The sequence below is a fragment of the Listeria rocourtiae FSL F6-920 genome (assembly GCF_000525975.1).
Taxonomy (GTDB): domain Bacteria; phylum Bacillota; class Bacilli; order Lactobacillales; family Listeriaceae; genus Listeria_A; species Listeria_A rocourtiae.
The window spans coordinates 57672-115342 of record NZ_AODK01000006.1 but is presented as its reverse complement, the minus strand read 5'-3'; the positions used below and the strand labels follow the sequence as shown (position 1 = coordinate 115342).

Below are 57671 nucleotides of genomic sequence, written 5' to 3'. Positions count from 1 at the left end.
CGCTCTTTGCTAAATTGTACGGTGTAATTTTCTTGTCCTTCGTTGTTCGTTTTGGCGAATGTTTCAGAACTGAATACAGTCAAATTCGTACTTGCATCCGGCTTGCGTCCAAATGTTTGATTGTACGCTTGCTTCGTATACTTGATGGAATCTATCGTCTTCATCGCCGAACCTACTTTGGCGGACAAAATAACGTCACCACTTGCGCCGATTTCAAAGCTCAAATGATTATTTCCAAGTTCAGTCGCCTTATCGGAATATAACACGCGATATCCTTTTGCAGGAATAAGGAAGTTGGAAAACTCAAATTTGTCAGGTGTCTTTGTTTTATCGCTCAAATACATACCTTTACCTAAAATAACCGGCACATCGTTGTCGTTATAAAGCTCAATCCACGCTGCTTTGGAATTCGCAGTACCTTCTGCTGATAATTCATTGATATAGACATTTTTCATTTGGTCTGGTGTTGTCAGTGCGCCGTCAATTCCTGGACCTTTGCCATTGTTTTTATATTTCACAATAAGCCTCGCCGCTTGTGCATAGCCTCCTGGATATACACTACCAATATAATTATCCCCATCGATACGGAATGCCATCGCTTGGCCGCTTCTCCATCCTGCTAAACGATTTTCGTCAATGATATCTTTCAAATTTGCTGTTCGAACGATTTGGTTGCTCGCCGTAAATGCTGGTTGGCTATATTTCACTGCCAAATTGCTATATTCACGCGCGGTGATGTTTCCTGCTACGGCTTTGTATGTTTCTGGATTACCTAGTTCCGAACGGATTTCTATGTTTGAGCTCACCTTTGCGGCGTTCGTGTTGTAAGTCGTGAATTCCATGTAAGCATCCTCAATCTCGGCTGTTTCTGGGATTGCAATATTCGTAAAGCGTAATCCTACCGTTTCTTTATACGCGGGTATGAGATTCGTTGAGTAATAGCCTCCAATCTCCAAAACCGAACCTAAATCGATAGCTTTTGCTGTGCCATATTCTTCTGCATCATCCGAAGCAGTCGCTATCTTACCTGTAAAATCGCCATAACCAGAGTAATACTCTACGACTAGTTTTGGTGCCATGGCGGCGTTTGATTCATAGGAACGAGCAAGGTATGATCCCGTTTTATCACCATCAATTTTAAATACAAAATTAGTCAAATCTGGGTTTCCTGCACGCATTTCTTCGATGACAGGTGCCAAATCTTCTGTGTTTACGAGCTCATTCACTGCAACTTTGGAAGGTGTCCTTGTTGTTATAGAGCGATTCGTCATTTGGCGATTCGTAAAAGTCGCGACCGTAGAACTGAACGCACTACCACTACCAAGCTCTCCAGAAATCGTCAAATTCGTTGGTAAACTAGAAGCATCGCGCGTTGTGAAACTGATATACGCTTTGCTAATAACAGCATCAGCTGGCAGCGACACATCGGTAAATCGTACAAAAGTGGATTGTGGTACTGCGCCTACTAAGCCGTGCAGATCAAGGCCTGTGCTAGTTAAATTAACCGTTGTTGCACTTACTTCTGCATCATCAGAGCCAGTTTTCACACTGAATTCTTTTTTAGCAAGCGGTATATTTTCTACATCTTCACGAATAGAATAAACATAGGTTTGTACGCCACTATTTTGTTTTGCATTATACGCGTAGGCCTTTACTGTCATCGTTTTATCAATCGTAACAGGACCAGTATAGGTGATTCCATTTGTTTCGCTCGGTGCTGAGCCGTCCAATGTATATTTAATCGTGTTCACGCTATCTGATGTTAAGATTAAATCAAAACCAGTTTTGTACATGCCTGGTTTTTGACTTAACGCAATGTTCACAAGTGGTTTCGCATCGTTGTTTGTGCTTTCATATGTTCCTGGTTTGAAAGTAACGACACTCGAGTCAGTATCGTTAAACAGCCCCATTGTCTCGCCAAATGCCATTTCCTTAACGTCGAATGTGTCTAGTTGATGGAAACTATCATCGTACTTCGTCGTTAAATAAAGCGTCATATCGCGGTTTCCTAATGTGAAGTTAGCCGATGCATTGTTTGTCGTTCCATCTGCCTTCACAATTCGATAACCTTTTGCTTGTATATAAAGGTTTGCCAGCTCAGATTTTCCTAAGTTAGTCGCTTCATCTGAAAGAAAAACATCCTTTTCAAAAAATACGGGAAAATCATTATTATTATAAATCTCAATCCATCCATCTTTTCGCGCGTCTGTTCCCATGCTGGCTACTTCATTGATAAAAATATTTTGTATTTTCGCTGGGTCTTTGAGAACATCTACACCATCGTCACTGTAACTGTATTTGATCACTAGTTTTGGCTGATAAGCCACAGCAGAGCCACCTGGATAGATGCTACCAATATAATTATCCCCTTCTACTTTAAACGCTAATGCATGGCCATTTTGCCAACCCATCAAACGCGTTTCATCAATAATACTTTTAAGGTTAGGCGTTCGAATGACCTGTCTCGCTGCCGTAAAAGAAGCTTGTTCGTATTTTACGCTAGATCCTGTGTAGTTGCGACTGCTGATATTTCCAGCCGTACTCGTATAGACCGCGGAATTACCGAGTTCTGACGTGATTGACATGTTGGAAACACGATTTGCAACCGTGCCGTATGTCGTAAATTCTAAATAAGCATCGTCAATTTTTGCGTTTTCCGGCAAGTTGACATTCGCAAAACGGAAAGCCGAAATATCTTTGTAAGCAGGTGTCAATGTAGTAGAGTAGTAACCACCAATTTCCATCGCCGAATTCAAATCCATTGCTTTATTAGCACTATACTCTTCGGCATCATCTGTAGTACTGGCGATATTCGCTTTATACTCACCAGATGCAGAAGTGTACTCAAAGACTAGTTTTGGCGCCATCGCTGCGTTTGATTCGTAAGAACGCATAACGAATGAACCCAGACCGCTTCCGGTTACTTTGAATACATAATCTTTAATATCTGCTGTATTCGCACGCATTTCATTCATAATAGAAGCAACATCGTTCGTATTAAAAATTGTGTTGACCGCCACAACTGGTGTACTCATCTCTAACGCTGTTTCCGTGAATTGACGGCTTGTGAAAGAAGCAACAGTACTTGCAAATGTAGCCTGTGATCCAAGTTCTCCTGTAATGTTGATAGTTGTAGACTGATTCGCATTTGATGCATCCCTTGTTGTAAACGAAAGATACGCGTTCGAAATTTTAGCGTCATCTGGTAATACGACATCCGCAAATCGTAAATAAGTCGTTTGTGTTGCTCCCACAAGCCCATGTAAATCCAATCCAGTACTCGTTAGATTGACCGCTGTAGCCGTAACTTCTGCATCATCTGCGCCCTTTTGGATGGAATACTCTGCTTTATGACTAAATGTCTTCTCACTTACCTGCTCTGTCTGTGTTGATACAGCTGTTTCTGCTGATATTGCAATGTTCCCAATTGAACTCGGTACCATTAAAGCTACAATCATTGCCACCGATAAAACTTTTAAACCAAATTTTTCTCTCTTTTTCATGGTTAAATTAATCACTATTTATACATGAATTTTCACGCTAAATAGTCATATCCTCCTTTTTAGTTGTGAAATAGTTCACTTTTATTATGCACCAACATCGCTCTTATAGAAAGTAAGATACGCTTTCTCCCAAAGTTTTTTCTTAAGTTCTTATTTTAGAGAATGGCGACAATAGCACTGGATATGCTTGATTCTTATTTATTTTCACACCCCTCTACCTACGTTATTTCCAGTGGGAATCTAATTATCTATTTTACTATTCCCTATATATACCTTACCTTTATCTTAAGAAGTATGTCATCAAAATTATGTCATATTTCTCTAGGTTAATATAGCTATGTTCACACATTAGACACCACTTTTCATGCTCTTAAAAACCCATTATTATTCTAACTAATGAATGTTTATGCAACGATAGATAGTATTATGTATGTTGAATAGGAGGAACTATTACGACTAGGATGTTTAGCTTAGCACAGGGACAACTATATATACATTGACTCACAAAAAAACCAGCCAAGGGGGTAGCTGGTCAAAAAGGAGTTTCAAGGTTCGCAGTTAGAAAAAGGGGGAAACTAACTGTGTCTTCCTTATTTACATTCTCTATATTACACAGGTTCAATGAAATTTTATTGTGCTTTCTATTAGATTTTCATTTGATTTTATTTTGTCTGTTCATCTTCCAAGTACTCACTCTCTGGTTGCTCGCCATAAAGTCCTGATACGCGCTTAAACCACGTAAACATATGTGTCACAATAACTTTGAGCACTGCATAACCCGGCACTGCAAAAATAACACCTAGTATGCCGAACAGTTTGCCGGCTACCAAAATCACGAATAATATTGTAATTGGGTGCACTTTTAGCGTTTTGCCCATGACTTGCGGAGAGATGAATTTTCCTTCTAATAATTGCACCACAACCCAAACGATAATTAGTTTTAATAGTAGCCATGGTGAGGTTACTATAGCAATGATAATCGCTGGTGTAATCGCAATAACTGGCCCTAAGTAAGGAACAATACTTGTACACGCCGCAATGATTGCCAAGGTGAGCGCGTACGGCAAGCCAATAATGAGATACCCGATGAATAGTAAAATTCCGATGCAAAAACTAACGATAATTTGACCTCGGATGTAAGAACTAATTTGGGCGTTGGATTCGTGTAGTACTTGACGTGTATGTGCGCGTGAATTTACGGGTAGCATTTTCAATAGGTAGTCTGGTAATTTTTTACCATCTTTTAATAAGTAAAACAGAACTAACGGTGTTGTCACAATAGCAAGCACTACCTCTGTTACGGTTCCAACGACATTTCCAATACTATCCACTGCACTGCTTACAACCGTGCCTCCTTTTTCGGAAATTGTTTTCGTGATATCGCTTAAATTGTTCTGTACCTTGTCTTTTACTTGATCAAACAGTGGTGACTCAGTGAATTCATTGAACTTCGCGACTACTTTATCCCAATATGATGGGAATGTTTTTACCAAGCTTACAATTTGCTCTTTGACGGCCGGTACGATAAAGCTGAAAATCAACACGATAGTTCCAGCGATAATAACGTATAGTAAAGCGATTGACCAACCACGCTTCCATCCTTTTCGTTCTAGCCAGTCTATAAGCGGGTTGAATAAATAGTAAGATATCCCCGCTAAAATAATTGGTGCTGCAATCGTGGATATAATCACCGTAATTGGGTGAAAAATAAAGGATATTTTCGTTAATACATAGACGTCCAGTGCTACTAATAAGAAAATTAGCAAACCTAGTACAAACTTATTTTCTGTGATGAAACTTTTGAATTTTGAAATCGATTCTTTCATTTTCCGCCCCTCCTTCTTTATCTTGGGAACTATTATACAAGTAATCCCTTGGAATATCACGTATTTCTATTTTAACCGACCACGAGTCCTTCTGGATCAAGTTCTAGCAATGCGTGCGCAAAATAGAAGTGATAGCGATCTTGGAACTTGTTAAATAGTTCTGCCCCTTCTTTTTGATACATCACGAGCGGATCTTGTTGACCGTAAGCACGCAAATGAATGCCTTCGCGAAGTTGTACCATTTGATCCAAGTGCACGACCCACATTTGATCCAGCAGATTCAAATATACTTCTTTTTCGATTTGATTAATGGTGCCGGCTGGGAATTTCATGCGTTGTTTTCGATGCCAAAATATCAAGGCCTCTGTAGCTTCTTCTTGTGACATCAACGTAACTTGATCGAACGAGGCTGGAAATTTTGTCCCGCCTAGCAGCTCACCCATTTTGGCATAACGAGCGTCTAAATCTGGTTCACGCTCTGAAAAAACGTCTTCTGCCACTTCTCGTAAAATTCGTTCTGAAAAAGCGCCTAATTTATCGATACTTAGCAAGCGATCCCGCTCTTCATATACCTTTTTGCGTTGAATATCAATGACCTCATCATACGAAAGCAAGCTCTTCCGAATATCATAGTTCGAACCTTCCAAACGTCTTTGCGCCTCAATCACAAGCTGATGTACTTTTCGTGAATGAACAGGCTTATCATCAAAATTGTATTTTTGCTTCGTGCGGCGAATATAGCTTTCCCAACGTTTGTTATCGTAATGATCCACTAATTCATCATCTAGCGACAAAATAAACTTACTAAAGCCTGGGTCCCCACGCCGTCCAGAACGTCCCATCAACTGTAGATCAATACGGCGACTTTCATGGCGCTCTGTCCCAATCACAGCTAAGCCTCCAAGCGTATAGACACCTTTGTCAAGCTTAATATCTGTACCGCGCCCTGCCATATTTGTCGCCAGTGTTACCATGCCACGTTTTCCAGCGCGCGCAATAATTTCCGCCTCTTGTTCATGATTTTTTGCATTCAACACTTGATGCGGAATCCCTGCTTTTGTAAGTAACTCACTGACCCATTCATTGCTCTTAATCGAAGACGTCCCAATCAAAATCGGTTGTCCTCGCTCGTAGCGACCCGAGACTTCATACACGATTGCTTCTCCTTTTTGCTCTCGCGTATAGAAAACTTCGTCCTTATTGTCCACTCGGTTCACTCGTAAATGCGTTGGGATTACCACAACATCCATATTATAAATATGACGGAATTCCTCTTCCTCTGTTTTCGCCGTCCCGGTCATGCCTGAGAGCTTCTTGTACATCCGAAAATAATTCTGTACTGTAATCGTCGCCAATGTCCGTGATTCCTCGCGAACCTCCACGCCTTCTTTAGCCTCAATCGCTTGGTGTAAACCATCATTAAATCGCCGGCCCGGCAAAGCTCTGCCCGTGTGTGGATCAATAATCAAAACTTCTCCGTCCAACACAACGTAATCTTTATCCTTATGCATCAAAAAATGCGCTCGTAAAAGTAATGTTGTAATACGGTGCAATGGCTGATTTTCCTCTGCATACAACGAATCAATTTTCCAAAAACGCTCTGCCTTCTCAATACCAGCATCATGCAACCAGACAAAACGCTTCTTCTCTTCGACCTCATAATCATCCGTCAACATCGTCCGCACAAGCGTATCCGCTATTTCATACAGCGTTAAATCCTCTTCTTTACGATCTGAAATCAAGAGCGGTGTCCGTGCCTCATCAATCAAAATCGAGTCCGCCTCATCAATTAGTACGAAATCGAGCCCAGTCTGCACTTTGTCCTCCATTTGACGCACCATGTTATCCCGTAAGTAGTCAAAACCAAACTCCGACGCCGTACCGTAGATAACATCCGCTTTATAAATTGCCTGCTTCTGCTCCTTCTCAAGCCCAGAAACATTCAAACCGACAGACAGTCCTAAGTACTCCAACACACGTCCAATCTCCTCACGGTCACGCTTAGCTAGGTATTCATTCGCCGTCACTAGATGAACCTTATTTCCCCGCAAAACTTCTATGTACATGACAAATAAAGATACGAGCGTCTTCCCTTCCCCCGTCTTCATCTCCGCGATTTTACCGTCCCCAAGTACGAAAGCCCCGATTAACTGAACCATTACAGCCTCAAGTCCGACAACTCTCCGTGCAGCCTCTCTCACAAGTGTAAAAATATAAATTCGATCTCGCTCCGTGATTTCACGTTCCTTAAACTTTTGCAACCAATGTTGTGTCTGCTCCCTGAGCGCCGACTGATCCATTAATCTATATAGGTCTTCCCGCTTCACTACCTCACGAGCTAAATCTCGGTAAGCCTTCACTATTTTTCGATCCTCATATGATTGTGCCATTTTTATGCCTCCTAATCCTCTCCCATTATAACCTAGAAAGTGTTGCAAAACCAAGGCATTCACAGAAGAATTTTCGTACTAGTTAATGTTTAGTTAGAAGCTTCGAGAAGCAATTGTTACAATTTGATTAAATTTTTCTGTTGCAAATTACCAATAGGTTTCGTCATACGCAAGTTTGCTAAAGCTATGATGCCTAAAGTTGGCCGGCTACTTCCCAAGCTCATGCGCTCTCTGATTTTATAAAACATGCGTTCTGATTTCTCTTCTTTACAGCTATGTTACAGAAACACCCGCGTGTTCATAAAACACCTTTAAAAGCCTATTTTTGTATTTGTAATTTAAATTAATTCCACGTAGAATGGGTATTACATGAGTATGTATTATAAAAAAAAGAAAAACCTAGAACGAAAAGTAAGAGAGGAGTTTTAAAGATATGAAAAAGGCGGCAATCGCAACGGCAACGGCTGGAATCGCAGTTACAGCCTTCGCAGCACCAACTATCGCATCAGCAAACACGGTCATCGTACAAGCAGGCGACACACTTTGGGGAATCGCTCAAAAAGCAGGTACAGACGTTGATTCTATTAAAAAGGCAAATAAACTAACTTCGGACACCATTTTCCCAGGTCAGAAATTAGAGGTGTCGCAACTTACTGAGGAAACAAAGAAATCCGTCAACGCGACATGGCTTAACGTTCGACAAGGTCCAAGCGTTGATAATCGAATCATTACTTCCATTAAAGGTGGCACACAAGTCACTGTTGAAACAACCGAAGCAAATGGCTGGAGTAAGGTCGTTTACGAAGACGGAAAATCCGGTTATGTCAATGGTAAATACCTGTCTGACGCAGCTGCTACCGCTCCCGTTGTAGAACAACAAGAAGCGCCAACACCAGCTACACCAGTTCAAGAAGAAGTAACCGAGCAGCAAACAGAAGCGCCAGTCGCACCAAAAGCGGAGGCAGAAGTAACACAACCTGCTGTCGAACAAGAAGTTACAGCAAACGCGACAACACATACAGTAAAAAGCGGCGACACACTTTGGGCTTTATCAACCAAATATGGCGTATCCGTTCAGAACTTGATCGCATGGAATAATCTATCTTCCTCTTCGATCTACGTTGGTCAAACACTTGCAGTCGATCAAAGCAAAGCACAAGCTCCTGCACCAGAGACTGAAAAAGAAGAAGTAACAGCTCCAGTTGTGAAAGATGAAGCACCGGAAACCGTTACAGAAACTGCACCACCAGCGCCAGAATCAGAAGTTAAAGAAGATACTAAAGCTCCTGTTACACCTCCAAAAGTGGAACAAGATGAGACTCCAGTCGTTCAAGTAGATACAAATGCATCTACATACACTGTTCAAGCTGGCGACTCGCTTTCTAAAATTGCAACACTTTTCGGCACAAGCGTAGCAAACTTACAAGCAATCAACAGCCTAACTGATGATACTATTGTTGTCGGTGATGTTTTAAAAGTGAAAGGTTCTGCACCAGTGAAAGAAACCGTGGACAAGCCAGACACAGAGAAACCGGCCGTGACACCAGAAGTATCGAAACCAGACACAAAACCAACAACGAACGTCAACAAACCGAGCAAGCCAGCTGTTGATACTTCCAACACATCTAATTACACCGTCCAAAGCGGCGATTCTTACTTTACAATCGCACAAAAATTTGGCACAACGGTCTCTAACTTGAAAGCTCTAAATAACGCAACAAGCGATAACCTACAAGTTGGCGATGTTTTGAAAGTAAAAGGAACAGCACCAAGCGTTAGCAAACCATCGAACAATACAAATAACAGCAACTCGAATTCAAGCTCCAACACTAGTAACTCCAATAACAATTCCAATACTGGTAGTAGCAGTTCATCATCTGGTACTGCAAGTTTCAGCGCACTAATGAACGAAGCGGAGAAACACCTTGGGAAGCCTTATTCATGGGGCGGTAATGGGCCATCAACATTCGATTGCTCTGGTTATACGAAATATGTCTTTGCAAAACAAGGCATTTCCATTCCGCGTACATCTGGATCTCAATATGCAGCTTCCACAAAAATCAGCGCGAGCCAAGCACAACCTGGTGACCTAGTATTCTTTGATTATGGTAGCGGTATTGCCCACGTTGGTATTTATATCGGCGGCGGAAAAATGATTAACGCACAAAACGATGGCGTTAAAATTGATAATGTGTCATCTGGTTACTGGGCTAGATACCTTGTTGGTTATGGTAAAGTGGCTAATTTCTAAATAAAACAAAGCAGAATAATTGTCCCAACCTCGTCAATGGGTAAGGATAATTATTCTGCTTTTTTGTATCACATGCTCGCTATCTCTACGGATTATTTTATGATATAGTGGAGTTACTACTTTACAAATGAGGATGAAAATTGTGAATGAAATAACCGTTAAAATAAAGAAAAAATCAGCTCAAAGCTACATAAAAGGCTATCCATTGCTTACAAAAGAAGCTTTGGTAACCATGCCCGACATAGAAGAAGGCACAATTCTGCGTTTAGTCGATGAATCTAACCGTTTCCTCGCAAAAGGCTATCACGGAAACCAGAATAAGGGGATTGGATGGATTCTCACATACGATGAAAAACAGCCACTGGACGAAGCTTTTTTTACGATACTTTTTAGAGAAGCATTCGTGAAACGGCAAGTCTTTTTCAATGATGATACCACTACTGCCTTTCGAATTTTTAATGGCGAAGGTGACGGTTTAGGTGGCTTGACAATCGATTATTACGACGGCTTTCTCGTTTTGCAATGGTATAGCCAAGGAATTTATAAGTGGAAGTCCACCTTACTAGCAGCCCTCAAGAAGGCGATTAACACGCTTGGTATCTATGAAAAACGGCGCTTTGATGCAAAAGGTCAATACTTAGAAAGCGATGATTTTTTGGAAGGCCACATTGCTCCCGAACCGCTTATCGTTAAAGAAAATGGCATCAATTATGCGGTTTACTTAAACGATGGCGCGATGACTGGCATTTTCCTTGACCAACGCGACGTTCGCAAAACGATTTGCGATACATATGCCGCTGGACGCACCGTATTGAACACATTTTCCTACACTGGAGCCTTTTCCATTGCCGCTGCATTCGGTGGTGCCATACATACAACTAATGTTGACGTGGCCAATCGTAGCATTCCGAAAACCCGCGAGCAGTTCACTGTGAACAAACTTGATCCAGCCGAGCACACTATCATGGCCGAAGACGTTTTTCAATACTTCAAATACGCGAACCGAAAAGCATTGGCATTTGGCATGGTGATTTTAGACCCGCCAAGTTTTGCTCGTACGAAAAAAACAACATTCAGCGTTGCAAAAGACTATGGAAAACTACTGGAAGAAAGCATCGCGATTACAAACCCAAATGGCATTATTATCGCGTCAACCAACTATGCCGGGTATGGGATGGATAAATTCAAGCAAGTAGTGCAAGGAGCGTTTAAGAATCAAGGACGCGAATACAAGATTGTTGAGCAATTTACACTACCAGCCGATTTTGTGACACAGAGTAGTTTTAGAGAAGGCGATTATTTGAAAGTTTTGTTTTTAGAAGTGAAATGAGAAGAACCTCCAATCGTGGCGTATAGAAATGCCTTGATTGGAGGTTCTTTTTATTTTATGCTGTGATGTCAAGATTTGCACAGTCTTGTTTGAATGTACGGTTTGCTAAGACTTGAAATACAACAGCGACAAAACAAAAAGCTAAACAAATCAGACTAGGCCAGATATACCAATTCCAATACTGTGTTCCTATCAGCCCTACAAGCAAAATTGAAATCCCAACCATTAAACAGAAATACGATATCAGCAAAAAACATTTTACTGTAAAACTCAAAACAGTAACTGTATTTTCATCTTTAATATGGCGCCATATTCGACCGCTTACTATACGATGCACAAAATAGTTGTTCAGCTGGCCCTTGTTCATTTTTTGAATTCCAATAATAGTCATTGGAATAATGGATAGAATAACAATTATTATCATAGCAAAGCTTACGAGAGCCCACATGTTCATCCCACTTTCTTCTATGTATTTTCAACTTAGTAAAGAGATTTATAATTAATTAGATAAAAACGAAGATGGCCGAGTGCGCGGTTTGCTCCCGTTTTAATTTACATTTCACATTACTTAGATAAAAACCCGTGCTTTTTCAGCCCTACTCCCATAATACCTCATAACCCCAAATCTGTCGACCGTTATTAAAATCCACTATTTCTACCTCCGATTTACTTTGTCATCTGCTTCAAATCTATCAAACCTATTCTCCCCCAATCATCTACAAAAATCTGTCGACCTCCTATAGTTTTACGCTACCGGAGGTCGACAGATTTTAGACGTATCAGAAAAAATTGGACGTTTTTTCATCTGGAACGCCCCAGAACTCCTTCTCTAACCAGCGTTCTTGTCGACTCGAAAATACGATGATGGAATCTTCTTCGTCACGTATATATTTGTCTAATTCTATTCGTAGTTTTGCCAATAGGCTGGCGTTATCTCACCCTCAAAAACTGATTTTTGCACATGCGTTAAATACTTCTTACAAATCTTAAAAATATTTCGCGAAACTTTAGCCCCGCCATTATCTTGTGCAATATCATAAATCAAGATAATATACATCCCCTTCACCACCAAATCTTAAAGCCTTCATAGTTCTTATCATGCATCAAATGCTTGATTAATTTATAGCATTCTAGCCGAATCAGGTGCCGATACGACACATTACGCCCCAAATCTCTGTGCTTCACTGTTTCCTTCATACGAATATCATATACCTGTAAAATTTTCTGTCGTGCCTCTTTTTTCATATAGCAAAAATTAGCTTCTTTCTCAAAATCTTTTTCTGTAATAATATTTTTATTTAACATACTAAAAATCAATCGATCCGCTATTAGTGGCTTGAAAACTTCTGAAATATCAAGGCAAAGTGAGAATCGACGCTCACAGGCACTGTGCAAATAACTGATAGCAGGATTCAACTGCGTCTTGTAAATCTCCGTCAAACAGCTAGAATACAACAGTGAATTCACATAAGAAATTAGCGTGTTAATCATGTTATCCGGCGGACGCTTTACTCGCTTCTCAAAGTCAATTTCCTGATTAATAATCACCTGCCACGCGCGATAATACACTTTGCGAATATTTCCTTCAATTCCCATCAATTCTTGAATATCTTGCGTTCTCAAAATTCTCTTGCGCAACGATTTAATCTCATCCATCGCAGCATCCACATCTTTCCCGCGCTGCCGGTAGTACCTTAAGTTTCGCAAAATGTTAAAAGAAGCACTTTCCACAAACTGCATTGCCACCTCTTGTCGCCGCGACTCATCCGCATAGTGCGATACCTGTGCCACTAACAACTCACCAGAAACATTAGCCTCACGTGGATAATAACTCCCGCTATAAAACCCGTAATAATTAAAAATATGAACCGGAACCCCTAACTGTCCGATATAATTCAAACATTATAATTCTCTATTGTTGAACTTTTTACCCCAATAACGAAAGCGCAACCAATAGTTTTAAATGTCTCATCATCTGTAAATTTATTTAGGAAAAAGTCTGGAATTGGCTTTCCAATATAAGAATAACCATTCAAAAGAACGTCCATAAATGTAGCACGATTATTTGTTTTTAATGAATTAAGGATCTGGTGAGTAAAGCCTGCTAGCTTGTTTTCTGGGTATTCTTCTTGGAAGTCGTTCCCGCGTGCGCTAATATAACGTATTTGTTTATTCGAAATTTCCGTCATCGCCTCTATCTCCTTTAAAAAATTCGTATTTATTTCGAGTAAGCTTTGAATATGTCCCATATGATAATAGGTATTGCTTACATTCGTCACCTTCAAATACATCGTTTTATGAATACATGTAAATAAATTCTCATTATTCATCAACCGCCGAACCGTCTCCTGATAAAAATTAACGTTCAGATTTCCTTCTTTAAAACCGCATTTTTGAATAGCTTTTAAAGTATTTTTAGACTCGTGAAAAATATTTAGCGCCCGTTTCGACAAAATATTAAACCGGTACGTATCATTTTCATAACGAACAATCTGAATATCCGCTAATTCATAATGCCGTTTATCCTCCATCTGGTTCGTTATCGCTTCAATCAAAGCGCGGTAAGGACTAGCCGCATTCGAAATTTCCCCATGATGTTGCAAAATCTCATTTCTAACTTTTTTATTAACCTCATATAGCGTGTCAATATCCACCGAATCATTGATGAAAATCCCGTTATTGTAAACATACGTGAATCCAGCTGGGACACAGGAATAGATTAGTTTACAAACTGCACAAATTTCTACATCATTGTAAAAATTCCATACATGAGAAGATTTCTTTCCAACATCAAACCCAATACTATTCAAAAAAACTAAGTGTAAATTTATCTTTTTTTATAGGTTTGTTGCAAGTAAAGCAATTATGCTTCAAATTTATCTTATCAATCTCAAAATATTTCTCTACTGGTAGTATAAATGTCTTCCGATAATCCACATACACATCCCTCTCCTTCGTCTGCGGGTTCAGAAACGAAACGTCATCCCATCCATTGTTAATTATGGTATAAATTACATTTTTAGAAGCTAAATATTTCTTACCTTGTTCACTATCACAAAATGTAATAATTTGATCTATCTTCGTATATGCTTCTTTGACTTCCTGAATAATAGCCTCACATCGAAAAAGATACTCTGCCCGTCAATCCTAATATTTTCTTTACCAACAATGTTGATAAGTCCAACAAGTCCAGAGTTGAAGAGAAAATCATTTGCTCGACATTCAATTTCTCTCATATTTTCACCTCCTATGCTTGAGTAACCATTCCAAATCCTGTTCCACCTAACGAACCAATCCCATCTGATAGCATATTTTCCAACAAATATTTTGGTGCCTCCACCTCAATAAGTCCAATAGAACAAACGATAGAAATATCATAATGTAAAGCAACTGTTTTCTTCATTTTCAATGGAGTAATCCTCATTGCCTCGATATCTTTTTCTACAAAATCAACATACTTATCCCGCATCTTAATCAATAAATTCCTTTTTAGTAGTGATACAAATTGCTCGTCCTCATGACTAAAAAACCAATCTTTGAATGTTTCTCTATTATGGTCTCGGCAAACAATCGGTGAAAGCGTTTTAAATATTATACTTTCTTCTACTACTGGAGGAACCTTAACGATATCCACTCGCCGAATTGTTAACTCACAATTTTCTGTAATTTTCAGTGGATTATTTCTTAAACTAACAAATGCATTATAAAAAACAATGGCTAACTCAGAATTTCCCGTTGAAAAATTAATAATTAATTGTTTCCCTTTTACAACGATACCTTCTTTTCCGAATATTCCCTCTTTAAAGTAGACAGAGAATGTAAAATCTTTTGGTCTATTGGTACCATACAGTTCTTCAAATATCTCTGGATGCGATCGCTCAATACCTGTTTTAATAACCATCAAAATTTTACGTCTGAAATTTAGTGGAAATTGTTCATCACTTAGTTCGCACACAGCCTTCAATCTCAAATCATCACCTCATTTACTTTTTACTATGTAGATACTATTATCTAACAAATCTATCATACAATAGATTTGGCACTGCTCGCATCTAATAATTAAGATATTTTCTCATAAATTTCCAATACGTTCACAAAAATGACATGGATATATTTGTTTTTCTATACACATGCATTTAAAATAAGGCATTCTAAATAAAATGCTTGCTTTCCATAATTGCTAAACTGCTTTTCAAAAAGCATTGCAATGTCTCCTTAAATATGTTAACCTAAAAATAAAATAAGTTAACATTAATAAGGAGGTGTCAAAAACATGTACGATATAATAATAATCGGCTCTGGCGTCAGCAGTACCTTCGCCATGTTAAAGCTACATACTAATCAAAAAATCCTCACCATTGATTCCGGACCTAGTATAGAATCTCGTCTTGTAAAAGCCTCCACTTCCGGTTTTGGTGGTCTAGGCTTGTCAGAAGGAAAATATAACTTCTCTCCTGATTTAGGTGGAAATTTAAGTAGTAAAATCGGAGAAGAATTAGTCCTTAAATACCTGTCAGAAGTCGAATCAATCATCGATACATTTGGTGCGAAATCTGCCCTAACATACGAATCCCTCGCAAATAATCAAAGCAATTCCTCTATAAAATTCCTTGCGTGTCCTACAAAACATTTAGGTACCGCGCTTTCCAAAGAAGTCTACCATAACATCTTTACCTACCTGGCCAATAAAGTAGACTTTCTTTTCAATAACGCAGTGACAGGAATCGATAAACAAGATGGTGCATTTCGCGTCACAACATCAGAAAATCATATTTTTCACGCAAAAAAGGTCATTGTCGCCACCGGTTCAAAAAAGAATCAAGCTCTTGATAGGAGCTTGGCTGAACTAGGACTTGTATCTCAAAATAACCGAGTGGATATCGGCTTTCGCATCGAGACTTTAAGCGAAACATTCGATTCGCTACTACAAAATCATTTAGAAGTAAAAATGAAAAAGGGTGATCTATATAGTTATTGTATGAACAACTACGGAAGAGTAATTAAAAGAAGGCTGTATGGGCGGGTCACACCTGAGGGACAAAACTGCCGAGAAGAAGCACCGAGTAAAAACCTAAACTTCACACTTTTTCGTCCTTACTATTTCGACAATGAATCACAGATGAACACTTATCTCAATACTTTGTTCGCTAAAATCAACCAAAATCGTGATAGAATCATTGGCTACCCTCTCCACTCCTTGTCCTCAAAATTTGAGCCCGTAAAGGTCATTCAGGAAACTGTACCGTACGAATCAGATACCACAGCAAACATCATTTTAGCTGATTTGTTGGAAGATACGCTAGATTTTCTTCATTGCTTGGAGAAAAATATGCAGTCTAAAATAGATGGAAATACCTTATTATACTGCTACGATACGAAATATTTTGGACCAGAAATACAAACAAATAGTAGCTTCGAGTCTGACGTTTCTGGCCTTTATTTTATCGGGGATTGTTCTGGTGTCACGCATTCCCTATCACACGCAGCTTGTAGTGGTTTATATTTAGGCGAAATGCTGCACTAATTAAAGATTACAAAAAAGAAGGTAACATAATCTCTACCTTCTTTTACCATTTCCTTACTTCAAAATCAGTTTCCCAGCCACTTGTTTTTTATCAATTAACTGGTGCGCCCCAATCACGCCTCTTAAATCGAATGTCAGTACTTCCGCTGTTTTCAGTTGCAGTTTATGCGCGCGATACAAATCAGCTAAGTAACTTAATGCTTCTTTGTCCTTCATATCTTTCGAGCGCTTCATGCGGATTGCTTTCACTTTCTTCTCTTCCGCATTTTCTGGTAAACTTGTTAGCGACACATAACGTCCGCCTTTTTTTCACATACTGTAGCCCTTCTGCTGCTGCTTTTCCCCCAAAACTCGTATCTAACACAACATTCACTTTATTGTGCAATACTTTGGATAAATCATCCTTATCGTAGGAGAGCACGCGATCAGCCCCTAGTGCACTTACATAGTCCACGTTTTTACTGCTAGCCACACCAATCACTTTATAGCCTTTTTCTTTCGCGATTTGGACGGCAATGGAACCGACTGCTCCTGATGCACCGAGAATGATAATCTTTTCGCCTTTTTTCAATTTAGCAAGTTGTAGTGCATAGTAAGCCGTAATCCCGACTGATGAGAGTCCGGCAGCTTCTTCCAAGCTCATTTCCTCGGGCTTTTTCACGACGTTATAGCTCGGTGTTGCAACGTATTCGCTGTAACCACCAATTGCTGGATGACCAATCACGACGTCACCAACTGCGTAATTTTTCACTTTTGAGCCTACCTCGGTAACTTCACCGACAATATCGCTTCCTGGAATAATCGGGAACTCGAGTGGGCGCATTTTTTGCATCGCACCTGATCGTAACAAAGCGTCGTAAGGATTCACGCCGGCCGCTAAAACCTTGATTACTAGCCCTTTCTCACTTGCTTTCGGTTTCGGTAATTCTAATTCTTCAAATACTTCTGGTTCGCCGTACTCTGTAAAGCCTAATGCTTTCATCCTGTACCTCCATGTTTGTTTAACTATTTTCCTTCTTCACAGTTGGATTATCTACTTCCTCTTTCAAAAACCACTCTAAGATTGTTTCTGATTCTTCTTCACTAACATTATGCATCACATCAAAAGTCTGGAATGTCACATCGTCACTCAAGCTTTCAAAATATTTCGCCGTCCGCTCACCTTCTGTAACTGGAATAAGCGGATCTTTTGTGCCATGTCCTATAAAAATACGCTTGGACTTTAATAATAAGTTTTTCGGTCCATTTTCTAAAAAAGTGGGTAACTTCACGCTTAGAAAAACGCCTCCGTGATACATTCCGCCATTTTTTTACAAACTCAGTCATGGCAACAATTCCACCTTGATCAAAACCAAATAGATATAATTTTTTCCGATCGATTGATGAGTACTGCTTCAAAATCATTTCAATAAATTCGTGAACGTTGTTTGCTGCATATGAAACCGTCTTTTCACTAGGTTCACCGTCTAATACCGGTTTATAGTAGGAATAACCAGGCCCTTGTTGCACACTACCACGGATGCTAACAATCACAAAACGATCCATGACGGGCTCCAGCGTACCCGGCATATCTAGTTCATCTGCTCCAATACCGTGAAGTGTAAAGATGGTCGGAAACTTACCTTCTACCTTCCGATCAATCGGCTCATAAATATCATATGCAAACATAAACAATTCCCCCGTTATTTCGCTAATTCAGCGATTTTTTTAAACTCTTCCTCCGTGAGTGTCAGACCTTTGCCCATTTTCTCATTGCCTGGTGACCAATCACGAATATCATATTTCGGCGCGCGCCCATTCCAACTGATGAGGTTAACCTCTTTGCGCCAGCCCTTTGCATTCTCCGACAAAACACCAATATGCTCAACAATTTCATATTCAATACTGCTCATCTGCCAAAACTCCTTTTTTAAGTAATGTTCCACATAGTTCATACTAACAGATATTTACCCTCAAATCGCCTCGTAGAATCGTATTTCGAAAAAATCTTTTTATTTTGACTAGAAAAATCGCTGTAGTTGCGTTAGGATGGGATTAGTGACTAGATAGAACGGAGGTCAGAATGATGGAAGATACTCCTCAAGATTTTTTGCTAGATACCTGTTTATTAGCCGGAAAAATTATGATGGAAAGTGGTGCGGAGATGTACCGCGTGGAAGATACAATGAGTCGGATTGCTGAGGCTGGTTCGGAGATGAAGGGGATTAGCTTCGTGACACCGACTGGCATTTTTATGGCTCTGCACGGCGGTTCTACCGTAAAAATGGAACAGATACCTGCGAGAACGATTAACTTGGAGAAAGTTTCTAAAGTCAATGATTTGTCGCGTGAATTTACAATGAAGCAGATTACATTAGGTCAATTATATACGCAATTACGAGCGCTGGATAAAGAAGTGAAATTTTTTCCTGTGTGGTTGCAGATTGTTGCAGCAGCAGTTGTTAGTGGAACCCTGATGATGATTTTTGGTGGCGTTTGGAAGGATTTACTGACGACGTGCATTATTGGCGCGATTGGATTTGTGATTTTTTATTACGGGACAGAATTTTTCAAAGTAAAATTTCTAGCCGAGTTTTTAGCCGCTTTTTCAGTTGGATTATTGGCCGTTTTGACAATTTCAATTGGCTGGGGCGTGAGTCTAGATAAGATGATTATCGGAGGTGTGATGCCACTCGTGCCAGGCGTGCCGATTACAAATGCTGTACGAGATTTGCTAGCAGGACACCTGTTATCTGGTATGGCACGCGGGACAGAGGCACTAATAACAGCCGGAACGATTGGAATCGGGATTGCTGTTGTATTCCGATTCTTTGGTTAAAACAAAACAAAGTGCTGACAGAGCCCGTTAGCCTCGACAAACTGGGTGCTGGAGATGGAACAAATGCTCACGCTGTTCACACTTGTATTGTGGTTCTAAAACAGCAAAATACGCTACTTAAGAACCACAACATAGAGGCCGCAGTGAAAACCCTCCTTTGGTTTTTGCGGAGGTCACGAAATTTCCAAGAGGCTGGCTCTGGAAGCCGGATTACACAAAGCGCTGATTGAGCCCGTTTAGCCTCAACAAATACGGCACAAGCTAGGAGGTAAAATAAAATGTTTTGGACTATACTCATGCAGCTGGCTTTTAGTTTCCTAGCCACGCTCGCATTCGCAATCATCACCAATGTCCCCCGCAGATCACTCATTGAATGCGGTCTAACGGGTACATTTGGCTGGATGACTTATTGGATTTTAATGCATCTTGACGCAGGTACGACCATGAGTACGCTCGCTGGTGCTTTTGTGGTTGCCATCGCCAGCTTCTTTTTCGCTAAATCAAAAAGGTTACCTGTTACCATTTTTAACGTTCCTGGCATCGTTCCTCTTGTACCCGGTGGACTCGCCTATCAAGCCGTTCGAAACTTCGTGCTTGGTGATTATCTCGAAGCTATTTCATTCTCTGTTCGTGTCGCCTTAGTTGCTGGCGCGATTGCAGCAGGCCTTGTTCTTTCAGAAGTTTTAAATCATAGTATTCGCCGTTTCAGAGAGCATAAGGAGAATATCTGAGTTTCACTCTCTAAAGAAGAGTGTATCCGATTGATATATTTAAATATTTCTAATAGAGCTTGTTCAGAATTGTCAAAGTTGGCATCATGGATAGGCTCTCTTTAGTATTTTATAAAATGATTCCTTGAGCGCCTTATCATATGGGAAATTTTGTTCCGTTGATACTTCGAGACCAACATCTCTACAACTTTAAACTAGTTTTTGCACTTGATAAATTTATTCACAAAATTATTCACCCGTGCCATAGCAACAGGAAATAGCTGATCTCTCGTTCCATGTATTATAAGTGTTGATATTTTAGATTTCGCTAGTTCCCTAGTTGTCGATGCATCTTCTAATTTGAAATTTTGTTTTTCGAATAGTTCTTGATTAATAAGCTAGTACATATACACCATATTTCAGGACCATTTTATACTGGTATATCCTTATCAGACATGTTTTTAGCACACAAAAAAACCACCGCGGAAAAGGGAGTAACCGCGACGGTCAAAAAGGGAGTTAACATTTTCAAACTTCAGGGGAAAAGTATGAAATGGATTTGCTTGTTGTTAGCTTATACATTCATATTACATCTTAAAGAAAAAAAGTAGCTGTGATTCAGATTAGAATTTCATGAAAAATATTTTTCCCCTTTTTTTGTACCAACACCACCACATCACAAGTTCAAAAAATACGTATCAAAAATCTAATTTCAGATTTTCGATACGTATTTTTTATTCCAGAAGAGCTTCGTTCGGATCTATCTTAAGATCCTCTATTTGCATTTTCCTTGACTACATACAAGTCGCAATTTCATTATTATTCTGTTACGTCAATAGTTAACCGTTTTAATTCCTCTGTGCCTTTAGACATAACCATTTCTACCAATTGATCCGAACTTGTAATAAGATTCGTTACATCAACTTTGTATGTTAAGTCAGCTGTGTTCAATGCGCTATTTTTCTTAGCAACACCATCGATGTACAATACTACTTTCGTTGCGTCTTTGTCATATTCTCCTTGAATATACGTGCCACCTAACGTATATTGTTGTGCCGTTAGGTTATATACTTTAGTAACATTTACCGTTACACGTTTCAATTCGGTTGTTCCTTTAGACATAACAACTTCTACATGCTGCTTTTCACTCGTAACTAAGTCACTTGCTACAACTTTATACGTTTTTGTTTCTGGGTCTAGTTGACTATTTCGAACTGCTACACCATCCACATACAGGACTACTTTTGTTGCTGCTTCATCGTATTCCCCAGAGATGAGCTGATTAGAAACAGTATAATCTGTTGCAGTTAAAACATAGCTATTTGCTGGCTTATCTGCCACATTCACTGTCGTGCGTTTCAATACCGTTGTTCCTTCTGATGCTACGACTTCTACCAGTTGGTCCTTACTAGTAACTAGATCATTTGCTAGAACGATATATGTGTTTGTTTCTGGATCCAGTTGGCTATTTCGTTTTGCTACCCCATCCACATATAGGACTACTTTCGTTGCTTGGTCACCAACTTCTCCAGTAATATTTTTCTGACCTACTGTATAATCTTGGGCTGTTAGTTGGAAGTCTTGGAATGTCAATTCTACATTTACGGATGCTACAACTTCTCCCTTGCTATTGAAGCCTTTGACAACTACAACATCTTTCATTGAATCTACTTTACCACGTAGATAGGCCCTGATTGGTCCATTTTCTACATCTAATTTATTCACAAGTGTATCATTCACAAAAATTTGAGCTTTCTTGATATCTGCACCGGTTGTACCAGTTAGATACGTATCTCGTTCAATATCAAATTTCGCTACATCTAATGCATAATCTACGGCTTCTACTGTAATTGTTTTCGGTGCACTTTCTACTTTTTTAGGCGCTTTTGCTATGACCGAAATCTCGGTGCCTCCGGCTTGTTCCTTATCGATTGCAATCTCAAACGCTCCTGTTTCTGTTGCAGTTCCTTCTCCAATTACGGTGTCGCCTACTTTCACAATAATCGTGCTGTTTGGTTCGGCTAATCCAGAAACGCTCGTTTGCTTATCTGTGACTGTGTATACTTCTGGTGTTGTCGTTTCTTCTGCCACTACTTTCACGGAGATTTCTAGTGTTGTCGTTTGACCAAACGAATTCGTGACGCTGTATACGACTTTATATTCTCCTGTTTTCGAGGTATCAACCGTATTTTCTGCAACTTCGATGTTAGCTGTAATATCGCCGTCTTCTTCATCTGTCGCCGTTACGCCTTCTAGTGGGTTGAAATCGTCTTCTAAATCCAGTGTTTTATCTGTTGCTTCAATGACTGGTGGATTATGAATTACAACATCCTCTACATTAACTTTCGTACGTTTTAGTACTGTAGTTCCTTCTGAAGCCACTACCTCTACAAGTTGATCTTTATTTGTAACCTTGTCATTTGCTGCTACTGAATACGTGTTTGTTTCTTTATCAATTTGGCTGTTTCGCTCAGCTACTCCATCGACATAGAGTACTACTTTTGTTGCTTGTTCACCAACTTCTCCAGCGATATTTTTCTGACCTACTGTGTAATCTTGTGCTGTTAATTGAAAGTCTTGGAATGTCAATTCTACATTCACGGATGCTACAACTTCTCCGTCGCTATTTAATCCTTGGACTACTACTACATCTTTAATGGAGGTAACTTTACCACGTAGATAAGCTTTGATTGGTCCATTTTCTACATCTAATTTATTCACAAGGGTATCGTTCACAAAAACTTGAGCTTCCTTAATGTCTGCACCTGTTGTACCAGTTAGATACGTGTCTCGTTCAATATCAAATGCTGCTACGTCTAGTGCGTAATCTACCGTCTCTACTGTGATTGTTTTTGGAGCACTTTCGACTTTTTTCGGTGCTTTTGCTGTAACGGAAATCTCGGTTCCTCCGGCTTGTTCCTTGTCGATCGCAATCTCAAATGCTCCCGTTTCTGTTGCAGTTCCTTCTCCAATTACGGTGTCGCCTACTTTCACAACGATTGTACTATTTGGTTCTGCTAATCCAGAAACACTCGTTTGCTTGTCTGTGACTGGGTATACTTCTGGTACCGTCGTTTCTTCTGCTACTACTTTCACTGTAATTTCGAGTGTTGTCGTTTGGTCAAATGAATTCGTAACGCTATATACGACTTTATATTCCCCTGGTTTAGAGGTATCTACCGTATTTTCTACGACTTCGATGTTAGCTAAAATGTCACCATCTCTCATATCTGTCGCTGTTACGCCTTCTAATGGATTAAAGTCATCACCTAACTGGAGTGTTCTATCTGTTGCTCCAATCACTGGAGCAGTAGCTTCTGTGACAAAAACCATATACATTTCACTAGCACTAATATTATAGGTATCGGTTGCTTCCAACACTACATTATAAACGCCTGGTTTACTCATATCCACTGTATGACCCTTGACTACCAAACTTTCCGTGATATCCTTGCCATCTCGGTCTGTCGCTGTTATACCTTTAAGAAAATCAAAATCGTCTCCTACATATGCATTTACAATTGCTGACGGTACACTGATCACTGGCTTCGCTCTTACAGTAACGACCTGCGTAGCATTAGCTGTCATCCCTTTCGAATCACTCACTGATAGAACAACCATGTATTCACCTTCCTTGCTTGTATCTACGGTGCTTAAAATTACCTCAATATTTGCGGTGATATCACCATCTTCCATATCTGTTGCTGTCACACCAGCTAATGGATTAAATGAACTACCTTGAGCAATCGTAATAATCTGATCCAAGTGAAAAACTGGTGGCTCATTTTTTTCGGTAACAAAGACTGTGATTGTTTTCGTTGCTTGTTCGCCTGTTAATTTATTTACAGCAAGATAACTGACACTATAGTTGCCTTCACGTGTTGTATTTACATCATTATAAGTCACCGTTAATTCGGCATCAATTGTTTGACCTTTAGAACCTACGACAGAAACGTCTTCTAATGGATTAAATGTTTCTCCAATAGTAATAACTTTGTCCTCAGCCTTAATAACTGGCTCCCCAACATCTGCTGATACGGTAACAATTATTGATTCAAAAACTTCTTCGACTCCGTCTCTAACAGCATATACAACAGTATACTTCCCTTCTTTTGAAGTATCTACTGACGTCCCTAAAACTTCCAAACGATTAGTGATATCATTTCCATTAGCGTCTTTTGCTGTAACACCTTCTAATGGATTGAAATCAGAGCCTAATTCAATAAGTCTATCAGATGCATTAATTACTGGCTTTCCTATTTTTTGAGTCACTGTAACCGTGATTGTTTTGCGTGTTGTCAAACCACCTGAATCCATTACAGAATATTCTACCAAATAAGTTCCTACTAATGCTGTATTTACTTCATTTTTTTTCAACGATGATTTTATTAGTAATATTTCCATCTTCAGCATCCGTCGCTGTTACATTTTCTAGCGGATTAAATGTATTTCCCACTATGATACTTTTATTATCCGCATAAATAACTGGCGGTGTATTCGTTTTCTCTATCACCGATACAGTAATAGTCTTTGTCGTTGTCAAACCAGCTGCATTAGTAACGGAATATTCCACTAAATAGTTTCCTACTAACGCGCTATTCACTTCGTTTTTGGTAACCTTAATCCCATCGGTAAGATCCCCGTCTTTTTCATCGGCTGCAGTTACCCCAGCTAGCGGGTTAAAATTTGATCCTACCGTAATCGTTTTATCCGATGCATCAATAACCGGTGGCTTACTCGTTGCCGCCTTTACCGTAACAGTAATTGTTTTCGAGGTCTTCTTCCCATTAGAATCTACAACTTGATATATAACCCCATACATATCTGGTTTACTTGTATCCACTGCGCTATGAACAACTGTAATGGAACTTGTGATATCATTGTTCGCAAAATCAAATGCTGATACGCCCTCCATTGGATCAAAAGTGTCACCTACTGTTATTGTTCTATCTGATGCATTAATAACTGGCGGGGCAACAGAAGTGTTATTGGCAAATGTCCCTCCTTGTATTTTCCCAATATTACCACTCGAAAATTTTCCAGTAAGATCACTATTATTAGTAACTAGGTTGGTCATCGTTTGTGAGTTAAGGTATCCTTTTAAATCAAAAGAGGCTGTAATGGTATCATCATACCTTAGATGAGGTGTCCCCACTACTGTACCTCTAATCCAAGCATTTATACCTATATTAGAATTAAAGCTAACCTTTGTTGATCCTTTCCAAGCCGCAAAAACTGGTCCAGTAGCATTTTTGTTCTCAATCGAAAAATTTGAACCTGCTTTCAAATTTAAGTTTGCTCCAGTTTGAACAACACCTTCTTTACCTGACCCAATAACCTCAAAAACTGCGCCTGATTCAACATTAATCGTTCCATTAGTTGCAGAAATCGCCTCATGTCCAGTACTACCGGAAAATGCTTTAAGCTGACTTCCTGCGAGCATATTCATTGTAACATTAGAATCACCCATGTAAATGGCTTGTTGATTATTTGAAGTTAAGTCTAATTTCCCTGAATTGTTCAGCACAGCATCCGAACCAGTGCATATAGCTCGTGCATTAGACACCACTTTCAGGCTAGCGTCTTTTTCGATTGTAATAACACCACCTGATGTAGCACTACGAATCGCAGCAATACTACTACTATGATCTGTAAAGTCAACATTAGCTCCAGATTTCACGGTCAATCTTTTTCCTTGGAATACCTCTTGTGGACTTGTTTTTGTTGTGCTTTGAACTGTACTCTTCATATTTCCCTCTAGTATCAATTCTCCTTTCGGAAGATAGATTAACTGGGCACCAGTATGAGTCACATCTTTATAAGTAACTACTACGTTTTGAGCAGAGCTCCAAAAAAGTCCATAATGATCTGTATTTATAATATTTACATTTTCCATTCTCCCACTTGCTGATGCTGTTGTTAATTTTATTTCATATTTATTAGCATCAATTGTATAGCCATTACCCCTGATTGTTTTGTTACCAGTAACATTTAGGACGTTACCACCCATTTTAATATCGGCACCTAATTCTATTTCAGTCACACTTGTATTAGTTAACGCTGCCTTAAGCGTATCCCAAGTAGCTACTGTAACAGCTGCCTTTGTTGTAATATTGCCTTCTGTAGCGAATACATTAACCGGTAATGTAGCTACCAACTGACTACCAATAATTGTAGCTACTAACAGGGGTTTTGCTATTTTTTTTCATTTTTCTTTGCATTTATTCTGCTCCTTTAAAATTGTATTTCTTAACTAGCTTACGAAAGATAAAAGGTTTCCAAATTAATCTGTCTGACATCTTCTTTCGACTTTTTCAGTATATAGCGATATATTATTTCATTCAACATCAAAAAATGGAGAGTTTTAGGAATAAGAGATATAAATTAGCACTCCGATATCAGTTCAATCACCTCCCCATTGATAAGCAGAAGAGCGTTCCACGGCTCCTATGCTCAAAATGTTTATGCACCCCCTCCTTTATATTTTGCCAAAATCCTTTAAGAGTTAGCTGATTATTATTTCTCTTAATTCTCTCCAATCTCGTTCTAACGGTGTGTAGGATAGCTGGAATACTCTTTGTTCAATTAGCGTTGTATCCATTGGGAAATTTGCCACAAATAAATCTACATCCGTGTCTGTAATCCAAGTAGCATCAGGTTCTTGGTTTAATAGGAAACTGACTTTTACATTTGGTATCTTTAGTCGGATTAGGGCAATAAGATAGCTTAAATAAGTAGATTCTCCTGACAATACAAACGCAACATGGTATTGTTTGCTGACTGTCGCATTTTTAAAAGCTACAGTCAGCATTGTTAGACTAGTCGCAACATCTTCCTTATAGACTATATTTAGTGATGAATTTTCCAGCGCGAGTAGCCATTGCTTGTATATATACAAGCTATTCTCACAAACCATTTCCTTAATCTCTTCTAAGTTTTTTTCAAATAATGGCGTTAATTTATCTAAAAGAAGAATATTTGATATATATGATTCGAATACACTATAGAATAGAGGAATTCCATCAAAAAAGAGAGTCAGTACTGGTTTCAAAAATGCTTCTATTTCCGTTTCCGCATTTTGATCAAAACGTCGGTAATTAATGGCTTTAAATGAGCTATGTTCTGTATATGTTACCGTATCCAATATAGCTACATAGGCAAAAACTTGTTCATCTACAGACACTTGATTGATATTTAAGACTGATTTCAAAAAATGATTATACGAGTTTGCAAAAATTTTAAAAGAATCTTTATCTGTTACCGCTGAAATTATCTCTTGGGGAACCTGAATATAATGACTATCCTGGATGCGATGTTCCACGATAAAGAGCCAACTCAGAATACGTTGATAATCTAATTTCACCTTACTCATTTCTTGACTTTGAGCATACTCAATAAGACCAGAATAGAGCATATCATACTCTTCTTTCTCTCTAAATCTTGAGTTATGAGAATGGAGAACATCAAAGAAAAATTTGCGGCACTCTACTTCAGAGCCTCGAATTTCTATACTTGGTGTATATTTCAGCTTAAGGTTATAACCCATTAAAATCTTTTTTAGCGAGGCTAGATATCGTTTTAAACTCATTTCAGAAATAAACAGTTGTTCTGCCCAATCTGGCACAGTAACACACTCACCATGTATAAGAGCATTGATAATCTTATATAATGGCGATTCAAAAAGTAACTCGATAATAAATTGATTGATGCCCTCATTCCCTATTTTGTCTTTTTCTAAATAGTAGAGATTATATTTCTTTTTAATCTTTAGACCGGTTGGCAACGCATTATCAATATTTTGTAAGTCACTAATAATTGTTTTTACGGATACATCTAATTTCGTTGCTATTTCCAACGTGCTTACAGGTGTATCTGCCATATTTAACATTTGTAATATTAGTATTTCTCTTTTCACAGCCTTGTCGATGATTAGCTCAAAATGAATATCCTTCAATTTAATCTCCTCCTCTTATCTTCTGGAAAATCGTAACTATGTTCGATCCACTTGCACAGTGCTGATAAATCCACTATGTGCAATTGTTGGTCCCTCCTCGTTATAACATTCTCGCCTAAAGAAGCCATAAAACGCTTAATCGAACTTGCAGAAACATCAAATGTAGTCTCAATTTTACGCAATACATTATTGTTAAACGCCTTTTTTGTCTCTTTTAGCGATGGTTCATTTACATACTCGTCAATCCAAACATCCATCAATGCTGATTTCCAACTACTAGTCAGACAATAGTTTTTCCATGACTCTTTCTTTATACACTTCATTTTTTCTAAATCGTTACTTGTTATTCGGTATTGTGCAATTGTATTTCTAGGTATCTTCCAAAGCAATGTATCTTCAATAAACACAGCTTCTTTCGCATGATCAGGTAGAAAAACTTCCCCTCTACCTTTCACTACCCATATTTCCACATCATCTACCTGATACGAAAGACTCACTCCTCCAGTTTCAATAATAAATAAATCTTCTCCGCAAACTTTATTAACCCCTACTAATTCTGCTGTTTCTTGAAATACAGGCTTATCTGCAAAGAAAAAGAAGTCCATTTCCATCTTCATTCCCCCTATAGCTCAATTTTTAGTCATTTTCTCGAATACAGAAGTTGTTGCATATCCTTGTTTAGAGACACCCTCCCTGAATAGCACCCTCTGTATTGTTTTGCAAATAATTCTTACATCCATCCAAAAAGAAATATTTTCAACGTAGTATATATCTAGTCGAAATTTTTCCTCCCACGAAATTGCATTTCTGCCATTCACTTGTGCCCATCCCGTCAACCCTGGTAAAATAATATGGCGTTTTTTTTGCTCAGTCGTATATAAATCTAAATAGCTAACGAGTAATGGCCGTGGTCCGACTAGACTCATATCTCCTTTTAAAATGTTGAAAAACTGTGGCAATTCATCTAGACTGCTTTTTCGAAGGAATACCCCAAAGCGCGACATCCGCTCTTCATCTGGCAGTACATTACCTGTTTCATCTCGTAAATCCTTCATCGTGGCAAATTTGTAAATCACAAAAATACGTTCATCTTTACCTACACGTGCTTGTTTAAACAAGGCATTACCAATGAAAAACTTACTTAGACAAGCTACGATAAACATAGGAATAAGCAAAACTAAAAGTACGGAAAATGCTATAATAATATCAAATAATCGCCTAGTTTTTAAATACATCTCCCATTCACCCCCTTCTTCTTAGTATTTCTTTGAATATTGGTAAATAAACTAGAATGATAATCCCTAATAAGACGCTGTTAATGATATATATATAATCTGTAAAAAAGGTATTATACATCCCAGCAAAAAACAAAAGTGCGATTGTACATAATTGCTTTTTCATGCGAATTCCTGACCATTCACGATTAGAAAGCATTGTTCGCAGAAGATAATAAGCAAAGTAGGCTATCCCTATGCTCAATGCTGCACCTTCCGCTCCGTAAATTGGCACTAACCAAAGAGCAAGTACAATATTTGTTATAACCGCCCCGACAGATACATAGATATTTAAATAGGTCTTTCTACTGAACACGATACCAAGTGTTGTTGTTTCGCTGATAGTATAGAGAATCGGCGCGAAACAAAGGAATGGGAATATATAAACAATCCCTGCATACTCATCTGTAAACAGAAGTAGAATGCTGTTTTTTGCAAGCAACATAAGCAGAAATAAAACGGCAAAACTACCTGTCACCATATCACTGACCCATTGAAAATGATGCATTTCTTTTTTCTCGGCATGCCATCTATATGCTGTTGGTATCCAAAAACTAGTAAAGCTAGACTGCAAAATTTTTAATAAACCTACGATTTTCAGAGCGGCTGTGTAGAGACCTAGCTCAGTATAATCGGACCAAACCCCAATGATGAAACGATCGCTTGCCTGAAATATAGCTTCTATAGTAAAAGCGATGAATACTGGGAAACCAAAAAGAAACATTTTGCGAATAAGCTTTTTATCCAATCGGAAATTCTTCACATTTAAAAGAGATGTGGATAAAATAATAATGATAATATCTCCCATAATCTGGCCGATAAGTGTTCCGTATACTACGACTGTGAAATCCCGTGTTCCAAAAAAGAGAAACAGCAAGGTTACCATTAAAACCATCAATCTAATCATAATTGTTAAGAAGGAATAGCGCTTTGCCTTTTCTTCCATTCGAACTGCGAGCAAGAAAAAACGTTCAAAAACAAGAGTGTATACGCTAATCACAAGCAAGTAAATTAGCATTGTCTCAGCTGTCTCATCGAATAACCAGACTGTAATATAGCGCCTAAAGAAAATAAGCAACAAACTAATTAACGTAGCAATAAGTAGCGGTATTACCATCGCATTTTGTATTAAATTTCTTTTTTCCGTAGTTTCGTTATATTCACGTGTATAGGCCTGATCAAAACCGAAATAGACATACGTAGCGATTAACATTTGGATGAGCAGGAACATGCTGGCTTTCCCATATTCATCAGGTGAAATAAAGTAGGTAGTTACCGGAATCGTAATAAAACTAATTGCTGCACCAACAACTGGTCCTATCGAAAATTGAAAGAATCGTTTTATTCCACTATGCATCGATACGACCTGCGCACATCTCACTAAGTTGCATGTTCAATATATCAATATTAAATTCCTCCATGACAGTTTGACGCGCATTTTTCATGAGTTCTTTTTTGTTTACTAAGGGCATGTTCAAAGCATCCGCAATCTTTTCAGCAAAAATTAAGGAATCATTCTCTGGGGCTAGGAAACCATTATGACCATCTTGAACAAGTTCCGGAATCCCACTGTGCTTTGTTGTAACAACAAGCTTACCTCGAGCCAATGCTTCCATCAGCGCAACCGGAATACCTTCCATATCACCATTTTTTGCTGTACGACTTGGTTGTAAAATAATATCTGCTTTTTCAATTTCCATATGAACTTCTTCTTGGTTTAACCACCCTGCAAAAATAACTTTAGCTTCCAATTTTTAAATTTTCAGTCATGGCTTTTAATTCCTCCCGCTCTTCACCATCACCAATGATCCTTAATTCCGCTTCATAGCCGAGCATTAGTAAATATTTTAGGCTTGAAATAGCAATATCTATGCCTTTTTTCTCAGTTAATCTACCAACCACAAGTAGCGTTACTTTGTCAGATTTTTTGAATGTAGACTCCTGAAACTTTGTCAGATCGACTCCCATATGATGAACTTTTGTTTTTTCAGGATTTGCACCATAATCAATTAGCTTTTCTCGCCATAACTTACTGATAGGTAACAAGGTTATTTGCGACTCAAACAGGGGCGCATAGATTTCTTTTCCAAAGCGCTTCACAAACCCAGTCAAGTCATTTCCATGAAAGAAGGTAAAGCTTTTTTCTACCATATTTTGTTCTAAAATACTTAAAATAAGGCCATTAGATCCATAGTGGGCTATAAGCATATCATACTTTGTTTGGTCCTTCAAATAGGGGTAAACAAGAAGGGGGCGGAAACTCCAGACGAATTTTCCGTATTTTTTTTTGATTCAAGAGGCGCATACCTGTTTTAGGGACCGTTCGAATAATCATAAGGGCTTTAACAAGTTTGGCGATTGGATTTTTAGGGATATCTACAAATTGAACTTTATTCATCAAGTCGTATTTCTCCACATCAGGATGAATTTTCCCAGTAGCACGGGTCATCGCTAGGATAGAAATATCGTGTCCTTGGTCAATAAAACCCGTTATTTGATTTAAAATAAATGTTTCTGATAAGGCCGGAAAAGAGGAAACCATAAATAAAACTTTCATTTTTGTAACTCACTTTCTGATAGATTGCTCTAAGGCAAGCTCTAATTGATTTACTAATTTTTTGCGATCAAAACGATCTTCTGCTAACCTTCGCGCATTTTTACCTAATTCAGCTGCAAGAGGCGTTGCATGTGATAAAACCTCAATCACTCGCACTAAATCAGAGGGTTGCTTTGGTTCGACATATACACCAGCTCCCGTTTCTTCAAGCATGGCCTTCATCCACCCCCCGCAATTCACAATTGTCGGTTTTCCTGCTGCTAATGAATCGAAAAACTTATTCGGTGATGCCATCTCAAGAACTGGGTGATCTTTAACTGACATAATCGTTGCATCAGCTGTGCTAAGTAGTTCTGGGATTTTTTTTTTTGGGGAATTTCCCTGTAAAAATAACATTATCTAGTTCATAATCCTTACACAACTTTTCTAACTCTATACGCTTTCCACCATCACCTGTTAACAAAATTCTGACGTGATGCTGCCCCTTATCTCTAAGTAATTTTGCTGTCTCAATTAAATACTCGAGTCCATTAATAACACCTAGTGAGCCTGCGTGTACTAAAACAAATTTGTCTAGAAGTCCCCACTCTGTGCGCAATGCGTCGGATGCTTCTATATCAAAAAGTTCCAAATCCGCGCTATTAGGGATAACAACTACCTTCTCTTTCGAAATGCCTTGTTGTAAAATTCCTTCTGCCATTCCAGGAGATAACGCTACAATCTTGCTCGCTTTCATATAGACCATCTTTTCTAGTCTTCGTAAAATTTGGAGTAGCAAGCCATCTTTTAAATAGCCTAACTTGTAGGGCGCTTCTGGCCATAAATCTCGCACCTCAAACACAAATGGGATTTTTGCTTTCCATGATAGAAACATGGCAGGAATAGCAATAGTAAGCGGTGTAGAGGTCGCAAAAATAACATCATATTCTTGTTTATTCATCTTGAAAAAACAAGCTTGTATTAAGAAGATGAGAAAGGCCCAAATTCGACGCCATTTTCCAAAATGATTTTCATAGCGATTCTTGATTGCATGAACTGTAATATCATCCAAATCATATGTTGCTGCTATTCTTTTCTGACCAGCCGTCAAATGTTCTAATTGCGAGTCACCTGTTAGAACTGTGACATCATGACCTTTTTCCTGTAGTAACTTAGCAAATTCATAAGAACGTGTCCCTGTTGCACTTTCACGTGTGGCAAAATATTGATGAATATATAGAACCTTCAACTTACTCTTCCCCTCCTGCTCGGAAATATTTCTTAATCAAGTAGATTATCCGCTCTTGTTCTTCTTTTTGTAGTTGACTTCCTGATGGTAAGCACAATCCACTTTGAAATAACTCATCCGACACGGCTTTATCCTCTATTTTCACAAAATCAATATCCTTTAAAAAGGGTTGCTGATGCATCGGGTTCCACACAAGTCGACTTTCTATATTTTCTTTTGCCAAAAAGTGCATCAAATCGTGTGGTTTTTTGTCTGGAATTAAAATAACGGAAAGCCAACGATTAGAAGTAACACCATTTTGATCAACAGGCATCATTTCAACCTCTGTACCATGAAACGCCTGCTGATATTTTGCAAAAGCCGCGCGTCTCTTTTTTATTTTGTCATCTAATGTAGTTAATTGCGCTCTGCCAATCCCCGCTAAAACATTACTCAACCGGTAATTATAGCCGACTGTTTCATGTAAATAATGCGGCGTTGTACTCTTAGCTTGTTGGGATAGGTACTTGATCTGATCAGCCCATTCCTTCTTATCGGTAACAATCATCCCGCCACCTGATGTCGTAATAATTTTATTGCCATTGAAAGAATATACACCGATATCTCCGATGGTTCCTGTTTGTTTTCCAGCGTATGTTGTTCCTAAAGATTCACATGCGTCTTCAATTAATAGTGCGTTATTAGCATCACAAAGTTGCTTAATTCGAGCCATATCTGCTGCTTGTCCATAGATATGCGTTACGATGACTGCTTTTGGTTTTCTTGTTTTAAACGCGAGTTCCAATGCAGCAACTGACATATTCCACGTGTTGCAATCCGAGTCAATCAAAACTGGAATCGCTTTTTGGTAAAGAACCGGGTTTACCGAAGCTGCAAATGTAAAGCTCTGGCAAAATACGACATCGCCTTCTCCAACACCCGCAGCGAGAAGGGCTAAGTGTAGTCCAGCTGTTCCGGACGATACAGCCACCGCGTATTTTGCGCCAACATAAGTCGCGAGCTCTTCTTCAAAAGCATCGACATGAGGTCCAACAGGCGCAATCCAATTCGTATCAAAAGCTTCTTTAATGTAGTCTAGTTCGGTGCCCGCCATATCCGGTGGTGAAAGTAATATTTTATCTGCCACTTATTTGCCACCGCCAATTTTAAATACTTTTTGAGAATCGGCTTTATACAAATTACGCATATCCACAATCGTCTTACTTTCGACAAAAAGCTGCTCATAATCGAGCGTACTGTGCTTCGTCAACACAACAACACAATCATAGGCTGCGAAATCGCATCGTTCGCTTTGAATCACTGGGACAATCTGTTTATCCTTATCTTTAAATTGCGCTACGAACGGATCAAGTACAGCAATATTTGTCTGGTTTTCACGAAGTATTTCGTAAATATCAAGCGTTGGCGATTCGCGCACGTCATTGATATCTGCTTTGTAACCCGCACCAACAAGAAGTACTTTCGCTTCTTTCAAAGACTTACCATGCGTATTGAGTGCATCGCGAATCTTATCCACAACACGATATGGCATATTCATATTGATTTCTTGCGCCGTTTCAATGAACTTATTGAAAAATTTACTCTGCTTTCCTTTCCAGTGAAGATACATCGGATCCAGCGGAATACAATGTCCACCAACCCCCGGCCCTGGATAAAATGGCATGAATCCAAACGGTTTAGTAGCTGCGGCATCAATTGTTTCCCAAATATCCAGACCCATCCGCTCACACATCATCGCCATTTCATTCACAAATGCAATATTAATGCTACGAAATGTATTTTCAAGCAACTTACTCATTTCTGCTGTTTCGGGAGAACTCACTAAAACCAGCTGATCTAATACTGATCCATATAATTGTTCTGCTAATTCGGAACATTCCGTCGTCAATCCGCCGATCACTTTAGGAATACTTTTCGTTTGAAATTTAGCATTGCCTGGGTCGACTCTTTCAGGAGAGAAACATAGGAAGTAGTCCTCTTTCACACGCTTTCCAGCTGCTTCAAAACGATCCGCGAATAGTTCTCTTGTCGTTCCAGGATACGTCGTGCTTTCGAGCAAAATCAAAATTGGATTTTGCATATGCTTCACGAGTTTTTCTGCTGTAAATGTCATGAAACTAATATCCGGTTCTTGATTTTCATTAAGCGGTGTTGGGACACAGACACTTACCGCATCTAAATCTTTTAGTACATAAAAATCGTTAGTAGCTTCAAAACGGCCATTTCGAACAGCATCGCAAACAATTTCTGACCGCACATCTAAAATATGTGATTCCCCATCATTCAAGCTCGTTACTTTTTGTGGATCAATATCAATTCCTGTCACTTCATAACCTGATGCAGCCAGTTCCATTGCGAGTGGTAGCCCCACATATCCTAATCCAATAACCCCTACTTTTGCTTGCTTGGTTTTTATTTTTCGCATCAATAATTCTTTTGTTTTATGTGTTATATCTATCATTTCTATACATACTCCTTTTCTAGAACGGCGCGTTCATTTGCAAATTTTAATAACGCTTGTCTCATTTCATCTTCACTCATCAATTCAACTAAATGAATCCACTTCCCGATATTCTCCATCTTTCTTGGTGCACGCGATTTCCCACAATAAAATTTTGCAAAACCATCCTCAGATTCCGCAATTTCTTCCATCTCAAAAAGCTCTTCTTTTATTTTCTCGCCATCTCTTAATCCGATGAACTTCATCTCAATCTGCTCTTTTTTCTTACCAGCTAAAATAATTAATTTATTGACGATTTCAATGATTTTCTGCGGTGTTCCCATCTTCAAAATGAATACTTCACCGCCCTTAGCAACACTACCTGCTTCAATCACAAGCTGGCTCGCCTCCGAAATTGTCATGAAGTAGCGCTCCATGTCGGGATGTGTGATTGTCACTGTTTTACCGGATTTAATTTGTTCCCAGAATAAAGGTATGGCACTGCCTCGGCTTCCTAAAACATTACCAAACCGTACAATAGAATAAATGCCACTTCCTTCTTCTTCATTCTTCGTTTGAACAATCCATTCGGCTAGTTTTTTCGTAGCTCCCATAACAGATGTTGGCTCCACCGATTTGTCTGTTGAGATCATGATAAATAATTCCACATGATTCTCGTAACTAACATCCACTAAATTTTTAGTTCCAATAATGTTATTTTTGACAGCTTCACGTACATTTAGCTCCATCATTGGAACATGTTTATGAGCAGCCGCATGATAAATAATTTCCGGTTGGTACTTAGAAAAAACTTCGCTGAGTCGTTCTTTATCTTGCACATCCGCTATGATTGGAATAAGCAAACTGTCTATTTTTTCAGCCATTTCACGATGGATATTGTAGATACTGTTCTCGCCATGCCCAAGAAGGATAATCGTCTTCGGCATACATTTCGCGACCTGCCTTACAACCTCTGAGCCAATTGATCCGCCCGCACCAGTGATTAACACCGTCTTGCCAGCAAACCTCGGTGTCAGTTTATTGTGATCTTGCTGCGCCTCATCTCGATCAAGTAAATCTGCATAATCAATGTTTTGAATGGCGGCCATGGAACCTTCTCCTCGAATAATCGCTTCAATATCTGGCATAATTTCTGTTTGAATTCCCGTTTCAGAGCATCTATTTAAAATAGCAATCTTTTCTCTAGGTTTCAGTGATGGAATTGCTAATATGATATGTTCTATCTGCTTTTCCTGAACTACCGACCCGATAGCCTGTAATGTTCCTACAACAGGAATTCCAAGTACAGCTTTCTCGTTCACTTGATCATCAAGAACACCCATCACATCAAAATTACAGCTTACATTCATTTGTAAATATTGAATAAGTAGCCTCCCTGCCTCACCAGCCCCGATAATTAGTGTTCGTTTTCTTGTTTTGTCTGTTTGTTTCACTATGTTTGTCCTCCTTCAATCTTTCTTGCAACATACAAATTCCCATGGCCAATATAAACCATAAAAACCTTTTTTCCAAAATTGTGCTAAGTGCAATAGAAGCTCCGATAAATGTCATCCATATGAGTAGCGGTGTTGGTGAAAATTTTAAATAACCGGATCCCAACAGCTGATAGATAAACCAAGCAAAAATCATCCCGCAACTCAAAAGACCAATAAAACCAACATTTCCTAGTGTCTCCAACCAAAAATTATGTCCCGTTGTATAAGCATCGGCGTCGTCATCGTTGTAACCAAGGAGTAGTGCGTTTAATTTTTTAGGAACATTTCCTGCCCCAATACCAAGGAAGTTACTCTCCTTAGCAATTCGAAATAAGAGAGTGTATAAATTTTCGCGTGCCAAAGTCGATGTTGATTTATCTGTAAACGCAGAGTGTACAATCGCAATCATTTTCTCTCCAAAACTGGTGAGTATAAGAAGCAAGAAGCCGACTGGAAACATCATAAATATGATTGCTAAACCTTGCTTTCTGAAACGATAAAAGAATATGATTACTGCACTAATACCAAATGCTAGCATCCCAATCCGAGAATATGTGGAAATGATAACATATGAAGTTAATAGTGTTGCCACCGCGTATAACATGATGCCCGTCCGTAATTTTTTCATATGAAGTAAGTAATGAGCTACGACAGGGTACAGTATTGTTAAAAAAAGGGCAAAATCATTGGTATTGTAAAGAATCCCTGTAGGCTGATACTTGCTTGTCGTCGTGATATAAACATTAGAAGCTGATAAACGCATATGCCATCCTGTCAGAATTTCAAACAAGCCAAGCACTAGGCTTCCCATAAAAATGATGGTTATTATTTGAGTGAGGTACTTCATTTGCTTTTTTGAATCTAAATGGTAGAAGCAGAGGAAAAACAAGTAGCATATTTCAAAAACGAAGTAGCAATAACGAAAGCCTAATGGTATCGAATCTGCCCAAAATAAGGAGATTAAGCTAGTCAATAAATATAAGATTAAAAAGATAAAATAAGGGCGGTATCGACTAAGCTGACTAATCTTAAAATCTTGGTTCAGTAGTAGCACCACCAAATGCATCGGTAGTAAAAAGCGGAACAAGTAGATGCTTTCCAGCCCTGGCATGGATAAATATGCTCCAAAAAACAAAGCAATGACAATCGTCCACCAAATACTAACAAGTAAGTCACAGAGATTTAATTTTGTGATGACAAAGAAGAGCGTTATAGGTACTATGGCTACGTAAAATATTGGTTGGATAGCACCTAATACTCCAATGGAAAGTAGTAGTATAGTTACCAATACTTTTTGAAACGATGTAAACGAGAAGCTAAGTTTATTTGTATTCATACAGCATTCTTTCTTTCTTAGAAAACTTTTTCATATTCAGCACAGTCCCTAAAATAGATGGATTAATAAGTTTCATTTTATCAAATGCCTCCTCCACTTCATGGTTCCGCGTTTTATTCGCTCGCACAATAAAAAGAACATTTTTGAATTCTGAAATAATAAACTTTGTGTCTGGGGACAAACGGACTGGCGGACTATCAATGATAATGATATCGTAATCTTTAGCTGCCTGATGTAACGTGTTGCTGACTATATCTGAGGAAATAATTTCTGATGGATTTAAAGGAACATAGCCACTCGGTTAAAAAGTCCACATTCTCGGCAATAGATGTCAGGCAGTCTTTATAATCGTGGGCCTCTTCATATATACTCACGATTCCCATATAACTATAGCTCAAATTTTTTGAAAGCCTCGGTCTATGCAAATCCAGATCAACAAGTAATACTTTTTTCTTAGCTTCGGAAAAAGCTAGCGCCACATTTAATGCACAGTAACTTTTTCCTTCGCCTTGATTAGAGGAAGTCACAACAACAAATTTATCTTTTTTATGCTGCAGCTGATATTCAATATTTGTTCGTAAATCGCGAAAATTATTGGCATTCAACACATTAATTTTATATAAAGCTTCTTCTGCCATCTTATTGCTTCCTTTCATCTTCGGAGTAGGCCACCGCACCTAAAACAGGGAATTTAAACTGCTTCAAATCAGCTTCACTTCTTATGACGCGTGCTGTCACTACTTCAATTAAAATAATCATAACGCCTACCCAAGCACCGATAAAGCCCGCCAATAAGTAATACAACCGGTTAGAAATAAGCTTTCCTTCTCCTGCAGGATTTAAAATCACAACCTTATTATCTGGAAAATAAGTTTTCAGCTCATTTTGCGTTGTCTTCGTCAGTTGATTGGCGATTTGTGCTGCAGAATCTGGCGTATTGCTCGTGATTTTCAAATTAACAGATAAAGAATTTTCATCGCTTGCAACAACAAGCCTTTTTTGTAGTGCCTCGACAGACTCATCTAATCCTAATTCTTGTTTGACTTTAGAAATAGTATTTGAACTTTTCATCACATTCATGTAGGTATTCATAAGTTGAATATTTAATCTAACATTGGCATCATTATTTTCTTCTGCTTTATTTTTATTTGGAAGAATTAGTAGTTCGGTCTTTGCTTCATACTGCCGCTCAACTAAATAATTTTGTGTAACATAGACAAGAAGTACGAACAAGCTGGCTATTCCCATAACGATATACCATTTTTTTTAATAATTGCTGCACTATGTTACTAATATGCAAATCTTTATTCAAGCTAGCACCTCTCATACTTCATTTGATAATTTGCGATAAAATTGCACTAACTTTTCGCCTTCTATATCCCAGTTATACTTCTTTATATAATTTTTTCGGCCATTCGCACCTAGTTCTTTACGTTTGCAATTATCTTCCATCAATCTTTGTATCGCGTTCTTAACCTCTATTATGTTTAACGGATTAACGACTAAACCACAATCATTTTCCGTGATTACTTTCTTCCAGGCTGGGAAGTCAGATACAACCATCGGCAAACTCATAGCCATGTATTCAAATATTTTTGTTGCTAGTGACTCCAAATAGTTAGGAATCGGATGGAGTAAACAAAGTCCAATATCCGCTTTTGAATAGTATTCTTTTATTTTTGAGTATTCAATATATGAGGAATATTCAACCATTTTTTCTAGTCTGTTGCCTTGAATAAAAGCCTGCATTTCCTGTAATAAATCGTTATCTGCCAAACCAATGAGCTGCAACTTTATTTCTGTCCCCTCTTCTTGAAACATTTTTACTAGCTCCAACATTTCAAAAATACCCCGTACCTTGGCAATTCTTCCAATATAAATCATCGTAAGTGGCTTAGCACTTTTGTTATCAATGTTCTTCGCCATATGAGTTGGATAATTATAAATATCTATTTTGTCTGCTTTAACATGCTCGTAATATTTCTTATAAGATTCTTCTGCAAAAATGATACCGTCTAGGTTCCTCATTAAGCGTTTCTCGATTTTTTGAATTGATTTAGCTAAAGGTTTTCTGATTGATTTTGGCAGCCAGTTCTTCGATTTAACTGCTTCTGGGAAGTTCTCGTGCATATCATAAATAATAATGCCATCTGGTTTCATCTTACGAATAAATGGAACTAAAGTGAGCAACTCTGGATCATGAAAATGAAAATATTTAGCATCACTGGCTTTAATAGCCTTTTTTATTTCAAGTATTGTTAAAAACCGCTTTAATCGAGATTTTTTAGCTAAAAGATGGATTTTTAGGCCTTTCTTCTCGTACGCTTTAACCTCGCCTACATTGCCAATAGCATAAAAATCTACTGCATATTTCTCACACAATGTATAAGCCTCTTTGAATAAAATTCGAGCATCCTTAAACGTATGAACAGAACTAAACATCATAACTTTCTGTAACGATTGCTCTTTTTTCATTTTTTACCTGGAACAGTCATTTCCCACTTAAGCTGATCTGTTGACTGGAAGGGATTATAAACAATCATCATTTTTTTACTCTCTTTGGGAATAGAATAATATCCGTATCCTTCTATTGTTTTCCCCGCCTTAACGACATCACCCAAACTACTCTCGCTGCCTGTAAATGTATATTTTTTCCCATCTTCATCCTTAAGATAGAAGTCGCCAGATCCGATTGGTACAGCTTCTTTACTAATATTCTTAGCTTGTACAGCCAGCTTAAGTGTCTCATGCCCAACATCTGTATTTAAATTATTATCGATCAGTTCAGCAGATGTTACTTGTATTTCAAATTTCCCTGTTTTCTTCGCAGTGTTCCATTCAGAATCATCCACCACACTATTACTTGAGCAACCCCCTAAAACAACAGTAACAATGATACTCGCAAGAAAAACTACTACTAACTTCTTCATTTTCAAATGACATCCTCCAAATTCTATTCATTCTTATTTTGGTAAAACAATGTGTCTGCGTTCCAGTAGATTTCATTATATTCTTGCTGACTGAAAAATAATCAATATTTTCGGTTGCTGTGGAACAATTACAATTATATCGATTGACAACAGCTTTTTCAAAACCATTTTTTTCTCATCGAGTCCATTTTTTTGTTAAAAATTATACTTTGCGTTGTTAATCTAATGCATTTGGATTTTGAATTAGGTATTCTCTGATTTTTTTCGCGATAAGCTGGGTTTCCTCACGTTCATTTAGCGAGCTATCTACTACAACAGTCGAATTCGTGATCTTATCCCCCAATTTACTCAGTTGCTCCGTTTCCACGTATAGGATTTCTAGCCCTAATGATTCTGCAATTTCCAACGGCTCTGTTGTTCTATACTTTTTCCATATCTTCCTTCTTAAATGTATCATTAATCTCACCCCTCACTACTATTTATCCAAGCCCCTCCTCTGTCTATGTAGCTTTGCTATAGCCATTTCTTCGTGTTTTTTTACCTTCCCGAAAAAAAATTTATAACAATATTCCGCGCTAATTAACCATGTTATTTTAAATCAGAGCTTACAGAGAATTTATACCAAAAATGGAAATTAAACAACTTCACTTTTCGGGACTATCGCGCAAAAAATGAATCATTTTACTTGCTAATTTAGGAAAAGTACGCTGATTTTGATATATCATACCTAACAGCATGGAAAATTAATTATGTTCATAGAAATAAGCCGAATATCCTGATCATCATTTTGCTATATATTGCTCTCTTTACAGCAAACTATGCGACTTTTTCTTGTGGACCCACTATAAAAAAGCCTGTGGTCTTAACGAAATTAAAATATTCGCTAGACTTACAAACTTTTTGTTTACTATATATTTAAACAGTATGGTAGTAGCGCCCATTAATTACTCATGTATGCGCTACACCGAACTTCTTTCACCATTAGAATAGTCCCTAATTCAGCTAAGCTAGGGACTATTCCTCTTCCAATATTCTACCTCTATTACGTGTTCGACTTTCAACTTTACGACTTAATGACTGTCCCCGTATTTTCAATGGATGTTCGGCAATGCAGTAAAATACAGAAGCACATATAAAAATCACTGGTATACTTATGCCTTGAATTATCGGAACTGCGATATTCATGTGCTGCATCATATAAATCATAGGGATAAATATAATACAATGTACGAGGTAGATACTAAATGAAATTTTTCCAACCCCTTGATAAATTCTATTCGTTAAGTGCTCCTGCACCGTTTTTGACTCGTAACAAGCGAGTACTATGCCCATGCAACCTAAGCCAATAACTACATCCGAAATGATTTGAATCGTTGGTATTCCAACCAAATTAAAGATGACAACATGAAAATATAGCAATAGAGAAGCAATGGAGATTAAACAATACATCTGTTTGCTCATGTTTTTAATATGTGACCAATGCAGGCTAATGACTATTCCTAACACGAAAAAAGCAGTATGAAAAATGGTCTGACCCAGCAAAAAATTCTGAGTGCTGATATATAGAACACTCACACCAGATACTAGTGTTATCGCCATCAAGATAGTAGCTCCAAGAACTTCATATTTTTTTACTATACAAAATAGCAATGGAAAAATAATAGATATCCTCAGCTCAATAATCAGCGACCAAATAACTGGATCAATTCGATTCACATAATTGCCTGTCATGAAAATATTTCCAACTAAAATCCGGAAATCGGCAGTACCTGTTCCAGTCAGGTTAAACCATTCTGATAATCCAGCTATACCTTGAGGTTGCAAAATATGGAAGATTCCCTGGGCTATCAAAATAGCTACAAAAAACGGCAGATAGATTCTAAAAAAAGCGTTTTACTAAATATGATATATAGTCCTGCCAAGAAAATGATACTTTCCTTTGAAAACTCATACTTAAAGAAATACCACTCAACAGAAAGAACAGAATAACAGCACTTCTTCCAAACGGTTGAAATATTCCTTTTAATAATGACTCCCCAGCATAGGTTTCAGCAAAATGAGTGATGATAACTGTGATTGCTGCAATACCTCTTAGCGCATCTAAAAAAAAAATAGTCTCTTCGGCAAAATAACAAGCCCCTTATTGACCCATCTAAGCCATCATGGTGTGTCCTCAAGCATCCATATTAGCAAAGCTGAGTATTTTCCTGATTTCACTTGTCCTTGACGGGGTTTTATAGATATCCCGTTTTGTCCGCTCTTCCAAGAATCTGATATTACCGTGCTTTGCTCTGCATTCTGAGCTACACGCTTAACAGAAGTAGGGATTACGGAAAGCAATGTTTTTTCTCCATCTGTATTGGTATAGTACATAGCATCATGGAGAATTGTATTCGACCCCTCTAAAGAAAGCCCACCTATTAATTGAACCGTTACCTTCCAGTCTTTTTTATAACGAGTATCCCCAACAGTTAAATCTTCATCAAAATCCGTTGCAAAATACTCTTTTTCCGCTGACTGAATAGGGATTGTACCAAATGAAATTTGATCTGGCTTGGAGCTAAATTTCAGCTCTCCCGTGACCACAATAACTGGCACACTTATTTCCGATTCAAGTCCTGTCGTCTCACTACGAATAATAACTGTTATTTCTGTTTCCCCAAGTTCGCTAAATACCATTTCGTCCTTAAATCCGACTACCTGAATGGTATCATTTTCAATAGGACTCCAAATATTTTCGATAACCTCCTCGGGATTTAAATCTGCTGTACCGCTATCTATAGCAACGGTTTGTTTGACTCCATCAGCAAACGGTTTGCGCAATTTGACCTCTGCTTCAGCTGGAAACGTTTCTTCTGAAAAATCAACTTTCGCAGTAGCAGGAATTGTTAAATATCCCGTTTGAGCATTGAAATAATTCATTAAATCAGGGTGAGTTAAGTCCACTGGTGCTTCTATTTGAAGTTGGATCATATTAAAACTGGAGATTTCACTCAGATTAGAGCGGTCTATTTTTGCCTTCACCCCATATTCATCCGCCGAAAGCTCAAAATAAGCAGTAAGGTCTTCTTTGCTATTCTTATCTATTATTTTAATTTCCGAAGTATCCACCTTTTTACTAATGGAATTTAAATCAATATCTATAACAAGATCTTCTGGGTACTTTTCTTTTGAAAACTGTTTTGGGAGCTCCATCTCAAACATATAACGCGCAGTATCTTCGTCATCCTCTGTCAATCCATAGAATTCTGGATCCGAAAATGGTAGTTGTACAATACTAAAAGCATCGTTAGTGATTATTCCAACCCCCCATCTAGATGCTCGTAACGTTCTAAATCGTCCATTTAAACCATTTTGAGCATTAATTAACATATGGATTCCTGTATAACCGCTCGTTCCAGTACCTAATCGAAATTCAGTCATACCAGCAGCCCCATTTCCAAAAAATAATGAGCTAGCGTTTTTTTTCTTCCGCGAATAGCCCATTTATTTGGGATTCCGAATACTCTATCTCCCCTTTGTTAGCATTCGTTCCTAAATTAGCACCCAAGAAAATAGGAGCATTAATTTTCTCTTCGGTTCCTGGCTTCACCGCTGTTATTGAAAAGTCAACACTCTCACCAATTATCCTCTTGTCAAGTACTAAATTAAGAGTAGGTGGCAAATTTGGAAAGAACGCATTTATCGCTAAACTTAAGCTTACAGTGGGTGTTATCGCAGCATCATCAGGCTTCGAAAAAATTTAGCATGATATCCACCGGTTGCCCTCTGAATACTGCATAATTATCAATTCTATAATCCTTATTTAATTCTAATTGCCCTGAAGAATTCTTGTATCCACTACTATCTAATTGGTCGAAAGCCATAGTTGTTGGTCCCGATGTCCCTTCTACAGGAGCTAATATAACTGTCGCTTCAGCAAAAGACAAAGGCTGACCCGAAACATACTGCCCATCTTCATTCAACAGTCCATGTTTGGAATGTTCTAGAAAGCTTCGATCAGTAGTTGCTGTCACTGGTTCACTCCGACTAGTTTCTAATACCGAACTTTGTGATTCAGCGCTAATGAGTGTAATAAGCAGCTCATTGGAAACCACTAGATTATTTAAATTCTTTATTTGTAAAGTTGATAATCCTTTATCCTTTGCAATTAAAATGAGTTCATACTCTTGTTCTAGTATTTCGCCAGAGTCTCCCGCTGCTAGTATCATTTGTTGCTTTTCTTCGTCGTATGTTACTGCCAACAACGATTTTTCATTGTTTTTCTTGGTTTTATCCAAATCTAATACCATATTTTCAGGAATGCTTAATTGAAGTTTCTCTATGTTCATTCTCTGCCTAATTTTTAAAGATATAATCGTCTCTTCATTCACCGTAACTGTTGGGTTCTCTACTATCATCTGTATTGGATACTCTGTCTCTTCCGCCTTAAAAGTATCACTTGCGAATACATCCATACTTGTAAATGTGAGGAATCCAAGCATACACATAATTAATATTTTTTTTCTTTGTCATTCGCTATCACTACCTTTATTTTTGTCGTCTTTCTTTCTTTTTAGTAAAATAATAATAAATAACGCTAGTACTAATAGTACAATACCAATAATGATAACCAACAAGTAATTCATTTCTTTCTCGGGAATCGATACGTCTTTCTCATTAAAGGCTTTTGCTTCATTAGCTTTTATCTCGAAATCTCCGCTAAATTCCCATGCCTCTTTAGATGATTTTGCTTTTAAATGCAGCGTATACTTACCTGGTTCAAGAGAGGCTCCTTCAAGCGGGATTGGAAATTTAAAATTTGTATTCGGAGCCACTTGCATATGTTGCTTATCTGTCTCAAATAAAGTCTTGACTTGACCTTTCTTCGTCACTTTCGCTTCTACAATTTCAAATTGATTCAAGTATGTCGGTGTTGGATTTTGAAGCTCTGCTAAAATAGCATTGCGAGCATTTACTTGGCCAGCTTTAACACTATTTAATTTTAAGTCTTGATTTACTTCGGCTTTGTTTTGTTGTAAAGTCACACCTACCACATAGGCATATTTATTTTCAATGCTTAAACCTTCTGATTTCAAGCTTTTTTTATCTGCCTCTGATTGCTTTTCAATGAGTGTAATGCCACCAGCAATCAAGCCTTCGAATTCGTCAGTAGGAGCATTTAGTTTCATTTCTAGTTTCTTCTCGCTTTTAGCAGGAATTGTAACTTCCTTATTTGTTGTAAGTATGTCAGCCAAGTTGTACTTAAGTGATTTATCTGGATTTGAGTCTGTCTTTCCATATTCTACAACGCCGTTCATATTCGTTGTTGCTGAATGAATCTGTGGCTCAATTACCACCTCTTTATCAGTGTCATTTCTTAATTTGATACTCAATGTCTGCTTTTCACCTGGATTGACTAATAGGTTGAAATACGTTTTGGATTTATCGATTTGATTATCAGGGATTTCGGTTGTCACAGCAAAATTAAACTCAGATGCAAAACTAGTAGCCGGAGATAAACTAATCATCACTAACATCAACAAACTAAGAAATAAACTGTATTTTTTCATTTTTTTGTCCCTTCTGAAAGAGTGCCCTTCTTTTTAACAACCGCACTTCTTTTTTGTTATTTTTACAATGATGCGAGTTCTTCACTTAGTAAAACCTGAAGAACTCGCATAACCTCGTTTTAAATCTATTTCAATATCCTACTTACGGCTCAATAGAGCTTGGCGTATCTTCTAATGTCCATGTTAATTTTGTAGAATAGTCTTTTGCATATTTAGTTGTGCTACCTGGTACGGATAGTTCAATACTGCCTGCAGCGCTAGCATCATTTCCAAAAGCTAAAATATAGGTTCCTGCGCCTTGTCCTTCAGCAGCCTCCATAATTCTTTCCGCATCTCCATCTGGAATTAGAGTGAAACTAGCTTTATGCGTGGGTTTAGCAGAGACAGATCCTGTACTCACAACACCATTGTTAAAAGTAATTTCTGCTCCCGTTAATTCTTGCCCATCTTCTGTTATAAATTGGCCATCTTGTTGTACTTTTAGTGCCCATCCTGTTTCGCTTCCTCTATTATCTGTTACTTGGACGTAATTCGGTCCTAAATCACGGTCATTAAACGCTTGTGCAGCCGCTGTATAAACTTTATCAGAAGATGTTATTTTCTGTGTACCAAAATCTAAACTCGATGCAAAATCAATACTTAATGGGCCATTCGTACCTGGATTTGGCTGGCCACCTGGGTTTGTTGGATCAATCGGGCTTACTGGATTTGTCGGATCTGTTGGGTCAATCGGACTTGTCGGGTCTGTGCTTGGTTCAAAATTAATAATGGCATTAGAAAATGTGCTACCAGAAGTCGCTGCCTCCACTATATTTGTTGTTCCTGCTAAAGTAAGACCTGCAACTAAACTAGCTGCCATCATTGTTTTTAATTTAAGATTCATTTTTTATTTTCCTCGCTTTTCCTATTATTTATTATCTGGAATATCCGATAAATTCCATGTTAATGTAGTGCTATATTTTACAGCATCTTTTGGTGTTTTACCCGGTATATTGAGAGAAATTGTTTTTGTTTTATATACGGTTTCGCCAGCATCATTCACAGTTTCCTCAACGCCACCCCAACGACTAAGCCACGTTCCTGCACCTGCTGTTTTTTCGGCTTCCATAACTAGAGCTGCTGCGCCATCTGGGTTTAAAATAATATTTTGAGAAACATTCGGCGCTTGCATGTTTTCTGCATTACTAATTGCTTCACCATTTTGTAACTGAATCTGCGAACCAATTAATTCTTTATTCTGTGTATTGTTGTTTTTAAATTGCCCCTCTTGCTTGACCGTCAAGGCCCAGCCACCGTTTGTACCTCGATTATCGGAAACTTGTACATAGTTTGGAAGGTGCACATCTTCATCCCCATCAATTTCCTGAGCTTTTGCATAATATGTCATATCTTTATTCGAAATTTTATTTGTCCCAAAATCAAGACTTGAAGCATAGTCAATACTAAGCGGTCCTGTTGTTCCTACATTCGGTTTTCCGTCTGGACTAAGCGGATCAAGCGGATCAATTGGATTTTCTGGATTTGTTGGGTCTACCGGGCTTACTGAATCCGTATTTGGAATAAACTCGATTTGACCATTTGATTCATACTCAGTGGCAAGTACTGATAGAGGAGATAATATTATCACGCTCATAGCTACCGTTGAAATTAGTACATTTTTCAATTGCATTTAACTGAACCTCCATTATTTTTATTTCTTTTGAGAAGTAGAAAAGCTAAGCCCAACAATACGAAACCAATCCATTGATTATGAATAGAAAATGTATCTCCTGTTTCAGGCAATGTAACGGAGTCCTCCGAAACAACAATCTTTTCTATTTTCTTTCCTGCCGTCTGTTCTATATCACTATCAACACCGGGTGCTAACTCTTCCTCTGGATATATATATTCTCCAAAAAAACCTACCTGTCCGCTACTTTTATATTCTTTTGTTTCCGTTGCATGGACATTTAATGTAGACAAAATAACAATAGAGCAACTAGCAATAAATAAAAGTAGCTTCATCTTGCTCCTCCTTCTATCTTTATCATCAGGTCTAAGAACCATTGAATACATCACTTTCTGACCTCTCCAAGTATTATCACATACGTGTACCAATCACTCACCTTCAAAATCAGTACTGATAAAGAAAAATTTGCAATAAACTCCCTCGGATTAAGTATTTAAATAATGGAATGAAGCTAATATAGTGCCTATCAACCTGCTCTAAACAAGCCACACGAAGCTTTCTTAGCAATAGATAACTTTTTTCTCCCAAAGAGAAAAAAGAGAAATCCACCTCCTCTTTCTCTTTCTCTTTATTACAAAAAAACTGTATAACAGCTACTAAAAATGCAGTAGCCATTAATACAGTTTCCATGTATAACTTAAATTCCAGTCAATTCAAAAACATCTGCTATTACTGAGTTGGCAGTTAATCCAATTAATTTAATCGAATCACCCTGGCTCACACCAGTAACTCTGATATCAAAAGCGCCATTCTGATTAGGACTATCTACAAATTCCAACTGCGAATAATCTCTGACACCGTTAATTTCAGGAACTATTATTTTAATTGATTTGTTGGATTCAGCGATTGTAGAAAAAGAACCTGTTACCCAGATTGCTTGCTCATGCAACCGTTCTGGATTTGCAGACAAAATTCTATCATAAGATTCGCGTTCTTCCAGTAAGACTCTAGCACTTGTCACTAAAACGCCATTTTCATTGTATCCAAGTACATCTACACGATCCTCTAGATTCGAGATAGTAGTAGGGTATGAAAAAGTTCCATTTCCTCTTACATCTACTTGCTCATGAATAACGCCATTAATACGCAAAGCAACTGTCGAAATGTTCCCAGTAAAACTTCCCGTTAGTGTACTCATTCTGTCTATCAAAAATGGAGTAGGGCTCAATGTACCCGTGTTTTCGTTCGTCCCATCAATCATAACAACTTGTTGTCTAGCAATGACTTCACCAGAAGGTGCTGTTCTCCCTACAAGCGTAACGTTATCTTCTAAAGAGGTAATTTGAGAAACTAGAAAATCTGGTAATGTAAAAGTCTGACTACCTGGTACAATACCAATTCCGCCAATATCTTTTCCATTAATTTCGATACCAATATCGGTAATATCCGATGAAACATATCCTGTAATCGTGCTATCTTTACCAAATGAAAACAGATTTACAAAAAGTGCATCCGTGTTTTTTTTCAGATACGTAACTTGCATCCAGTTCATTGGAATTATCTTGAATTGCTGCATTTACATCATAACTATTCCCTATTAAAAGCGGTACTGCAACTACTAATACACTTGCTAATTGTTTTTTCATTTTCATGTTTGTCTATTCCTCCTAAAAACTATGTGACACATCTATGCACTGCGCAGCACATAATTATCATAGCACAATATGAGCCATATCAAAGAACAACATTTTCAACAAAGAAACATTTATTGTTCTCATTTATTATAGTCATCTGCAATTCGCTATATAGACTATTTCCTAGACGTCAAAAGAGAAGTTGGAACAAACTCTTCCTTTGTGTTGTCTCGATATCTTAAATTATGGACGTTCCTAAAAAAGAACAGACCTCACCTCTCAGCGCGCCCCTTCTTTACTATTCGCTGTCTTCTAAAAATTTCTTCGACAGTTTCTTATACATAATTACATCTTCGCCTAACTCAGCTTCAGTTAATGTTATAAAGAGATTACGGACCCTCAATCCTTGTTGTGACAATAGTAACTATCGCTATCATTTGTTATTTAAATGCCTACTTTATTGACATTTATCCAATCTAGTGGTTACAGACAACTTATTCATTTAAAATTTTTCTAGCAATAGCTAGGCACTCTTCTTCTGTAAATTGAATTATAAAATCATCAAATGCATTTATAAAAATTTTTTTTAATTTTATTGGCAAGTTCAAAATCTGTAGCCTCATGCCCACTTAAAAAGCGAACAATTTGATTTATTTCTGATTCATATTCATCTGATGGAGCGAATGGGAGTACTTCAATTGGATCCCATTCATCAATGATATGCTTTACTTTATTTCTCATATTAAGCTTCCTCTAAAATAATTGTTTTATAATATTATTCATCACCTTGTCATAGGCTTTCCTTTTCCACGCTGTAGCAAATTTCCTTCCCTCTGCTTGTTTTAAAGTCTTACCATTCTTGACAGTCGTACCTAGTATTGCCCTCTGACAACCTAGGTCATCGCGCCCGTTTCGTTGGCTTGGTACGCGGAGCTACCTCTAGTCCTGCCGCTTCTATAAAATTTTAGCACGTACCAAATCGCTTCGTTGCGAGTCTGATGTAGGCAAATTCTTTTTTCGATGTTGTGTAAACCAGTGTCCGCCCAAGTTCCTTAGCCACTCGTTGCAGTTCTTGTAGCAAGAAAGCATCGAACTACCGTCATTCGGTAAGGGAATTCACCGTGCGTCGATAAAGGCGCTCGCCCCAGCACCTCAGCGACTTTTTGAACCTCTTGTATTAAAAAAGCATTACTCTGTGGGCTTATTTGTGAATAAACTGATGCGCTCGCATTCTGTCTTGCTGCACGGCATAAACTTCGCCCAGAAACCAAAGGCTTGACGGTCATAGCCTCATATATAAACTCCCCTTGCTTCTGTTGGAGCATTCTTCCCAACGTCTTGGCCACATAAAGAAAGGATACAACCATTTACAGTGCATCCTTTCTTTGTGATTATTCACCAACTTTATTATCCGTTATCCTTGGAAACTAATTCATAAACATAGTGAACACCTCTAGTTGATATAACAACGAGACTATTTCTTTTCCTTGTCTACTTTTATTAAACCGTAATCATTTTTTCCATCACATGCTCCCAGTATAAAAAATAACTATTACAAATTGGTAATGACAAGATTTTAGCTAACTTCATTTTGTTTATCCATCCTTCTATTTTGCCATCTCATCCATATAATAATAGGCGCACATATGCAAAACAGTATAAATTGTATTATTGTTACAACTTTTTCTCCTATCCAAGGCTCCAACCTTGATGCTATCATTATTCCAACAAATAGTATGGGCACATATATATAAATTATATTTTTTATCTTTTTATGCATAAATACCCTCCTTTTATCCAGACTATCTATACTGGTCAAGGATAGCTGTTATACCTAGATGGATTTTTCTACTTCAGAGTCCATATTCCCTATATAAAAGAACTCACTCGATTATTTTTCGTAAATTTATAGCTTGCAATGCAAAAGAATAGCAAAGCATATCCTAGTATAATCGCGATGTTCAAACTAATTGATGCTAAATTGCCATTGTCTTGTAATGTCGTTATCGCGTTCATCACCCAATATTGTGGCAGGAATTCTGCAATTTTTTGCATGAATGCTGGCATGATTTGAACTGGAATAAGCGCGCCCGATAGCAAGCTTGTAAGTGTAAATAAAATCATTTGTAAGCCGCTGACGCTCTTTCTGCTCGTCGCTGTAAATCCAAGTGCCAATGACAGCAAGACTGCCATAATTGCAAAGACGAATAGCACACCAAATAGTGCAAAATAGGATACGCCTGGGTCAATTTTGAATGCAAATCGCATCGCCATTAAACAAATCGTAATCTCCGTCACAACGACTGCTAGCGCAAATAGAGCATTTCCAAATAAATAGGCTTTACTGCTAAGCGGTGTTGACATCAAACGGTAAAACGTGCCATCTTCTTTTTCTTGCAAAATCAGTTCACCCAGGTTACCAGCCGCATAAAGCAACATCATACATAGAAAACCGAGAATTTGCGTCGACATCATCAATACGATGTCCTGCTGATTACTCGTCGTTTTTTGCGTCACACTTACTTTAGATTGATCAAACGTCGTCACATATTTCGAAAAGTCTTGCCCGCCTTTTTCACTCGCCTGAATCATCGTCATAATATTGCTAAGCGAGGCGTCCACTGTTCTTTTTACTGTGTTATTAACCGCATCACCTTGCATCGATTTTACTTTAATATGCTGTGGATTAAGCGCCGCAATACTGTCCTCCGAACCATTTTCAAAAATAACGAGCGCATCCAATTGTCCACCAGTTAATTTCTTATCCCCAGATGCCTTCGAAATAGACTGAATACTATCGCTATCTTGCTTCATCCAAGTCACCATTTGTGTCGTATAAACACCTGGGTCCTCATTCACCAGACCAACTTTCAATGCCGTTGTCTCAGACTGAGCCCCGTATGAAAGAAAGTAGATTAAAATACTTAAAATCGGCAACCCTATAATCACGAGCAGCTTTGCCTTATTTTGCGTAAGACTTTTCAAATTATGCCTGAATATCCAACCAATTTGCTGCATTTTAATACACTTCCTTTCGTCTAATCCACAAGCTCATTCCAACCACAAGAATTCCAGTTATTAATAAATTTACCACTATTGGAAACGTCGCTGCAACTAAATCATGATTATATAATACATCCTTGACGCCAACACGAACCCAGCCAATTGGTGATAATTTTGACATTAGCCCATCGCCAGTTGGGAAATACGCGCCTCCCAGAAAAGCAAATACTTGTATCATAATTGTCGCAGCTCCATTCGCCGCGGGATTTCCATTACTAAACACATCAACCGCCATTCCAAGCGCCACTGATAAGAATAATAAACTAAAATAAATCACAAAAATAACTAGACTATACTCGCCCCAATTAACGCCGAAAAACAAATCGGAAATGACCATCAGCAAAATGAGTGAGACCGTCTGCATAAAAATCGCACCAAGGAAATTCCCGATAATCGCAGTCGACTTCTTAATCGGTGCAATAAACAAGCGCACATCCGTATGCCGCACCTTTTCCTCACGAAATACATTGATGCCACTATTAATCCCAAACATCATGACCATTGCAATCATCGCAATTGCATAATATTCGAAAGCACTAATATCATTGCCTGATGCTAATTCTTCCGCTTGAATCGCGGAATCAGAAGCTTGCGGAGGGCTTTGTAAAACATTAGCCTGCGCTGGGTCCACCTTTATAATCGTGCTCGCCAATCGATATTGCGATGTAAAACCACTCAAATAGCCATCGAGCACACTCATTTCAATCTGACTTGGCGAATTCGTTGTCACCGTCAAATTATCTTTCACGCCCACGTAGCCCACAGCATCACCGTTCTCAACCGCTTCTTTGCCAGACTTCGCACTGTCCGCTTTTTTTAAACGTCACCTGCTTTCCACTAGCCTCCGTTGCAAACGAATCAAATGCCTTACCTAGCGGATTATCCTTCTGTATCGTGTATTCCACCGTGATTTTATCCAGTTCTACATCACTACTAAAAGCATTTTGCAACACACTTCCCAGCACCAAAATCAACGCTAATGGGAAAATCATCATATAGAGGAAAAAGCCCTTGTCACGTAGTGTTAGCTTGATTGCCTTCAACATAATATGAAAAATCATCATCACAAGCTCAACTCCCTCTCTAATCTCGTAATTTCCGGCCCGTTAAATTCAAAAAGACCGTTTCTAAATTCAGCGTTTGTTGGTTCATCTCAATCACTTCAACTGACTGGCTAATTAGCGCACCTAATACTGTATTTAAATTATTTACTTCACTGCTGGATGTGATCTTCAGCGTATTACCTTCTATTACTTCCACCGCTTGAATACCTGAAATCTCCCGTACTACATCTAAATCAATTTTTGCCACATCATCCACGATTAAACGCATTTCTTTGATGTCCGAAACAAGGCTTACCAATTGCTCTTTCGTGCCCTCTGCAATCACTTTCCCGTGGTCAATAATTGAAATATAGTCACACAATTCCTCAACTTCTTCCATATAATGACTCGTATAAATGATCGTGCATCCCGATTCATTCAATTTCTTAATCGACTTCAAAATATAATTCCGAGACTGCGGGTCGATACCAACTGTCGGCTCGTCCATAATAATTAGCTCCGGTTTATGTGCAATCGCACACGCAATGTTTAGACGCCGCTTCATCCCACCTGAAAAAGTACCCGGCTTATCCTTCGCCTTATCTGCCAAACCAACAAACTCCAAAGCAGTCGTCGCTGCCGCATCCAGTTCTTTGCCACGAAGCCCATACAATCCCGCAAAAAAGCGCACATTTTCAAAAGCCGACAAATCCATATACAGCGCAATTTCTTGTGGCACCAAACCAATCCGTTGCTTAATCTGTAAACTGTGTTGCTCCTGATCCTCTCCAAACAAACGAATCTGTCCACTATTCTTCTTCAAAAGTCCACACAAAACACTAATCGTTGTGCTTTTCCCCGCACCATTAGGACCAAGCAAACCAAAAATCTGCCCCTCCTCAATTGTCAAATCCAGATTATCTACGGCAATATTTTTTTTCAAACTTCTTCGTCAACTGCTCAATTTCAACGATTTTCATAACTTTTCCTCACTTCCATGATCATCTTACTTACTAGTATAGAAAAAAAACGAGCATCACAACAGTGCAATTACTCATTTTCTTCCCGTGAAAATCCCACGAATTTATTCAGACGGAATGGGCAATATGGTCACAATAACAAAACCATCTGCTGCATCAATAATTAACTTGCCTCCCAGTTTCGCCGTTCGCTCCTCCATTCCCGTCAAGCCTAGACTTTTATTTATCGACATCGCGCCAATCCCATTGTCCCGAAACTCGAGGCGCACGAATTTATTCAAAACGGCTAAGGACACTTCTACCTTTGTTGCTTGACTATACTTTAGAACATTCGTAAGCCCTTCTGTCACATTTTGAATTAGCACATACCACATTCCTTGTGATATTTTTCCAACGACACCTTGCATCTGAAAAATCGTTCGAATTCCATACTGCGTCTCAAAAGCTTCCAATTGCGCTTTTATTCGATTGACACCCAGACTTTCTTGCGCTGGCTTCGTCATTTTTAATGTTTTTCGAATCTCTTCAATTCCTGATTGATTAATTACAATCGCATTATTCAGCAGTTCCGTAGCCTTTTCAAGATCAATTGGAAGTAGCGCTTTAGCCGCCTCTAACTGCATTAAACCACCAGTCAATGAATGTCCCAGCTGATCGTGAATCTCATGCGACAACGCATTCCGCTCTTCCAATTTTGCTAAATACGCCTGCCTGAGTCCATTTGTTTCCGCAGCCTCAAGCCTTGCAACAAAACCATCCAGCTTTACCCGCATTTCGTCATTGTCAATTGTCAAATCCTCTAATAAATACGCTGTCCGGTTCAAATACCAATAAAATAACCCTACAAAAACGCTAATTCCCGTATAAATCAGAAGAAATTCGCCCCAAAAAAGCGGAAGTCCAGTCAAAATCAAAGCTCCCCATATCCAACCAACATTTAATTTCCTTCCTTGTAGCCAAAGTGCCAACGTACAAAATGGCAGTAATAAAACTAACAACGGCAAATACCACAAACCCGTGATACCTACAAATACAATCAAAATAATACGGATTTCTGTCCTATAGCGTACCAAAATAAAAGATAACAACATCACTGACACATATAATAAAAGATGCAGTAAATAAAGTGCTATAAGAGTTCCTCTCGCATCCATCTCAAACAAATAGGCAATCAGCAATACACAAACAGCCACATCGAGCATTATCTTCCATTTTGTCACACTTCACCGCCCCCAACACGCCCTGTCAAATAAAGAATAGCCAGTTGCGTCCGGTGGTCCAGTCCCAATTTTCCGAGCAAAGCTGAAATATTATTGGCAACTGTCCCTTCCGAAATAAATAGATTTTTAGCAATCTCCTTGTTTGACAAACCACTAGCGACTGCCTTCATCACGTCCAACTCACGAGCCGTTAACTGCAAGCTACTTAAATCCGGTTTTACCTCACTAACAAGTGCCGACTTCACTTTATCCCAAATTTCATCCTGCATAATACTTTGATTTTGCATAACACTAGTGATTGCATTCCGAATCGTTTGCGGATCATTATTTTTCAGCAAATAGCCCTTTGCACCATTTTCAATTGCCTTCAAAATAAAAGCATCATCATCAAACGTCGTCAAAATAATTACTTTCGTCTGCGTCGTTTCCGTAATCTGTTTCGTTGCCTCAACCCCGTCCATCACCGGCATCCGCACATCCATCAGTACCGCATCCACCTCATGCGTCTGACAAAAAGCCACTGCCTCCGCACCATTTTCCGCAGCACCTAAAACCTCCATTCCATCCATCGTCCCCAAAATAATTTCTAACCCACCGGTAATAAAAGAATTATCATCTACTACTAAAATTTTAATCATATCTACTGCCACCATCCATTTCATAAGTCCAACTTAGCATATTTCTAACTATTTCTCCATTCATCAAAAAATCGCCCCACCTATTTCATTAGGCAGAACGATTTTTTGGAGCTTTTAGTTAGAAACCGGCACGACTGCACCTTTCCACTCTTTTGTGATGAAATCTTGAATTTCTTTTGATTGTAGTACTTTTACTAATTCTTTAATATCTTTGTTATCTTTATTCTTCTCTTTTGCTGCAACAATATTCACGTAAGGAGAATCTGTTTGCTCAATTGCAATCGCATCTTCTTTCGGATTCATCC

Annotated in this window: 55 protein-coding genes and 1 pseudogene (2 of these 56 cut by a window edge); 5 read left to right on the top strand and 51 right to left on the bottom strand. The window is 38.4% G+C overall.

Features of this window, described 5'->3' with window-relative positions; genetic code table 11:
• The 3 genes from PROCOU_RS02630 to secA2 form a co-directional block, all read right to left on the bottom strand.
• A protein-coding gene (locus PROCOU_RS02630) for an FN3 associated domain-containing protein (protein ID WP_036069475.1) crosses the window boundary here: on the bottom strand, positions 1 to 3503 show its 5' portion. The gene continues 1756 nt to the left of window position 1, outside the view; 3503 of the gene's 5259 nt are visible here — the first part of the coding sequence; the start codon lies at positions 3501 to 3503; its stop codon lies off the left edge, out of view.
• A gap of 662 nt (positions 3504 to 4165) precedes the next feature.
• Positions 4166 to 5329: an AI-2E family transporter gene (locus tag PROCOU_RS02625; protein ID WP_036069474.1), complete on the bottom strand. Its 1164-nt coding sequence runs from the start codon at positions 5327 to 5329 to the stop codon at positions 4166 to 4168.
• Positions 5330 to 5400: 71 nt separating this feature from the next.
• Positions 5401 to 7719 (bottom strand): accessory Sec system translocase SecA2, encoded by a 2319-nt coding sequence (secA2, locus tag PROCOU_RS02620; protein ID WP_036069472.1) that lies wholly within the window; start codon positions 7717 to 7719, stop codon positions 5401 to 5403.
• A gap of 433 nt (positions 7720 to 8152) precedes the next feature.
• Between secA2 and PROCOU_RS19450 the strand changes: the two genes are divergently transcribed.
• Together PROCOU_RS19450 and PROCOU_RS02610 are read left to right on the top strand one after the other, a co-directional pair.
• The gene (locus PROCOU_RS19450; protein WP_036069471.1) at positions 8153 to 9970 is read left to right on the top strand and encodes a LysM peptidoglycan-binding domain-containing protein; all 1818 of its coding nucleotides are present in this window, start codon (positions 8153 to 8155) and stop codon (positions 9968 to 9970) included.
• Positions 9971 to 10109: 139 nt separating this feature from the next.
• A complete protein-coding gene (locus PROCOU_RS02610) occupies positions 10110 to 11300 on the top strand; it encodes a class I SAM-dependent rRNA methyltransferase (protein ID WP_036069648.1) in 1191 nt (396 codons plus the stop codon).
• Between the two features lie 901 nt (positions 11301 to 12201).
• Here the strand turns inward: PROCOU_RS02610 and cas2 are convergent.
• From cas2 to cas6, 4 genes are all read right to left on the bottom strand, one after another.
• Positions 12202 to 12357, bottom strand: coding sequence for a CRISPR-associated endonuclease Cas2 (cas2, locus tag PROCOU_RS18195; RefSeq protein WP_243832119.1), 156 nt, complete (start codon positions 12355 to 12357; stop codon positions 12202 to 12204).
• 5 nt (positions 12358 to 12362) lie between these two features.
• The gene (gene cas1b, locus PROCOU_RS02595) at positions 12363 to 13199 is read right to left on the bottom strand and encodes a type I-B CRISPR-associated endonuclease Cas1b (protein ID WP_077913301.1); all 837 of its coding nucleotides are present in this window, start codon (positions 13197 to 13199) and stop codon (positions 12363 to 12365) included.
• Positions 13196 to 14110: a type I-B CRISPR-associated protein Cas8b1/Cst1 gene (gene cas8a1 / locus PROCOU_RS16295; RefSeq protein ID WP_051994130.1), complete on the bottom strand. Its 915-nt coding sequence runs from the start codon at positions 14108 to 14110 to the stop codon at positions 13196 to 13198. The genes cas1b and cas8a1 overlap by 4 nt, the downstream gene beginning before the upstream one ends.
• A 437-nt stretch (positions 14111 to 14547) precedes the next feature.
• Positions 14548 to 15270 carry a CRISPR-associated endoribonuclease Cas6 gene (gene cas6 / locus PROCOU_RS02590; RefSeq protein WP_036069469.1) on the bottom strand — a complete coding sequence of 241 codons (723 nt, stop codon included), beginning with the start codon at positions 15268 to 15270 and terminating at the stop codon, positions 14548 to 14550.
• A 303-nt stretch (positions 15271 to 15573) separates the two neighbouring features.
• Here cas6 and PROCOU_RS16290 point away from each other — a divergent pair, with 303 nt between their 5' ends.
• Positions 15574 to 16824 carry an NAD(P)/FAD-dependent oxidoreductase gene (locus tag PROCOU_RS16290; protein ID WP_051994126.1) on the top strand — a complete coding sequence of 417 codons (1251 nt, stop codon included), beginning with the start codon at positions 15574 to 15576 and terminating at the stop codon, positions 16822 to 16824.
• Between the two features lie 54 nt (positions 16825 to 16878).
• Here the strand turns inward: PROCOU_RS16290 and PROCOU_RS18015 are convergent, their stop codons facing one another.
• From PROCOU_RS18015 to PROCOU_RS02570, 5 genes are read right to left on the bottom strand one after another with little or no spacing between them, the layout of a single operon-like run.
• Positions 16879 to 17073, bottom strand: coding sequence for a hypothetical protein (locus PROCOU_RS18015; protein ID WP_244266210.1), 195 nt, complete (start codon positions 17071 to 17073; stop codon positions 16879 to 16881).
• Positions 17006 to 17806: an NADP-dependent oxidoreductase gene (locus tag PROCOU_RS02580; protein WP_208855796.1), complete on the bottom strand. Its 801-nt coding sequence runs from the start codon at positions 17804 to 17806 to the stop codon at positions 17006 to 17008. Before PROCOU_RS02580 ends, PROCOU_RS18015 begins: the two co-directional genes overlap by 68 nt.
• 19 nt (positions 17807 to 17825) lie before the next feature.
• Positions 17826 to 18095, bottom strand: a complete 270-nt coding sequence (locus tag PROCOU_RS17010; protein WP_159101175.1) for an alpha/beta hydrolase — start codon at positions 18093 to 18095, stop codon at positions 17826 to 17828.
• Complete coding sequence (locus PROCOU_RS17965; RefSeq protein ID WP_051994120.1) at positions 17983 to 18492, bottom strand: alpha/beta hydrolase; 510 nt, start codon at positions 18490 to 18492, stop codon at positions 17983 to 17985. The genes PROCOU_RS17010 and PROCOU_RS17965 overlap by 113 nt, the downstream gene beginning before the upstream one ends.
• Before the next feature lie 14 nt (positions 18493 to 18506).
• Positions 18507 to 18716, bottom strand: coding sequence for a YdbC family protein (locus PROCOU_RS02570; RefSeq protein WP_036069468.1), 210 nt, complete (start codon positions 18714 to 18716; stop codon positions 18507 to 18509).
• Positions 18717 to 18889: 173 nt separating this feature from the next.
• On the opposite strand from PROCOU_RS02570, the gene PROCOU_RS02565 reads away from it, so the two are divergent.
• Together PROCOU_RS02565 and PROCOU_RS02560 are read left to right on the top strand one after the other, a co-directional pair.
• Positions 18890 to 19642: a threonine/serine exporter family protein gene (locus PROCOU_RS02565; RefSeq protein ID WP_036069467.1), complete on the top strand. Its 753-nt coding sequence runs from the start codon at positions 18890 to 18892 to the stop codon at positions 19640 to 19642.
• 278 nt (positions 19643 to 19920) lie between these two features.
• Positions 19921 to 20373, top strand: a complete 453-nt coding sequence (locus PROCOU_RS02560; RefSeq protein WP_036069466.1) for a threonine/serine exporter family protein — start codon at positions 19921 to 19923, stop codon at positions 20371 to 20373.
• 798 nt (positions 20374 to 21171) lie between these two features.
• Here PROCOU_RS02560 and PROCOU_RS02555 read toward each other — a convergent pair.
• The 39 genes and pseudogenes from PROCOU_RS02555 to PROCOU_RS02380 form a co-directional block, all read right to left on the bottom strand.
• Positions 21172 to 24756 carry an immunoglobulin-like domain-containing protein gene (locus PROCOU_RS02555; RefSeq protein WP_036069465.1) on the bottom strand — a complete coding sequence of 1195 codons (3585 nt, stop codon included), beginning with the start codon at positions 24754 to 24756 and terminating at the stop codon, positions 21172 to 21174.
• Complete coding sequence (locus PROCOU_RS16285; RefSeq protein ID WP_051994118.1) at positions 24716 to 26509, bottom strand: immunoglobulin-like domain-containing protein; 1794 nt, start codon at positions 26507 to 26509, stop codon at positions 24716 to 24718. The genes PROCOU_RS02555 and PROCOU_RS16285 overlap by 41 nt, the downstream gene beginning before the upstream one ends.
• 348 nt (positions 26510 to 26857) lie before the next feature.
• A complete protein-coding gene (locus PROCOU_RS02545) occupies positions 26858 to 28306 on the bottom strand; it encodes an AcpB/EbpR/MafR family transcriptional regulator (RefSeq protein ID WP_036069463.1) in 1449 nt (482 codons plus the stop codon).
• Positions 28303 to 28917 carry a hypothetical protein gene (locus tag PROCOU_RS02540; RefSeq protein WP_036069461.1) on the bottom strand — a complete coding sequence of 205 codons (615 nt, stop codon included), beginning with the start codon at positions 28915 to 28917 and terminating at the stop codon, positions 28303 to 28305. The genes PROCOU_RS02545 and PROCOU_RS02540 overlap by 4 nt, the downstream gene beginning before the upstream one ends.
• Before the next feature lie 18 nt (positions 28918 to 28935).
• On the bottom strand, positions 28936 to 29541 hold the full coding sequence (locus PROCOU_RS02535; protein WP_036069459.1) for a sugar transferase: 606 nt from the start codon (positions 29539 to 29541) through the stop codon (positions 28936 to 28938).
• A 7-nt stretch (positions 29542 to 29548) separates the two neighbouring features.
• Positions 29549 to 30937: a lipopolysaccharide biosynthesis protein gene (locus PROCOU_RS02530; RefSeq protein WP_036069458.1), complete on the bottom strand. Its 1389-nt coding sequence runs from the start codon at positions 30935 to 30937 to the stop codon at positions 29549 to 29551.
• Entirely contained in the window at positions 30930 to 31331 is a 402-nt protein-coding gene (locus tag PROCOU_RS18755; RefSeq protein WP_051994115.1) for a glycosyltransferase, read from the bottom strand. The genes PROCOU_RS02530 and PROCOU_RS18755 overlap by 8 nt, the downstream gene beginning before the upstream one ends.
• Positions 31321 to 31788 carry a glycosyltransferase gene (locus PROCOU_RS18750; protein WP_051994113.1) on the bottom strand — a complete coding sequence of 156 codons (468 nt, stop codon included), beginning with the start codon at positions 31786 to 31788 and terminating at the stop codon, positions 31321 to 31323. Before PROCOU_RS18750 ends, PROCOU_RS18755 begins: the two co-directional genes overlap by 11 nt.
• A 1-nt stretch (position 31789) precedes the next feature.
• Positions 31790 to 32137 carry a hypothetical protein gene (locus PROCOU_RS16270; protein ID WP_051994111.1) on the bottom strand — a complete coding sequence of 116 codons (348 nt, stop codon included), beginning with the start codon at positions 32135 to 32137 and terminating at the stop codon, positions 31790 to 31792.
• 9 nt (positions 32138 to 32146) lie between these two features.
• On the bottom strand, positions 32147 to 32533 hold the full coding sequence (locus PROCOU_RS02520; protein WP_036069456.1) for a glycosyltransferase: 387 nt from the start codon (positions 32531 to 32533) through the stop codon (positions 32147 to 32149).
• Positions 32481 to 33365, bottom strand: coding sequence for a glycosyltransferase family 4 protein (locus PROCOU_RS02515; RefSeq protein WP_036069454.1), 885 nt, complete (start codon positions 33363 to 33365; stop codon positions 32481 to 32483). The genes PROCOU_RS02520 and PROCOU_RS02515 overlap by 53 nt, the downstream gene beginning before the upstream one ends.
• A 1-nt stretch (position 33366) precedes the next feature.
• The gene (locus PROCOU_RS02510) at positions 33367 to 34458 is read right to left on the bottom strand and encodes a DegT/DnrJ/EryC1/StrS family aminotransferase (RefSeq protein ID WP_051994171.1); all 1092 of its coding nucleotides are present in this window, start codon (positions 34456 to 34458) and stop codon (positions 33367 to 33369) included.
• Between the two features lie 33 nt (positions 34459 to 34491).
• The gene (locus tag PROCOU_RS02505; protein WP_051994110.1) at positions 34492 to 35826 is read right to left on the bottom strand and encodes a nucleotide sugar dehydrogenase; all 1335 of its coding nucleotides are present in this window, start codon (positions 35824 to 35826) and stop codon (positions 34492 to 34494) included.
• A 2-nt stretch (positions 35827 to 35828) separates the two neighbouring features.
• The gene (locus PROCOU_RS02500) at positions 35829 to 37259 is read right to left on the bottom strand and encodes a polysaccharide biosynthesis protein (protein ID WP_051994108.1); all 1431 of its coding nucleotides are present in this window, start codon (positions 37257 to 37259) and stop codon (positions 35829 to 35831) included.
• Positions 37207 to 38637, bottom strand: coding sequence for an O-antigen ligase family protein (locus PROCOU_RS02495; protein WP_036069451.1), 1431 nt, complete (start codon positions 38635 to 38637; stop codon positions 37207 to 37209). Before PROCOU_RS02495 ends, PROCOU_RS02500 begins: the two co-directional genes overlap by 53 nt.
• Before the next feature lie 221 nt (positions 38638 to 38858).
• The gene (locus tag PROCOU_RS18010) at positions 38859 to 39275 is read right to left on the bottom strand and encodes a P-loop NTPase family protein (protein ID WP_036069450.1); all 417 of its coding nucleotides are present in this window, start codon (positions 39273 to 39275) and stop codon (positions 38859 to 38861) included.
• Between the two features lies 1 nt (position 39276).
• Positions 39277 to 39891, bottom strand: a complete 615-nt coding sequence (locus PROCOU_RS02485) for a YveK family protein (protein ID WP_341871245.1) — start codon at positions 39889 to 39891, stop codon at positions 39277 to 39279.
• A 69-nt stretch (positions 39892 to 39960) separates the two neighbouring features.
• Positions 39961 to 41112, bottom strand: coding sequence for a glycosyltransferase (locus PROCOU_RS02480; protein WP_036069448.1), 1152 nt, complete (start codon positions 41110 to 41112; stop codon positions 39961 to 39963).
• Complete coding sequence (locus tag PROCOU_RS02475) at positions 41109 to 41567, bottom strand: DUF4352 domain-containing protein (protein ID WP_133620635.1); 459 nt, start codon at positions 41565 to 41567, stop codon at positions 41109 to 41111. The genes PROCOU_RS02480 and PROCOU_RS02475 overlap by 4 nt, the downstream gene beginning before the upstream one ends.
• A gap of 217 nt (positions 41568 to 41784) precedes the next feature.
• A complete protein-coding gene (locus PROCOU_RS02470; RefSeq protein WP_036069446.1) occupies positions 41785 to 42024 on the bottom strand; it encodes a hypothetical protein in 240 nt (79 codons plus the stop codon).
• 557 nt (positions 42025 to 42581) lie between these two features.
• Positions 42582 to 43445, bottom strand: a complete 864-nt coding sequence (locus PROCOU_RS02465) for an acyltransferase family protein (protein WP_077913296.1) — start codon at positions 43443 to 43445, stop codon at positions 42582 to 42584.
• A gap of 1 nt (position 43446) precedes the next feature.
• The gene (locus PROCOU_RS19205) at positions 43447 to 43680 is read right to left on the bottom strand and encodes an acyltransferase family protein (protein ID WP_077913295.1); all 234 of its coding nucleotides are present in this window, start codon (positions 43678 to 43680) and stop codon (positions 43447 to 43449) included.
• Between the two features lie 47 nt (positions 43681 to 43727).
• On the bottom strand, positions 43728 to 44990 hold the full coding sequence (locus tag PROCOU_RS02460; protein WP_149023607.1) for a WxL domain-containing protein: 1263 nt from the start codon (positions 44988 to 44990) through the stop codon (positions 43728 to 43730).
• Between the two features lie 302 nt (positions 44991 to 45292).
• The gene (locus tag PROCOU_RS02455; RefSeq protein WP_149023606.1) at positions 45293 to 45967 is read right to left on the bottom strand and encodes a hypothetical protein; all 675 of its coding nucleotides are present in this window, start codon (positions 45965 to 45967) and stop codon (positions 45293 to 45295) included.
• A 111-nt stretch (positions 45968 to 46078) separates the two neighbouring features.
• Complete coding sequence (locus PROCOU_RS02450; protein ID WP_036069442.1) at positions 46079 to 47119, bottom strand: WxLIP family cell surface protein; 1041 nt, start codon at positions 47117 to 47119, stop codon at positions 46079 to 46081.
• Between the two features lie 142 nt (positions 47120 to 47261).
• Entirely contained in the window at positions 47262 to 48002 is a 741-nt protein-coding gene (locus tag PROCOU_RS02445) for a WxL domain-containing protein (protein WP_036069440.1), read from the bottom strand.
• A 24-nt stretch (positions 48003 to 48026) separates the two neighbouring features.
• Entirely contained in the window at positions 48027 to 48788 is a 762-nt protein-coding gene (locus PROCOU_RS02440) for a WxL domain-containing protein (RefSeq protein WP_185343006.1), read from the bottom strand.
• Entirely contained in the window at positions 48779 to 49123 is a 345-nt protein-coding gene (locus tag PROCOU_RS02435) for an EF2685/EF0750 family sortase-dependent surface protein (protein WP_036069438.1), read from the bottom strand. Before PROCOU_RS02435 ends, PROCOU_RS02440 begins: the two co-directional genes overlap by 10 nt.
• 362 nt (positions 49124 to 49485) lie before the next feature.
• On the bottom strand, positions 49486 to 50364 hold the full coding sequence (locus PROCOU_RS02425; RefSeq protein ID WP_036069436.1) for an immunoglobulin-like domain-containing protein: 879 nt from the start codon (positions 50362 to 50364) through the stop codon (positions 49486 to 49488).
• 619 nt (positions 50365 to 50983) lie between these two features.
• Complete coding sequence (locus tag PROCOU_RS02420; RefSeq protein ID WP_051994106.1) at positions 50984 to 51163, bottom strand: DUF1871 family protein; 180 nt, start codon at positions 51161 to 51163, stop codon at positions 50984 to 50986.
• Between the two features lie 223 nt (positions 51164 to 51386).
• The gene (locus tag PROCOU_RS19200; RefSeq protein WP_221637093.1) at positions 51387 to 51482 is read right to left on the bottom strand and encodes a hypothetical protein; all 96 of its coding nucleotides are present in this window, start codon (positions 51480 to 51482) and stop codon (positions 51387 to 51389) included.
• A complete protein-coding gene (locus PROCOU_RS02415; protein ID WP_036069434.1) occupies positions 51475 to 51789 on the bottom strand; it encodes a hypothetical protein in 315 nt (104 codons plus the stop codon). Before PROCOU_RS02415 ends, PROCOU_RS19200 begins: the two co-directional genes overlap by 8 nt.
• A 502-nt stretch (positions 51790 to 52291) precedes the next feature.
• Positions 52292 to 53440, bottom strand: a complete 1149-nt coding sequence (locus tag PROCOU_RS16995) for an ABC transporter permease (protein WP_077913293.1) — start codon at positions 53438 to 53440, stop codon at positions 52292 to 52294.
• Position 53441: 1 nt separating this feature from the next.
• On the bottom strand, positions 53442 to 54248 hold the full coding sequence (locus PROCOU_RS02400) for an ABC transporter permease (RefSeq protein WP_244266209.1): 807 nt from the start codon (positions 54246 to 54248) through the stop codon (positions 53442 to 53444).
• 13 nt (positions 54249 to 54261) lie between these two features.
• The gene (locus PROCOU_RS18185) at positions 54262 to 54552 is read right to left on the bottom strand and encodes a hypothetical protein (protein ID WP_244266208.1); all 291 of its coding nucleotides are present in this window, start codon (positions 54550 to 54552) and stop codon (positions 54262 to 54264) included.
• Between the two features lie 16 nt (positions 54553 to 54568).
• Positions 54569 to 55508: pseudogene (locus PROCOU_RS02395) on the bottom strand (ABC transporter ATP-binding protein).
• Positions 55509 to 55612: 104 nt separating this feature from the next.
• Complete coding sequence (locus tag PROCOU_RS02390) at positions 55613 to 56728, bottom strand: sensor histidine kinase (RefSeq protein ID WP_051994104.1); 1116 nt, start codon at positions 56726 to 56728, stop codon at positions 55613 to 55615.
• Positions 56725 to 57366, bottom strand: a complete 642-nt coding sequence (locus PROCOU_RS02385) for a response regulator transcription factor (RefSeq protein WP_036069637.1) — start codon at positions 57364 to 57366, stop codon at positions 56725 to 56727. The genes PROCOU_RS02390 and PROCOU_RS02385 overlap by 4 nt, the downstream gene beginning before the upstream one ends.
• A gap of 114 nt (positions 57367 to 57480) precedes the next feature.
• Positions 57481 to 57671: the 3' end of a MetQ/NlpA family ABC transporter substrate-binding protein gene (locus PROCOU_RS02380; protein ID WP_036069432.1), read on the bottom strand. 640 nt of this gene lie beyond the right edge of the window; 191 of the gene's 831 nt are visible here — the last part of the coding sequence; the start codon falls outside the window, past its right edge — the gene reads right to left on this strand; its stop codon occupies positions 57481 to 57483.

What these genes read in the sequence shown, in the direction of transcription:
- PROCOU_RS02625 (WP_036069474.1), bottom strand. Translation starts at nt 5,329, where the DNA reads ATGAAAGAATCGATTTCAAAATTCAAAAGTTTCATCACAGAAAATAAG.
- secA2 (WP_036069472.1), bottom strand. Translation starts at nt 7,719, where the DNA reads ATGGCACAATCATATGAGGATCGAAAAATAGTGAAGGCTTACCGAGAT.
- PROCOU_RS19450 (WP_036069471.1), top strand. Translation starts at nt 8,153, where the DNA reads ATGAAAAAGGCGGCAATCGCAACGGCAACGGCTGGAATCGCAGTTACA.
- cas2 (WP_243832119.1), bottom strand. Translation starts at nt 12,357, where the DNA reads ATGTATATTATCTTGATTTATGATATTGCACAAGATAATGGCGGGGCT.
- PROCOU_RS16290 (WP_051994126.1), top strand. Translation starts at nt 15,574, where the DNA reads ATGTACGATATAATAATAATCGGCTCTGGCGTCAGCAGTACCTTCGCC.
- PROCOU_RS02580 (WP_208855796.1), bottom strand. Translation starts at nt 17,806, where the DNA reads ATGAAAGCATTAGGCTTTACAGAGTACGGCGAACCAGAAGTATTTGAA.
- PROCOU_RS17965 (WP_051994120.1), bottom strand. Translation starts at nt 18,492, where the DNA reads ATGTTTGCATATGATATTTATGAGCCGATTGATCGGAAGGTAGAAGGT.
- PROCOU_RS02570 (WP_036069468.1), bottom strand. Translation starts at nt 18,716, where the DNA reads ATGAGCAGTATTGAATATGAAATTGTTGAGCATATTGGTGTTTTGTCG.
- PROCOU_RS02565 (WP_036069467.1), top strand. Translation starts at nt 18,890, where the DNA reads ATGGAAGATACTCCTCAAGATTTTTTGCTAGATACCTGTTTATTAGCC.
- PROCOU_RS02560 (WP_036069466.1), top strand. Translation starts at nt 19,921, where the DNA reads ATGTTTTGGACTATACTCATGCAGCTGGCTTTTAGTTTCCTAGCCACG.
- PROCOU_RS02555 (WP_036069465.1), bottom strand. Translation starts at nt 24,756, where the DNA reads ATGGAAATATTACTAATAAAATCATCGTTGAAAAAAAATGAAGTAAAT.
- PROCOU_RS02540 (WP_036069461.1), bottom strand. Translation starts at nt 28,917, where the DNA reads ATGGAAATGGACTTCTTTTTCTTTGCAGATAAGCCTGTATTTCAAGAA.
- PROCOU_RS02535 (WP_036069459.1), bottom strand. Translation starts at nt 29,541, where the DNA reads ATGTATTTAAAAACTAGGCGATTATTTGATATTATTATAGCATTTTCC.
- PROCOU_RS02530 (WP_036069458.1), bottom strand. Translation starts at nt 30,937, where the DNA reads ATGCATAGTGGAATAAAACGATTCTTTCAATTTTCGATAGGACCAGTT.
- PROCOU_RS18750 (WP_051994113.1), bottom strand. Translation starts at nt 31,788, where the DNA reads ATGCTTATAGCCCACTATGGATCTAATGGCCTTATTTTAAGTATTTTA.
- PROCOU_RS16270 (WP_051994111.1), bottom strand. Translation starts at nt 32,137, where the DNA reads ATGAAAGTTTTATTTATGGTTTCCTCTTTTCCGGCCTTATCAGAAACA.
- PROCOU_RS02520 (WP_036069456.1), bottom strand. Translation starts at nt 32,533, where the DNA reads ATGTTATTTTTACAGGGAAATTCCCCAAAAAAAAAAATCCCAGAACTA.
- PROCOU_RS02510 (WP_051994171.1), bottom strand. Translation starts at nt 34,458, where the DNA reads ATGGCGGGCACCGAACTAGACTACATTAAAGAAGCTTTTGATACGAAT.
- PROCOU_RS02505 (WP_051994110.1), bottom strand. Translation starts at nt 35,826, where the DNA reads ATGATAGATATAACACATAAAACAAAAGAATTATTGATGCGAAAAATA.
- PROCOU_RS02495 (WP_036069451.1), bottom strand. Translation starts at nt 38,637, where the DNA reads ATGAATACAAATAAACTTAGCTTCTCGTTTACATCGTTTCAAAAAGTA.
- PROCOU_RS18010 (WP_036069450.1), bottom strand. Translation starts at nt 39,275, where the DNA reads ATGGCAGAAGAAGCTTTATATAAAATTAATGTGTTGAATGCCAATAAT.
- PROCOU_RS02480 (WP_036069448.1), bottom strand. Translation starts at nt 41,112, where the DNA reads ATGAAAAAAGAGCAATCGTTACAGAAAGTTATGATGTTTAGTTCTGTT.
- PROCOU_RS02475 (WP_133620635.1), bottom strand. Translation starts at nt 41,567, where the DNA reads ATGAAGAAGTTAGTAGTAGTTTTTCTTGCGAGTATCATTGTTACTGTT.
- PROCOU_RS02470 (WP_036069446.1), bottom strand. Translation starts at nt 42,024, where the DNA reads ATGATACATTTAAGAAGGAAGATATGGAAAAAGTATAGAACAACAGAG.
- PROCOU_RS02460 (WP_149023607.1), bottom strand. Translation starts at nt 44,990, where the DNA reads ATGACTGAATTTCGATTAGGTACTGGAACGAGCGGTTATACAGGAATC.
- PROCOU_RS02455 (WP_149023606.1), bottom strand. Translation starts at nt 45,967, where the DNA reads ATGATAGTAGAGAACCCAACAGTTACGGTGAATGAAGAGACGATTATA.
- PROCOU_RS02450 (WP_036069442.1), bottom strand. Translation starts at nt 47,119, where the DNA reads ATGAAAAAATACAGTTTATTTCTTAGTTTGTTGATGTTAGTGATGATT.
- PROCOU_RS02445 (WP_036069440.1), bottom strand. Translation starts at nt 48,002, where the DNA reads ATGAATCTTAAATTAAAAACAATGATGGCAGCTAGTTTAGTTGCAGGT.
- PROCOU_RS02440 (WP_185343006.1), bottom strand. Translation starts at nt 48,788, where the DNA reads ATGCAATTGAAAAATGTACTAATTTCAACGGTAGCTATGAGCGTGATA.
- PROCOU_RS02435 (WP_036069438.1), bottom strand. Translation starts at nt 49,123, where the DNA reads ATGAAGCTACTTTTATTTATTGCTAGTTGCTCTATTGTTATTTTGTCT.
- PROCOU_RS02425 (WP_036069436.1), bottom strand. Translation starts at nt 50,364, where the DNA reads ATGCAGCAATTCAAGATAATTCCAATGAACTGGATGCAAGTTACGTAT.
- PROCOU_RS02420 (WP_051994106.1), bottom strand. Translation starts at nt 51,163, where the DNA reads ATGAGAAATAAAGTAAAGCATATCATTGATGAATGGGATCCAATTGAA.
- PROCOU_RS02415 (WP_036069434.1), bottom strand. Translation starts at nt 51,789, where the DNA reads ATGGTTGTATCCTTTCTTTATGTGGCCAAGACGTTGGGAAGAATGCTC.
- PROCOU_RS16995 (WP_077913293.1), bottom strand. Translation starts at nt 53,440, where the DNA reads ATGCAGCAAATTGGTTGGATATTCAGGCATAATTTGAAAAGTCTTACG.
- PROCOU_RS02385 (WP_036069637.1), bottom strand. Translation starts at nt 57,366, where the DNA reads ATGATTAAAATTTTAGTAGTAGATGATAATTCTTTTATTACCGGTGGG.